Annotated in this window: 47 protein-coding genes and 3 pseudogenes (1 of these 50 only partly in view); 32 read left to right on the top strand and 18 right to left on the bottom strand. The window is 69.9% G+C overall.

Annotated features, from left to right (window positions below; translation table 11 throughout):
- The 9 genes from ACIF6F_RS30485 to ACIF6F_RS30445 form a co-directional block, all read left to right on the top strand.
- Positions 1-75: the end of a hypothetical protein gene (locus tag ACIF6F_RS30485; protein ID WP_399954018.1), read on the top strand. 813 nt of this gene lie to the left of the window's left edge; the window shows 75 of its 888 coding nt (coding positions 814-888); the start codon falls outside the window, past its left edge; it ends in the stop codon at positions 73-75.
- Between the two features lie 10 nt (positions 76-85).
- Positions 86-388, top strand: a complete 303-nt coding sequence (locus ACIF6F_RS30480; protein ID WP_399954013.1) for a hypothetical protein — start codon at positions 86-88, stop codon at positions 386-388.
- Positions 385-1,161, top strand: a complete 777-nt coding sequence (locus ACIF6F_RS30475) for a hypothetical protein (RefSeq protein ID WP_399954010.1) — start codon at positions 385-387, stop codon at positions 1,159-1,161. The genes ACIF6F_RS30480 and ACIF6F_RS30475 overlap by 4 nt, the downstream gene beginning before the upstream one ends.
- Positions 1,151-3,148 (top strand): hypothetical protein, encoded by a 1,998-nt coding sequence (locus ACIF6F_RS30470; RefSeq protein WP_399954007.1) that lies wholly within the window; start codon positions 1,151-1,153, stop codon positions 3,146-3,148. The genes ACIF6F_RS30475 and ACIF6F_RS30470 overlap by 11 nt, the downstream gene beginning before the upstream one ends.
- 5 nt (positions 3,149-3,153) lie before the next feature.
- Entirely contained in the window at positions 3,154-4,683 is a 1,530-nt protein-coding gene (locus ACIF6F_RS30465; RefSeq protein WP_399954004.1) for an SCO6880 family protein, read from the top strand.
- Positions 4,683-6,242, top strand: coding sequence for a type VI secretion protein (locus tag ACIF6F_RS30460; RefSeq protein WP_399954001.1), 1,560 nt, complete (start codon positions 4,683-4,685; stop codon positions 6,240-6,242). The genes ACIF6F_RS30465 and ACIF6F_RS30460 overlap by 1 nt, the downstream gene beginning before the upstream one ends.
- Before the next feature lie 48 nt (positions 6,243-6,290).
- Positions 6,291-8,009 carry a type IV secretory system conjugative DNA transfer family protein gene (locus ACIF6F_RS30455; protein WP_399953998.1) on the top strand — a complete coding sequence of 573 codons (1,719 nt, stop codon included), beginning with the start codon at positions 6,291-6,293 and terminating at the stop codon, positions 8,007-8,009.
- An 85-nt stretch (positions 8,010-8,094) separates the two neighbouring features.
- Positions 8,095-8,520, top strand: coding sequence for a hypothetical protein (locus tag ACIF6F_RS30450; protein ID WP_399953995.1), 426 nt, complete (start codon positions 8,095-8,097; stop codon positions 8,518-8,520).
- A gap of 222 nt (positions 8,521-8,742) precedes the next feature.
- The gene (locus tag ACIF6F_RS30445; protein WP_399953992.1) at positions 8,743-9,861 is read left to right on the top strand and encodes an NADAR family protein; all 1,119 of its coding nucleotides are present in this window, start codon (positions 8,743-8,745) and stop codon (positions 9,859-9,861) included.
- 66 nt (positions 9,862-9,927) lie between these two features.
- Here the strand turns inward: ACIF6F_RS30445 and ACIF6F_RS30440 are convergent, their stop codons facing one another.
- Together ACIF6F_RS30440 and ACIF6F_RS30435 are read right to left on the bottom strand one after the other, a co-directional pair.
- Positions 9,928-11,532: a hypothetical protein gene (locus tag ACIF6F_RS30440; RefSeq protein WP_399953989.1), complete on the bottom strand. Its 1,605-nt coding sequence runs from the start codon at positions 11,530-11,532 to the stop codon at positions 9,928-9,930.
- Positions 11,529-11,939, bottom strand: a complete 411-nt coding sequence (locus ACIF6F_RS30435; RefSeq protein WP_399953986.1) for a hypothetical protein — start codon at positions 11,937-11,939, stop codon at positions 11,529-11,531. Before ACIF6F_RS30435 ends, ACIF6F_RS30440 begins: the two co-directional genes overlap by 4 nt.
- Positions 11,940-12,055: 116 nt before the next feature.
- Between ACIF6F_RS30435 and ACIF6F_RS30430 the strand changes: the two genes are divergently transcribed.
- Positions 12,056-12,427 (top strand): transposase, encoded by a 372-nt coding sequence (locus tag ACIF6F_RS30430; RefSeq protein ID WP_399954228.1) that lies wholly within the window; start codon positions 12,056-12,058, stop codon positions 12,425-12,427.
- 311 nt (positions 12,428-12,738) lie between these two features.
- On the opposite strand, the gene ACIF6F_RS30425 is transcribed toward ACIF6F_RS30430, so the two are convergent.
- Positions 12,739-16,182 (bottom strand): hypothetical protein, encoded by a 3,444-nt coding sequence (locus tag ACIF6F_RS30425; RefSeq protein WP_399953983.1) that lies wholly within the window; start codon positions 16,180-16,182, stop codon positions 12,739-12,741.
- A gap of 364 nt (positions 16,183-16,546) precedes the next feature.
- Here ACIF6F_RS30425 and ACIF6F_RS30420 point away from each other — a divergent pair, with 364 nt between their 5' ends.
- Entirely contained in the window at positions 16,547-17,050 is a 504-nt protein-coding gene (locus ACIF6F_RS30420; RefSeq protein ID WP_399953980.1) for a hypothetical protein, read from the top strand.
- Here ACIF6F_RS30420 and ACIF6F_RS30415 read toward each other — a convergent pair.
- Complete coding sequence (locus ACIF6F_RS30415) at positions 17,040-17,183, bottom strand: hypothetical protein (RefSeq protein WP_399953977.1); 144 nt, start codon at positions 17,181-17,183, stop codon at positions 17,040-17,042. The two genes, ACIF6F_RS30420 and ACIF6F_RS30415, sit on opposite strands and share 11 nt — an antisense overlap.
- A 126-nt stretch (positions 17,184-17,309) precedes the next feature.
- Here ACIF6F_RS30415 and ACIF6F_RS30410 point away from each other — a divergent pair, with 126 nt between their 5' ends.
- Positions 17,310-19,412 (top strand): FG-GAP-like repeat-containing protein, encoded by a 2,103-nt coding sequence (locus ACIF6F_RS30410; protein WP_399953974.1) that lies wholly within the window; start codon positions 17,310-17,312, stop codon positions 19,410-19,412.
- Between the two features lie 210 nt (positions 19,413-19,622).
- On the opposite strand, the gene ACIF6F_RS30405 is transcribed toward ACIF6F_RS30410, so the two are convergent.
- Positions 19,623-20,498 carry a recombinase family protein gene (locus tag ACIF6F_RS30405; protein WP_399953971.1) on the bottom strand — a complete coding sequence of 292 codons (876 nt, stop codon included), beginning with the start codon at positions 20,496-20,498 and terminating at the stop codon, positions 19,623-19,625.
- Positions 20,499-20,831: 333 nt separating this feature from the next.
- Here ACIF6F_RS30405 and murF point away from each other — a divergent pair, with 333 nt between their 5' ends.
- From murF to ACIF6F_RS30380, 5 genes are all read left to right on the top strand, one after another.
- The gene (gene murF, locus ACIF6F_RS30400) at positions 20,832-22,229 is read left to right on the top strand and encodes a UDP-N-acetylmuramoyl-tripeptide--D-alanyl-D-alanine ligase (RefSeq protein ID WP_399953968.1); all 1,398 of its coding nucleotides are present in this window, start codon (positions 20,832-20,834) and stop codon (positions 22,227-22,229) included.
- Between the two features lie 82 nt (positions 22,230-22,311).
- A complete protein-coding gene (locus tag ACIF6F_RS30395; RefSeq protein ID WP_399953965.1) occupies positions 22,312-22,998 on the top strand; it encodes a M15 family metallopeptidase in 687 nt (228 codons plus the stop codon).
- A gap of 192 nt (positions 22,999-23,190) precedes the next feature.
- Entirely contained in the window at positions 23,191-25,422 is a 2,232-nt protein-coding gene (gene alr, locus ACIF6F_RS30390; protein ID WP_399953962.1) for an alanine racemase, read from the top strand.
- 128 nt (positions 25,423-25,550) lie between these two features.
- On the top strand, positions 25,551-26,819 hold the full coding sequence (locus tag ACIF6F_RS30385) for a D-alanyl-D-alanine carboxypeptidase family protein (protein ID WP_399953958.1): 1,269 nt from the start codon (positions 25,551-25,553) through the stop codon (positions 26,817-26,819).
- A gap of 190 nt (positions 26,820-27,009) precedes the next feature.
- On the top strand, positions 27,010-28,074 hold the full coding sequence (locus ACIF6F_RS30380) for an acyltransferase family protein (protein WP_399953955.1): 1,065 nt from the start codon (positions 27,010-27,012) through the stop codon (positions 28,072-28,074).
- Between the two features lie 290 nt (positions 28,075-28,364).
- On the opposite strand, the gene ACIF6F_RS30375 is transcribed toward ACIF6F_RS30380, so the two are convergent.
- From ACIF6F_RS30375 to ACIF6F_RS30355, 5 genes and pseudogenes are all read right to left on the bottom strand, one after another.
- Positions 28,365-31,580: a Tn3 family transposase gene (locus ACIF6F_RS30375; protein ID WP_399953952.1), complete on the bottom strand. Its 3,216-nt coding sequence runs from the start codon at positions 31,578-31,580 to the stop codon at positions 28,365-28,367.
- 201 nt (positions 31,581-31,781) lie between these two features.
- Positions 31,782-33,989: an ABC transporter permease gene (locus ACIF6F_RS30370; protein ID WP_399953949.1), complete on the bottom strand. Its 2,208-nt coding sequence runs from the start codon at positions 33,987-33,989 to the stop codon at positions 31,782-31,784.
- Between the two features lie 31 nt (positions 33,990-34,020).
- The gene (locus ACIF6F_RS30365) at positions 34,021-34,692 is read right to left on the bottom strand and encodes an ABC transporter ATP-binding protein (protein ID WP_399953945.1); all 672 of its coding nucleotides are present in this window, start codon (positions 34,690-34,692) and stop codon (positions 34,021-34,023) included.
- 109 nt (positions 34,693-34,801) lie between these two features.
- On the bottom strand, positions 34,802-35,152 hold the full coding sequence (locus ACIF6F_RS30360; protein ID WP_399953942.1) for a hypothetical protein: 351 nt from the start codon (positions 35,150-35,152) through the stop codon (positions 34,802-34,804).
- Between the two features lie 68 nt (positions 35,153-35,220).
- Positions 35,221-35,703 (bottom strand): annotated as a pseudogene (locus tag ACIF6F_RS30355) (IS5 family transposase); the annotation flags it as partial.
- Here ACIF6F_RS30355 and ACIF6F_RS30350 point away from each other — a divergent pair.
- The 3 genes from ACIF6F_RS30350 (at position 35,626) to ACIF6F_RS30340 (ending at position 36,953) form a co-directional block, all read left to right on the top strand.
- The gene (locus ACIF6F_RS30350) at positions 35,626-35,808 is read left to right on the top strand and encodes a hypothetical protein (protein ID WP_399954240.1); all 183 of its coding nucleotides are present in this window, start codon (positions 35,626-35,628) and stop codon (positions 35,806-35,808) included. The pseudogene ACIF6F_RS30355 and the gene ACIF6F_RS30350 overlap by 78 nt on opposite strands.
- 5 nt (positions 35,809-35,813) lie before the next feature.
- Positions 35,814-36,053: a hypothetical protein gene (locus ACIF6F_RS30345; RefSeq protein ID WP_399953939.1), complete on the top strand. Its 240-nt coding sequence runs from the start codon at positions 35,814-35,816 to the stop codon at positions 36,051-36,053.
- A gap of 171 nt (positions 36,054-36,224) precedes the next feature.
- Positions 36,225-36,953 (top strand): NUDIX hydrolase, encoded by a 729-nt coding sequence (locus ACIF6F_RS30340; protein WP_399954225.1) that lies wholly within the window; start codon positions 36,225-36,227, stop codon positions 36,951-36,953.
- Positions 36,954-36,969: 16 nt separating this feature from the next.
- Here the strand turns inward: ACIF6F_RS30340 and ACIF6F_RS30335 are convergent, their stop codons facing one another.
- On the bottom strand, positions 36,970-38,343 hold the full coding sequence (locus ACIF6F_RS30335; protein WP_399953936.1) for a hypothetical protein: 1,374 nt from the start codon (positions 38,341-38,343) through the stop codon (positions 36,970-36,972).
- 192 nt (positions 38,344-38,535) lie between these two features.
- On the opposite strand from ACIF6F_RS30335, the gene ACIF6F_RS30330 reads away from it, so the two are divergent.
- The 10 genes from ACIF6F_RS30330 (at position 38,536) to ACIF6F_RS30285 (ending at position 47,190) form a co-directional block, all read left to right on the top strand.
- Positions 38,536-39,327 carry a 2-keto-4-pentenoate hydratase gene (locus ACIF6F_RS30330; protein ID WP_399953933.1) on the top strand — a complete coding sequence of 264 codons (792 nt, stop codon included), beginning with the start codon at positions 38,536-38,538 and terminating at the stop codon, positions 39,325-39,327.
- Between the two features lie 57 nt (positions 39,328-39,384).
- Positions 39,385-40,245 carry an acetaldehyde dehydrogenase (acetylating) gene (locus tag ACIF6F_RS30325; RefSeq protein WP_399953930.1) on the top strand — a complete coding sequence of 287 codons (861 nt, stop codon included), beginning with the start codon at positions 39,385-39,387 and terminating at the stop codon, positions 40,243-40,245.
- Between the two features lie 13 nt (positions 40,246-40,258).
- Positions 40,259-41,287 carry a 4-hydroxy-2-oxovalerate aldolase gene (dmpG, locus tag ACIF6F_RS30320; RefSeq protein WP_399953928.1) on the top strand — a complete coding sequence of 343 codons (1,029 nt, stop codon included), beginning with the start codon at positions 40,259-40,261 and terminating at the stop codon, positions 41,285-41,287.
- Positions 41,284-42,261, top strand: coding sequence for a beta-ketoacyl-ACP synthase III (locus ACIF6F_RS30315; protein WP_399953924.1), 978 nt, complete (start codon positions 41,284-41,286; stop codon positions 42,259-42,261). The genes dmpG and ACIF6F_RS30315 overlap by 4 nt, the downstream gene beginning before the upstream one ends.
- A complete protein-coding gene (locus ACIF6F_RS30310; RefSeq protein WP_399953921.1) occupies positions 42,258-42,488 on the top strand; it encodes an acyl carrier protein in 231 nt (76 codons plus the stop codon). The genes ACIF6F_RS30315 and ACIF6F_RS30310 overlap by 4 nt, the downstream gene beginning before the upstream one ends.
- 8 nt (positions 42,489-42,496) lie before the next feature.
- The gene (locus ACIF6F_RS30305; RefSeq protein ID WP_399953917.1) at positions 42,497-43,342 is read left to right on the top strand and encodes an HpcH/HpaI aldolase/citrate lyase family protein; all 846 of its coding nucleotides are present in this window, start codon (positions 42,497-42,499) and stop codon (positions 43,340-43,342) included.
- Positions 43,339-43,869 (top strand): MaoC family dehydratase, encoded by a 531-nt coding sequence (locus ACIF6F_RS30300; protein ID WP_399953914.1) that lies wholly within the window; start codon positions 43,339-43,341, stop codon positions 43,867-43,869. Before ACIF6F_RS30305 ends, ACIF6F_RS30300 begins: the two co-directional genes overlap by 4 nt.
- Before the next feature lie 12 nt (positions 43,870-43,881).
- A complete protein-coding gene (eis, locus tag ACIF6F_RS30295; RefSeq protein ID WP_399953911.1) occupies positions 43,882-45,054 on the top strand; it encodes an enhanced intracellular survival protein Eis in 1,173 nt (390 codons plus the stop codon).
- A gap of 385 nt (positions 45,055-45,439) precedes the next feature.
- Positions 45,440-46,075: a DUF4145 domain-containing protein gene (locus ACIF6F_RS30290; protein ID WP_399953909.1), complete on the top strand. Its 636-nt coding sequence runs from the start codon at positions 45,440-45,442 to the stop codon at positions 46,073-46,075.
- Between the two features lie 233 nt (positions 46,076-46,308).
- The gene (locus ACIF6F_RS30285) at positions 46,309-47,190 is read left to right on the top strand and encodes a hypothetical protein (RefSeq protein ID WP_399953906.1); all 882 of its coding nucleotides are present in this window, start codon (positions 46,309-46,311) and stop codon (positions 47,188-47,190) included.
- Positions 47,191-47,494: 304 nt separating this feature from the next.
- Here ACIF6F_RS30285 and ACIF6F_RS30280 read toward each other — a convergent pair whose 3' ends face one another.
- The 5 genes and pseudogenes from ACIF6F_RS30280 to ACIF6F_RS30260 all read right to left on the bottom strand — a co-directional run bounded on the left by ACIF6F_RS30280 (position 47,495) and on the right by ACIF6F_RS30260 (position 50,571).
- On the bottom strand, positions 47,495-47,626 hold the full coding sequence (locus ACIF6F_RS30280; RefSeq protein ID WP_399953903.1) for a hypothetical protein: 132 nt from the start codon (positions 47,624-47,626) through the stop codon (positions 47,495-47,497).
- Between the two features lie 275 nt (positions 47,627-47,901).
- Positions 47,902-48,960 (bottom strand): zeta toxin family protein, encoded by a 1,059-nt coding sequence (locus tag ACIF6F_RS30275; protein ID WP_399953900.1) that lies wholly within the window; start codon positions 48,958-48,960, stop codon positions 47,902-47,904.
- On the bottom strand, positions 48,957-49,352 hold the full coding sequence (locus ACIF6F_RS30270) for a hypothetical protein (RefSeq protein ID WP_399953897.1): 396 nt from the start codon (positions 49,350-49,352) through the stop codon (positions 48,957-48,959). The genes ACIF6F_RS30275 and ACIF6F_RS30270 overlap by 4 nt, the downstream gene beginning before the upstream one ends.
- A gap of 371 nt (positions 49,353-49,723) precedes the next feature.
- Positions 49,724-50,097: pseudogene (locus ACIF6F_RS30265) on the bottom strand (hypothetical protein); the annotation flags it as partial.
- A 3-nt stretch (positions 50,098-50,100) separates the two neighbouring features.
- Complete coding sequence (locus ACIF6F_RS30260) at positions 50,101-50,571, bottom strand: hypothetical protein (protein ID WP_399953895.1); 471 nt, start codon at positions 50,569-50,571, stop codon at positions 50,101-50,103.
- 218 nt (positions 50,572-50,789) lie between these two features.
- Between ACIF6F_RS30260 and ACIF6F_RS30255 the strand changes: the two genes are divergently transcribed.
- The gene (locus tag ACIF6F_RS30255) at positions 50,790-51,872 is read left to right on the top strand and encodes an integrase (protein ID WP_399953892.1); all 1,083 of its coding nucleotides are present in this window, start codon (positions 50,790-50,792) and stop codon (positions 51,870-51,872) included.
- A 146-nt stretch (positions 51,873-52,018) separates the two neighbouring features.
- Here the strand turns inward: ACIF6F_RS30255 and ACIF6F_RS30250 are convergent, their stop codons facing one another.
- Both ACIF6F_RS30250 and ACIF6F_RS30245 read right to left on the bottom strand, forming a co-directional pair.
- Positions 52,019-52,543: an Imm1 family immunity protein gene (locus ACIF6F_RS30250; protein WP_399953889.1), complete on the bottom strand. Its 525-nt coding sequence runs from the start codon at positions 52,541-52,543 to the stop codon at positions 52,019-52,021.
- Positions 52,540-56,484, bottom strand: a complete 3,945-nt coding sequence (locus tag ACIF6F_RS30245) for a DddA-like double-stranded DNA deaminase toxin (protein ID WP_399953884.1) — start codon at positions 56,482-56,484, stop codon at positions 52,540-52,542. The genes ACIF6F_RS30250 and ACIF6F_RS30245 overlap by 4 nt, the downstream gene beginning before the upstream one ends.
- Positions 56,485-57,112: 628 nt before the next feature.
- Between ACIF6F_RS30245 and ACIF6F_RS30240 the strand changes: the two are divergent.
- Positions 57,113-57,420 (top strand): annotated as a pseudogene (locus tag ACIF6F_RS30240) (hypothetical protein); the annotation flags it as partial.

Genomic DNA, 57,420 nt, shown 5'->3' with positions numbered 1-57,420 from the left:
GGCGACCCACTGCCGGCTGCGGCGCAGCCCGTACCGCTCGCGGCGTCGTCCGTACCCCTTCCGTTCCCTGCCTGAGAGGTGTCCGATGCGTATCTCCGACGTCGTGCTGGCCGACCCCGTGCCGAAGTTCACGCCGTCCGTGCCGTCCCAGCTGAACAACACGGTGACCAGCATCCTCGGATGGGCCGCCGGGCTGGGGCTTGCCATGGCCGTGCTCGGCGGGCTCCTCTCCTGGGCCGCCATCGCCGTCGGGCAGAACTCGCAGAACGCGCAGTGGGCAGCGCGCGGGAAGACCGGTGTGCTGTTCTCGCTGATCGGCGCGGGCGGGATCGGGGCGACGTCGGCACTGATCCTGATGGCCTACAACCTCACAGCGGGCAAGTCGTGAGCCGGCAGGCGCAGCCGGCCCGCCGGGCACGGATGACGCTCGCGGGACTGGGGCTGCTGGCTGCGGCGCTCCTCGCCGGCGGCGGGTACGCGGCCGCGACGCTCCTCGGTGACGGCGATGGCAGCGACCGGCCTGCGGGCGACGCCAAACCGTCCGTGAGTGCTCCGCCCAAGGCCTCGCCGGGGAAGCCGCCGATGACGCCGGCCCGGGCCAAGAAGATCACGCTGGACTCGCCGAAGGACCACAAGGACGGTGTGGCGGTGGGGTTCGAGCACACGCCGCGGGGGGCGATCAGCGCGGCGGTGTACTGGTGGGAGGAGTACGCCTGGCTGGACGACCGGAAGGCCCGCCAGCAGCTGAACGCGGTGGTCTCCCCGGACGCCACCGGCTACGTCGACGAGCAGGTCTCGGAGATCCGCGCCTTCCGCGAGCGCCTCGGGCTGCCGCCCTCCGGCGGCACGTCCGGGATCCTCTTCAGCACCTCGGTCCACGCGGTTCGCCCCAGCTCGATGGACGTTCCCGGCGAGGAACTCGGGGACGTCGTGGAGATCTGGATGTCCTACGACCGGTTCGCGACCGGCCCGGACGGCGCCCCGGACAAGGACCCGCTGCGGGGGGAGACGACCAACCTCTTCCTGCGCTGGCAGGACGGGGCCTGGCGGCTGACCAACCAGCCGGAGTACGTCAAGCAGGAGTCGTTCCCCGTGGCCTACGACCCCGACTCGCCGTACGCGTGGAACGACGGCTGGGTGCAGGTGCGGCATGGCGATTAGCCGCCCGCCCGTGCTTGGCCGCGCCCGTCCGGCCGTGCTCCTCCGTGCGCTCGTCGTGCTGGTCGCCACGTTCCTGTGCCTGTCCGGTGCCGGCTCCGCTCCTGCCGTCGCGGCGGACGCACCCGAATGGCACGCCTCCGTCGGCCCGCCTGACCCGATCCCCACGGACTGGTCCGGGGGCGAGCGCGTCGGTGTCGACAAGAAGGGGCGCTACTGCCTGATCGAGCGGATCAACGACCCCAAGATCTGCCGTGAGATCAAGCCCGACGAGCGCCCCGGCGGGATCGACATCTGCGAGGGAGCCGACGGCACCGCGGAGGAGCACTGCGACGCCAAGGCGAAGCTCGCGTACGAGCTCAAGCGGCTGAAGGAGTGGCGGGAGAACGTCGACCACGGGGCCCGGAACTACGACGAACTGAACACCTTCCTCACCGGGTGCGTGGGCAAGGGAAAGCCCTTCTCCGACTGCCTGCGCGAAGGAGAGGGGAAGTACCCGCTCAACGGCGCGGGGCCGCTGGACTGGGTCGCGGGCAAGTTCAGCGAGATCGCCTCGGACGCGCTGCAGGAGGCGGCGAACTACATCGGCAAGTCCGTGGTGTGGCTGCTCGGCGAGTTCGCCAAGCTGTTCAACGACTCCAGCTCGATCGACCTGGGGCAGACCGGCATCGGCAAGCCCCTGGGCATCACCACCGCGCTGTCGTTCATGGTCGCGGCCTTCCTGCTGCTGATCCAGTTCGGGAAGCTGTCCATCTCCCAGCGCGGCGAGGCCGGCGCCACGGCGCTGGCGGGGCTGGGGAAGTTCGTCGTGGTCTCCAGCGTCTACCTGCTGGCCGCGCAGACCGCCCTGGACTGGTCGGACGACGTCTCCACCTGGATCATCAACTTCACCTTCGAGGACGGCGGCTCCGGGGAGTCGGCCGCCACGGAGGCGATGCAGACCCAGCTGGGCAAGATGTTCGGCGGCCTGATCTCCGGCGGCGCCGGGGGAGCGACGGCGGCCGGCGCCCTGATCGCCGGACAGTCGGTGACGACCGCGGCCGTCGGCGTGATCATCGTGATCGGCGTCATCTGCATCGTCGCCATCGGCGCGCTGTGGGTCGAGATCCTGCTCCGCCAGGCGGGAATCATGATCCTGCTCGTCTCCATGCCGATCGCCGTGGCCGGCCAGATCAGCGACGCGACCGGCGACTGGTGGCCGAAGGCCCGCAACGCGCTGATCGCCCTGATCCTGATGAAGCCGGTCATCACGCTGTGCTTCGCCATCGGGTTCTTCGCCATGGGCGAGTCCAGGGGCGTGCAGAACGTGATCGTGGGCCTGGTCATCTTCGTACTGGCCTGCTTCTCGTGGCCGGTGCTGGCGAAGTTCATGACCTTCACCTCCAACGGCGGCGGTTCCTCGATCGCCTCCGGGATCCTGGGCTCGATCGGTTCCTCGGCCTCCTCCCTGTCCGGCGGCTACCGGCCCGAGATGGGCGGCGCGGGGGCGGTCGGCGGCGGCAGCGCCTACACCCGGGCTCTGGAGAAGGAGGCGGGCCTGTACGGGCCTTCGGCAGGTGGGGCGGCGGTGGGCGGGACGACCGTGGGCGGGGCGGCCAAGGGTGGCGGGCTCGTCGGCGCGTTCTCCGTGGCCACGTTCGGGCTGCAGCTCGCGGCCGCGGGCAAGGACTCCCTGGAGTCCGGGGCGTCCTCGACCGCCGCGCACGCGGGCCTGGACCACGGCGCGGCCGGCGGCCGGCACGTGGTCATCGCTCCGCGGCGCCCGACGCACGACGGCGGCCCGGTGCTCCAGCCGTACCCGAGTGACCAGCCCGCCGGAGCTCCTCTGCCGATGCAGTGGCCCGGCGGCCACGTACCCCCGGCCGCGCCCACGGCGCCGCCCCCGCCCCGTCCCGCCCCGCCGCTCCGCAGCACGGAGCCCGCGGCCGGGCCCCCGACACCGTCCCCGTCCCCGTCTCCGCCCCCATCCCCGACCCCGTCCCCGGAGTAGTGCGCATGGCTCAGATGGAACCGGCCTCGTACGGGGGCTGGCAGTCGGAGAAGTCGGGCTGGTTCGGCCAGCTGTCGGGCCCTGGCTTCGCGCTGATCGCGGTGGCGTCGCTGCTGCTGCTGGTGCCCGTGAACCTGGGCAGTTGGTCGGCCGCGCTGGTGTGCGTGCCCGTGAGTGCGGTTCTGGCCCTGCTCGCCCTGGGTCGGGTGATGGGCCTGACCGCCGATGAATGGATCCGTCTCGCAGTAAGGCATCAGATCGCCGTGGCCACACACAAGAACGTCTTCATGTCGGGGGCGTTCGCGCCCCGCAACGAGCGCACCGGTGAACAGCCCATGGACCTGCCGGGCACCCTCGCGCGACTGCGGATCCTGGAGGCCCCGGACGGGCTCGGCGGCCGGCTCGGCGTCGTCCACGACCCGGTCGCCGGTACGTACACGGCAATCGCCCGCGTCACCTATCCCGGCATGGCCCTGATCGACACCGACCAGCAGGCCGCCCGGGTCGGTGCGTGGGCGGCGTTCCTCCGTACGTACTGCACGGAGGACTCCCCGGTCTCGCGCATCAGCGTCCACCAGCGGTGTCTGCCCGACGACGGGGCGGCCCTGGCCTCGTGGACGGCCCGGCACATCAGCCCCGGCGCGCCCGCGGTCGCGGTCACCGCGCTCACCGAGGTGATGGAGGGGGCCGGCCCGTCGGCCTCGGCCCGCGAGACGTACCTGTCGGTGACCCTGGCCGCGTCCCGGGCCCGCCTCGCCATCAAGGGCGCGGGCGGCGGCCAGGTCGGCGCGGCCGCCGTGCTGGTCCGCGAACTGCACGCCATGCACCAGGCGCTGTCCAGCGCATCCCTCCAGGTCACCGAGTGGCTGGCGCCTCGCGGCGTCGCCCAGACGATCCGTACCGCCTACGATCCCGAGGCCCAGCTCGCGCTCGCCACCCGCAACGCCTCGGCCGGCACGCCCGGCTGGGACGGCCTGCCGTCCGGTGTCGACACCGCGCTCGCCGGCCCGGCGGCCGCCGAGACCAACTGGGGCGTCTACCGGCACGACGGCGCGTGGACGGTCTCCTACCAGGTGCGGACCTGGCCGCAGAGCGAGGTGTACGCCACCGTGCTGCAGCCGCTGCTCCGCCCCCGGCGCAACGCCCGCCGCTCCATGTCCCTGGTGTACGAGCCCCTCGGCCCGCGCCGGGCCCGTTCGGAGCTGGCCAGGGAGACCACCAAGCGGCACGCCGCCCGCAAGCTGCGCGCCAAGACGGGCCGGGACGAGTCAGAGGACGAGCGCCGCGCGGAGATGGTCGCCCGCTCCCAGGACGCGGCACGGGCGGCCGGCCAGGGCGTGGTCCGGATGACGGCCGTACTCGCCGTCACCGTGACCGACCCCGAGGAGCTGGAGACGGCCTGTGCGGAGATCCAGGCGGACGCCGCCGCCTCCGGCCTGGAGCTGCGCCGCATCTGGGGCGCCCAGGACAGCGGCTTCGCCGCGGCCGCGCTGCCGCTGGGCCAGGGCCTGCCCGACCGACGGATGGGGTTCTGATGTCCCCTCTGCTGCGCCGCCGCAAGGCCTCCGGCGACAACCTGCCGGAGGCCGCGGGGATCCGGGAGGCCGCCGGCCTCGACCGCTTCGCCGCAACCGCCGTACCCGCCCAGCTCAGTGCCCGCGACCAGCGCCAGGCCCAGTTGCTGGAGCACCCGGAGACCGTCATGCGGGTGGCGCCCCGGCGCGGCTGGGGCGGCCCGTTCGCCGGGCGGGCCGCCTCGGTGCCGCGCACCGAGGTCGTACGGGCCACCACGCTGGCGGCCGCGGGGGCGTACCCGTTCCTGCACGGGGCCGGCCTGCCGCCCGTCGGCGTCTACATCGGCACCAACACCCTGACGACCGGGGCCTTCTCCGCACACCCGAGCGTCTGGGTGCGCGAGGGCCTCGTCACCAACCCGAACGTGATGATCACCGGCATCCCCGGCTCGGGGAAGTCCGCGCACATCAAGGCCCTGGCCTTCCGGCTGATGGCCCTCGGCCACCCGACCCTGATCGCCGGGGACGTCAAGGGGGAGTACGCGCCCCTGTGCCGCCACCTCGGCGTGGAGCCCGTACGCCTCGGCCCCGGCCTCTCCGGCCGCCTCAACCCCCTGGACGCGGGACCACTCGGCGCCGGCCTGGAGCGGATCACCGATCACGACGAGCTCAAGTCCCGCCTGACGGAGATCCACCGGCGCCGCCTGACCCTGCTGAAGGCGCTGCTGGAGCTGCAGCTGCGCCGCACCCTGCTCCCGCAGGAGGAAGAGGCCCTCGATGTCGCCGTACGGGACGTCACCGGGGAGCTGTCCGGCACCACGTCCCTGCGCACCCCCACCCTGCCGCTCGTCTACGACCGGCTGCGCGACCCGAGTGCGGACATGGCCCGGGAGCTGCGGATCCGCGACGGGGAGGTGCAGCGGGCCCGCGAGTCCATGGCCTCGATCCGCTCCTCGCTCGGCGCCATGGTCACCGGCCACCTCGGCGGCCTCTTCGACCAGGAGACCAGCATCGGTCTGGACTGGGACGCCCCGATCCAGTCCGTCGACATCAGTGCGCTGGCCCCGTACGGAGACGAGACCGTCGCCATGGTCCTGTCCTGCGTCTCGTCCTGGGCCCAGTCCGCCATCGACCGCCCCGGCCAGCGGCCGTGGATCGTCGTACGGGACGAGCTGTGGCGGCAGATGCGCGCCGGCGGCTCCGCCATGGTCAAGAAGATCGACGCCGACCTGCGGCTGTCCCGCGCGACGGGCACCGTACAGATCCTCGCCACCCACCGGCTGAGCGACTTCGAGTCGGTCGGGCACGCAGGCTCCGAGGCCGTCGCCATCGCGCGCGACCTGATCTCCTCCTGCGAGACCCGCATCCAGCTCGCGCAGGACACCCGGCCGCTGCAGATCACGCGCGAGGCCATCGGTCTCACGGACGCCGAGTGCGACCTCATCGGTTCGTGGGGCGCGGCCCAGCGCGGCCGCGCGCTGTGGAAGGTCGGCCGGGCCGGCGGCTCCCACGCCGTCCAGCTCGTCCTCTCCCATACCGAGCAGGCCCTCTTCGAGACCGACGAACGCATGGTCATCTAGCGCTCGCCGGGCCCTGACGAACCGACACGACGAAGGGACGGAACCTCCGTGGCCGAACGCACCGGGCAGGCGGCCCCCGGCCTGGACGACAACAACCTGCTCTTCGCCTACGGCGTGGGCGCGGCGGTCGTCGTGGGCGGCGCGGCCCTGCTGGCCGCACCGGTCGCCTCCGTCCTGGCCGGCCGCGGGTGGGCCCGCAGCACCACGGACAGCCCCACCGCCGCGCTCTCCTCCCTGGTGAAGGGGCCGGCCACCGTCTACGAACCGGCCCCGCCCGCCTGGCTCTTCTACGGCCTGGTCGTCGCCCTGCTCCTGACCGCCTTCCTCCTGCTCCTCAAGGTGCTCAAGGCCTTCAACGTGGGCGGCCGCACGTCGGGCGCCCAGTGGGGCGGACCGAGGACCGAGAAGCTCATGGCGGCCCACCAGGACCCGGCCCGGCGCCCCAACCGGATCACCGCGGGCCGCGGCATGCGCACCAAGCGGATCATGGCCGCCCAGCCGAACATCTCCGCCACCGTCTTCGGCGTCCCCGGCTCCTCGAAGACGACCGGCCTTGTCCTCCCGAACGCGGCCGAGTGGCAGGGCCCCCTGGTCATGACCACCACCAAGGCCGCCGACCTCGACGTCATCCACGCCCGCCGACGGGCCCTGGGACCGGTCTGGGTCATCGCACCGGCCGGCATCCCCGGCAGGCCGGCCGACCACTGGTCGCCGGTCGAGTACTGCACGGACGCCAAGGCCGCGGACCGGATGGCCGCCTGGCTGGCCGAGGCCTCCTCCTCCGGCGACGACAAGCGGGCCGCACCGTGGATCGACCAGGCCAAGAGCGTCCTCAAGGGCATCCTGCTCGCCGCCCATCTCTCCGGCGGCGGCGTCGCGGACCTGCGCCGCTGGATCTCCCTTGGGAAGGACGCGGTCGACCACGTACGCGCCGTACTCCTCGCGCACGGCCTCACCGAGGCCGCCGAGGACTACGCGTCCCCCTGGCTGCGCCTGCACGAGGACGGCATCGGCTCCGTCCAGTTCAGCCTGAACGTCCTGGCCCGGGTCTTCGCCGACGAGGAGGTACGCGAGACCTGCGCCCGCTCCGACTTCACCTTCGAGGAATGGCTCGACCGGAACGGCACCATCTGCGTCGTGGCCTCGGAGGGCGACGCCGAGCGCTTCGCCCCCCTCATCACCGCACTGATCGCCGCGGCCGTCCACGCGGCCGAGGCCCGCTACAACGCCACCGGCCGCACCCTCGACCCGGCGGTCGGATTCTTCGTGGACGAGGCCGGCAACATGCTCCGCTACCCGCGGCTGCCGAACGTCCTCACCACCGGCCGCGCGATCGGCATCGACGTCCTCACCGTCTGGCACGACCTCTCGCAGCTCCGGGACCGGCTCGGCGTACAGAAGGCCAACACCGTCCTGTCCGCCTCCGGCCTGCGTATGCTGCTGCCCGGCTGCGGCGACCTGGAGACGCTGCGGTACTTCTCCGGGCTGTACGGGCGCACCGAGGTGATGAAGACCAGCCACGGCCGCTCCAAGGGCGAGCACTCCACCAACGCCTCGCCCACCGAGACCGACCTCGCGCCGGTCCACTCCCTCCAGCAGCTGCCCGAGTTCACGGCGATCGCCCAGTACACGAACCTCCCACCCGTCAAGGTCCGCATGCGGCTCACCTTCCGCGACCGGGACCTCAAGAAGCTGCTGGCACCCCCTTCGGGACCGGCCGGCCCGACCAAGCCGGTCCCGACCACCGACGAGGCCCCCAGTGCCTGACCCGTACGGCAACCCGGCCGACCTCTGGCCCTCGCCCCCGACCCCAGAGGCACCGGAAGAACCTCAGCGCTGGGTGTGGTCGGCCATGGAACCCCCTGAGCGCCGCGCCCGTATGCGCGAACTCGCGGTATGGGTCGACTGGCTGCGCACCACCTTCGAACTCCACAACCAGCTCGCGCCCTGCTGGTACCGGCACCCCGCGGTCGTCGAGCACCTCACGGCCCTGTACGCGGGCTGGCTCCGCACGTACGCCGCCGAGCAGCCACCAGCCGGCCCCCTGGCCGAGGCGGACTGGATCAACACCCTCCACGCCTTCACCCCGCGCTTCCACCTGGCCGCCTGCGCAACAGGCCGCCACCAGGAACCCCCACCACCCGTCCCTCCGCCCCCGGACGCTGCCGACGCCTTCCACCTCTACCTGTCGGTCTCGGACGCGACCACGGCCCCCGCCACCCACCCGGCGGCCGCCGAACTGGAGCGTCGTACGGCCGGATTCCCCACCTCTGCATAGCCGGTATGTCCAGGGCTCGATCATTCACCCAGGCCCTGGAACGTCTTTGCCCGTCTTGTCACCGCGATAGCGGAGTCTCAGGGGATGAGGCGCTGAGGCAGGCTCGCCCCCACCCACTCCGCAGCAAGCCACTCGGACACCGAGTCTGGGTGTGTACGACTGCGGTACCGATCGAAGACCCATCAAGGTCGCCTCCGCGTACTGCTGGGACACAATCGCGGGATGTTCGGCAACCGAATCACCCATCGCGTCGCGGACGGAGTCCGCATACCCGGAACCTGGCGGCCCGTCTTCATCAACAACGGCGGCCACCACCTCCTGACCGACCTCTTCATCTATGCCGACGGACTCATTGGTTGCTGCGGTTCCCTGATCACCGTCGAGGGGCTCGAGAAGCGGCTCCAGACCGGACGGGTGGCCACCACGCTTCCGGATGGCGCTTCGGCATCCGCGGACGACCTCGCAGATTGGAAATGCAGCGGGGCGAGGGGGATCACCCCTGATCTGCTCGTCGCCGAGGTACGTGACACCCTTGACCAGCTGAACGGGCGGCCCGACTCGGCCGACCGTTGCATGGAGGCCGTCTACGCCTTCCTTGCCGATCAGACGGACGAGAAGCGGGCCGCGGCCCACACGGCGTTCATGGCAGTTCCCCGGCGCTACCGCGTACTCGGTGACATGGACCGCAAGGACTGGCCGCTTCGGATGCTGTTGGCAGGGCCCGGAGGCCATACGTACCTGTTTCCGGAGGAGCCGCCGGTCACGCAGGAGCAGTACGACGAGGCCTTGGCGTACTTCGGTTCGCACCGCCCCAGTACCGAGAGGCACGCTTGCGTCCCGACCGGCCGACCGGTGGCTCCGCAGGCGTCCTCAGTCCGCATCTACCACTTGTTCCCGCAGGCGCCGGCGGCCGAGCCCCACCCCCACAGAGTCCTGCACAACAACTACCCCGCCCCAATCACCGTAGGAGAGACCACCTATCCATCTGTCACGCACGCCTACTGGGCCATGTCGATCGCCCGGCCGCAGGACCGCGCCGCAGTCGCGGCGGCGGACACCTACGGCGCGGCACGCAGGCACGCGGCGGGGGCACAGTGCCACGACGGCTGGGAGCACGCCCGCACCGCAGTCATGACCGGCCTGTTGCGCGCAAAGTACGGCCAGCACCCGGAACTGGCCGAGATCCTTCTGGCCACGGGCGACGCCACCTTGATCTACGACGAAATGGGTTCGGCCTTCTGGGGCGACAACGGTGGCCAGGGTCGCAACTGGACAGGCCGGCTCCTTGAACTCGTTCGCTCCGAACTACATGTGCGGCGAACCGGAACCCCCGGACTGTGACCGGAACGGATGCGCCCAGTACGTCGAGTGTCTCGATCATCGTGGGAGTCTGGAAAGGCAGGGGAATCACCGGCGCATCCCGGGCCGCCTCCCCACCACCAGCTCCTGAGGGACGTACGCGCGGGGCAGGTTCCGCGGCCGGGGTTCGGTCTGCCGGTCGGCCGCCCACTTCTGCTCCTCCGCGATCGCCCGGTGCGCCGCGGCGTCCAGCACCGCCCGCGGGACCCGGGTGCCGGCCCGCCGCGCGGTGTCCAGCAGGGCGCCCGCAGCGGCCTGTTCGGCGGTCATCACAGCGGCGTACGCGTTCGTCAGGGCTTCCACCTCCCGGGGCTGCACGGGATGGAACCGCTGGGCGGGGTCGAGGCCGGGCGGGCGGTGCTCGGGGACCTGGGACACCAGGCCCGCCTGCGCCCGCCTGATCGACCAGGGCGCCGCGGCGGCCAGCTGCCAGCCCGCGGCCGGCAGGCGGTACAGCGCCGCGGTTAGCGGGCCCGAGCCTCCGGCGTCCGCCAGGATCTCCGCGGCCGGCCGGGGTGGTCCAGGCTTGGCCTCGGGTGTCCACTGCGCCCCGAAGAGGAGCTGCCCGAGGCGGGTGGCCGCGGTCCGCGAGATGACCACTGCCGGATGCGGGTCGGGCATCGGCATCCGTACGACCATGCCCCGGCGGACCAGGTCATAGCCGGGCAGGGGAAGTTTGGGGTGCTCCCGGGGGTCCGCGGTGTCCACGACGTTTCGCCACTCGCCGGCTGCGGTCTTCCACGCCATCGCCGAGCTTCGTAACGCCTGGGCCGTCGCCTTCATGCCGTCGGCGACCGGCCCGTCCGGCAGGTCGGATGCCACGTGCAGGAGCGTCCTGCCGGTCAGGATCCGGGCGATGGACATCCAATGCGAGAGCTGCTTGATGTCCGCACCGCTCAGCCGCTGCTCGTCCCGGTCGTGCAGCGCGCCGTACGCGGCCCGCGACAGCCGCTCACTGTCCTCGGCAAGTCGGGCCGGGACGGCGCTCGTGGCGTCCTCCGCCGTGGCCTGCACCGGTACGAGGGGGAGGGCCAGCGGGAAGGCCTCCAGGTGCATGTCGGCGTCGCGCGTCGTCACCCGCGTGAACACCGAGGCCCGCTCCAGTGCTTGCCGGGCCTGTGCCAGGGCCCCGTACGCCACCGGATGGTCGACCCCGCCGGCCAGGGCATGGCAGACCCGGGCCGTGCTCCACGCGACCTCGGAGTAGCGGCGGCTCAGGTAGTCGAACGCGAACTGGTGCCGCAGCAGATACGCGTACGGGGTGAGCGGCGCCCGGTCCGGCCCCAGGTGGCTGCCGATGGTGTCCCGTACCGCGGCGATGGCCACTGCGGCGTCCCGTACCAGGTCCCCGGCGGGGCCGGCGTCGTCCGCCGCCGGAGTCCGCAGGTGGGACCGTGCGGTGCCGAGCGAAGCGCGTGCCTGGCCCAGGAGGTACTCCATGCTCTGCTCCGGCCAGGTCAGAGGCCGCTCGTCCGACGTCGGAACGGGCGTGTACGCGCGCGGCCCCAGCCCCTTGTGCACCTGCTCCAATAAGGAGTCGACCTCGCTGATGCAGGCCACCCGTTCCGCGGGGTCCATCGAGGCGAGCGGGACTTCAGGCACGCGCCGGAGGTGCGCGACCGCGGCGTCGAACAGCTCCCCGAGCGTCGTCACGACCCCTCCCGCACCGCCGCCAGCGCGGCCGCGGCCCCGGACGCAAGCGACGCCGCCTCCGCAAGCACCTGCCCCGCGCCCTCGCCCACGGAGTCCGCGGTGCCGGCCAGCCGAACGAGTGTCTCCTCGACCTGCGCCAGGAGCCGCACGTACGGGTCGAGCCCGTCAACACCGGGGCCGGGCAACGGCACCGGCACTGCACTGCCGGTCGTGGGCAACGGCACCAGATCGCGCGCGGCCGCGCACTTCTGGGAGGCGACAAGCGCCTGAAGCTCGTCGCTCCCCTCCTCGAACGCGACGGCGTCGGCGACCCCGCCGCACAGGTGGAACACCTCCCAGACTGCCGCCAGCGCGACCGCGGTGTCCTCCGATTCCAGCTGGCCGCCCAGGTTCACCAGAACGGACACGGCCCTCACCATCCCTTCCGAAATACCGGCATCCAGCGATCGTCCCACCGACGGTCATGTCGCCGCGCCGGCCTGTGGACGAAACACCCCGTGTGGACAATGCGACCTGACCCTGCATCAGTTCGTGCGGTGCAGGTGTACTGCGAAGCGACCCGAAGCCGACGATCCGCCGGATGGCCGGAGAGCTCGGGGTCCACCCCGAGGCTCTGCGGAACTGGATCGGCCAGGACGAAGCCGGCCACGGCAAACGCGATGGACGGCTGCCACGACGGAGAAGCGGGAGCTGGCCGAGCGCACGCCGACGACGACACCACGGTGCAGATCGGCATCGCCTACGCCGCCCGCTCAAGGAACTCACCGAGAACGGCCCACCAGAGAATCTGGTGGGCCGTCCAGTGCTGCAGGGCTGTCTAGATTTCGATTCGTTCAGCGGGTGGGAGCGAGGTAGGCATTTCGTCTCCGTACCAGGCGTACTCGATAGCGGCTAGGTAGCCCTTTCCTACCCAGATCAGGATCTCACCTTCCCATGGCATGTCCGATCCCTCCGGGGCGCGGACGCCGCCTACTACGTTGAGTGCACCGTCCGCGACTCCGCGAGCAGGAACCGCTTCTGGAGTTGGTTCGATATCGACACTTACTGAGCCTTCGAACCACTGAGCCACAACTCTGCAGTGGTCGATTTGCGCGAGGAGCTCTTTTGATCCTGGGAAATCGCGTGTGAGGATCGATTCCAGGACAGCCTTTTCTTCAGAATTGAAGGGGCGAGGGTTCACGGGAATGACTCCCACATGCACTCCGATTACGGGTTGTATTTGGCCGGGATGAAGGTGGTTCCGAGCCTAGGTATGCCGTTGTGGACGATTCCTCGAATGCGGACGACCTCGCCTGCAATGGTCCGATCGACGACAAATCTACCAGTGGGGGGAATGTCCTTGGCTCCCTTGAGGCTGTCCAGGATGGCGCGGAGGGTGTTCTCGCGGCCGCCGAGCTTCGTGATCATTTCAGCGAAACCGTGCTTCGGTACATCGAAGTGCTTGTAGTTCGCCGGCGTGTCCCACGTCTTCCAGGCAAGTTCGATTGCTTCGTCGCTGGGGCCTCCGCGCATCTTCCAGATGACGTTGGCGAAGTCCATTATCTTGTCGCCCTTGGTGAGCTTGGCGAGCTTGCCCACTGGCAAGGCCACGACGACCATGTAGGCGCACTTGCCGAGAGTGGGGTTGTTCCTGCACTCGAGTAGATCGTTGAGCCCGCTCAGCTCCCATACGGCTTCCTTCATGATGGGGTCGATTACTGGGGGCTCGATGATGAAATCGCCTGGGGCGGTTGCGCAGGGCAGTAGACCTGAGATTTCGCGAGTGGGGTGGGGCACGCAGCGGCGAGGCTTGGGCTGTCGTGCTTCCTCCTGCTTGCGGATTTCCGTGACGCGCTTACGCATTTCAGCTTCTTCTGCCCGGCGCTTTGTTACTACCTCGGCCCAGGCCTTGGAAGCCAGACTCTCCGCTTCCTTGGCGCTCTTTCCGGCGGACAGGGCTGCATTCCGGGCCGAGTCAGCGGAGGCGTTGGCATCTTGCGCGGACAGGCGGGCGTAGCTGGCGGAGAAGGCCGCTTGTGCGGCGGATTCCTCTGCCGCGTCGGCGTCGCGGTCGGCGGCGGCTGCGGCGTTGCGTGCCGTGGTTGCGGACTTGGCGGCCTGGCTGGCGCTGGCTTCGGCCCGGTCGGCGGCCTTGTCGGCGTTCTTGGCGGCGGTGCTCGCTTCGGCGGCGGAGTTCTTGGCTTCGGCGGCTGCCTTGGCCGCGGTGTCCTTGGCGTTGGCTGCCTTGGCTGCTGCTTCGGCGGCGAGCCAGGAGTTCTTGCGGGCGGTGGCGGCTACTCCGGCGGCTTCGGCGACGAGGCGGTCGACCTGTGCGGCGTGGTTGGCGGCGAGCTTGTCCTTGCGGTCGGCCATGTACTGGCCGACGCGGATGAAGTCGTGGAGCAGGTCCGCCGGCCCGGCGAGGGCGATCTTCGCCGCCGCCTTGACTTCGGGGCCGCCGTCGTTGACGAGCTGGGAGGCCCGGACCTGCTCGTCGGCGTTGAGGGCGGAGTAGTAGCCGGTGCCGAGGAAGGTGGCGAGTGCCTTGCCGCTGCCGTCGGCGAGGGCGGCCTTGGAGGCTTCCTTGACGCCGGGGCCGCCGTCGTTGTTGATCTGGGAGACGCGCACGCTGAGGTCGATCTGCGCCGCCGTGTACTGGCCGGTGGTGTAGAAGGCGCTGATCTGTTCCGGGGCGCCGGTCAGGGCCTTCGCAGCGGCTGTGCGGACTGCCTCGTAGGGGCTTTGGGCGCTGAGCTGGGAGACCTTCTCGCGGATCTCGTCCTGGCCAGCCTTCTTCCAGCCGGTGCGCAGGTAGTCGATGACGTCGGCGTCGGTGCCGCCCAGGGCGCGTCCGGCGGCTTCCTGGCTCCAGGGCCCGCGCTCCTTGAGGGCCTGCATGGCCAGCGCACGGCCCTTGGAGGCGAGGGCCTTCAGGTCGGCGCCGGGCTTGGCGGCGTCCGCTGCCAGGGTGGCGGCGGTGGTGTCGAGGGAGCGCGCGGCGACGGCCGCAGCTGCCGACTTCGCCACGGCGTCGTCGCTCTGCGCCTTGGCCGAGCGTGCCCGCTCGATAGCCGCGGCGGTCCGGGTCGCGAGGTCTTCCTTCTCGGCGGCCTGGGCAACGTCCTGTACTGCCCCGGCGGCCTCGGCGGCGGTCGTGGCGGTATCGGCGGCCTTCTTCGCAGCGGCGGCCTGCTTGGCGGATACGGCTGCGGCGTCTGCTGCCTGGCCGGCGTGGTCGGCTGCCTCGAAGGCGGCTTTGGCGGCGGCGTCCGCGTGGTCTGCCGCTGAGTTGGCGGCCCTGCGGGCTTCGGCGGCGGCGTCGGCGGACTTCTGCGCGAGGGCGACGGCGGCGTTGGCGGAGCGGTTGGCCTCGTTGGCGTGGCGGCGGGCCTCGACGGCGGCGGCTCTGGCCTGGCCGGAGTGCACACCGGCTGCATCCGCGTAGTCGTTGGCCTCCTCGGCGGAGTCAGCCGCGGCGTTGGCGTTCGCCCCGGCGCTCAGGGACGCCTGAGCGGCGGCCTTGGCGGCCAGCGAGGCGAGGCCGGCCTGCTCGGCAGCCTTGCCGGAGGTGCGGGCGAGCTTGGCCGCGGCGGTGGCGGTCTTGGCGAAGTCCCGGGCGGCCTGTGCCTTGGAGGCATCCTTCCCGGCGGCGATGGCCGCGTTGTAGGCGTCGTTCGCGGCGTTCGCCGCGGCCGCGGCGGCGCTGGCGGTCTGGGCCGCTGCCAGCGCGGCCACACGTGCAGCCCGGTTGGCGGCGCTGGCGGAGGCGATGGCGTTCTGCGCGGCGGAGGCCGCGGCCCGGGCGGCAGAGGCCGCCTGCTGTGATGTGACCGCGGCCCGCTTGGCGTCGTTCTTGGCGAGCGCGGTCTCCTCGGCTGCCTTCTTCGCGGCCTTCTTGGCCAGTTCGGAAGCGGCGACCGCCTTGGCGGAGGCCTCCTGCGATTCCTTGGTGGCGTTCTCGGCCTGAAGGCCGGCCTGCTTGGCCTGCTCGGTCAGCTGGCCGATGGTGGCGCGTTCCTGGTCCCGGTTGCGGGCGGTGAACTGGCCGACTTCGAGGAACTCGACGACGTCGTCCGCCGTGCCGCGCAGGGCCAGCTTGCCGGCGGCCTTCATGGCCGGCCCGCCGTTGTTGATGAGCTGGGAGATCTTGACCTGGTTGTCGGTCTCCCGCGCGGTGTACTGGCCCTTGGCGAGGAAGGCCGCGACGTCCTGGGGGGTGCCCTTCAGAGCGGCCTTGCCCGCCTCCTTGACTCCGTTGCCCCCGAGGTTGATGACCTGGGACACCTCGACCTGCTGGTCCTCGTACAGAGGAGCCTGCCAGCCGCTCTTGAGGAAGGTGTTCAGGTCCTCGTGCGTGCCCTTGAGGGCAGCCTTGGCGGCCTCGCGGACTGCGGGGCCACCCGCGTTGAAGACGCGGCTGACGTCGACCGAGTCATCGACGTACTCGATGGTCTCAGCCTCGTCGAGGAAGGCGCGGATGTCCGCGTCCGTGCCGAGCAGCGCCTGCTCGGCGGCCGCCTTGATGCCGGCGCCACCCGAGTACCAGTAGTCGAGTACCTGCTCGCGCGCGCTGGGGACAGGTATTCCGTCTTCGTCCGCGTCGGCGGCGTTGGCGGGAGCTGTTCCCAAAGCCCCTGCGACCAGAACGGCAGGCAGCATGAGCGCGCACACGGCGCGCAGGGTGAACGGCCTTGACCGTCGTCTGGGTATCTGAGGGGGCCTGGCGGCCCGGGATGTGATGGATCGCCGATTCATTCCGGCTGTGCCTTCCTTGCATGGGTCCGGCCCACGGGCGGACCCGTCAACATCGCTCCCACCCCTCCCCGTATGTCCGAAACGATCAAAAAAGCCAAACGGTGTGGCTATGTGTGATCTGTCGCGATGTAAACCCTAATGGGCTGAATCCACCGCAACGGCGTTGTGCGGGGGTGGGATTGACGCTTGGTCGGATCGATCTTACATATGCTTTACTCATGTGAAGATCTTGGGTCGGGCTTCGGATGTCGGGCCCTCAGCTCGAAGGAATGTCAAAGTGATGCAATTCACTCGCAAAGCTGCTGTGACCTGCGCAATATTCGCGGCCGCAGGCGTGCTTGGAGCCTCTGCTCTGGCGTCCGCTCAGGACGGATCGGAAGGATCGCAGCCCATCGCAAGTGCGACCATCGCCATGCCGGGTCTCGTGGAGGACTTCGCCTACCCGGGCGCTGCGCAGATTTACAAGGACCGGCAGATCAAGCTGAAGCGCGGCGATGGCCACATCACACTCATCGCCTGCGGCGGCAAGTACGACATCATGGTCAAGTCGCGCACGGGGGATATTGACTACTGCTTCGACGTCAACGCGCCTCAAGGGTACCTTTCCCTCGAACTGCCCAACGCGTTCGGGATGTTCACCGAGGCCTACCCCGTCCAGGCGGTCATCACCTCAGACGGCAGGAAGACCAAGGTCGACGCCTCGGCCAACGACTACAAGCCCTTCGGTGAAGCGGGCGACACCCAGCGGCCTTCCGTGCTCATCGAACTGCGTGTCAACGGCTGAACGACAACAGCCGCAGCGGACCACCGGCCAGACGGCCCAGCAGCCACCCGATGGCTGGCCGCCGTGCCGCCGGCTCCATGCCGCCCAGCAGTTCCGGCAGCCGTACCGCGGAGTCGCTCCGCGCAGGCTCCACAGCCGATGCACCTTCATGACGGGTCGGACTGACCAATCCGACCGGTCCCGCGTTCCTCGCGGCCATCACTCTTTGCCTCATCAGGGGGATATCTCCATCGTGTCCAAGTCCCGTGCGAGCGCTGCAATGACCAGCGCCCTTCTCGCCGTCGGCCTCATGCCGGGTGTACTCGTGAGCCCTCCGGCGTACGCCGTCACCGGCGCCGGCGCAGACACGTCCTATGCCTTCACTGCCCGTCTGGACATCGGCGACGGACAGCGGGCCTGCTCGGCCGCTCTCATCGCCCCGCAGTGGCTCGCCGCCTCGGCCCGCTGCTTCGCCACGGATAACGGCAGCACCGAGGTCGCCGCCGGCAAGCCCAAGTGGAAGACCGTGGCCACGATCGGCCGTACGGATCTGACCTCGGCGAACGGTCAGGTGCGCGAGGTCGTCGAGCTCGTTCCGCGCGGTGACCGGGACATGGTCCTGGCCCGGCTGGCATCGCCCACCACCGGCATCACCCCGATCCCGATCGCCACGACCGCACCGGCCGTCGGCGAGGAGTTCAAGGTGGCCGGGTTCGGCCGTACGAAGACGGAGTGGGCACCGACGAAGCTCCACGCCGCCACCTTCACCCTCGGCGCCGTGGCAGGCAACACCCTCGCCATCAAGGGCAAGTCCGCCAAGGACGCCCTCTGCTCCGGCGACGGCGGCGCGCCGATCGTGCGCGTAAGGAACGGCAAGAGCGAGCTGGCCGGCATCGGCAGCCTCTCGTGGCAGGGCGGATGCTGGGGTACCGACCCGGCCGAGACCCGCAACGACGCGGTCGCGACCCGTCTGGACGACATCTCCACCGGCGACACCCTGACCCCCGGCAGCGTGCTGATGGCCGGGGACACCCTGACCTCCAACGCCGCGCGCCTGACGATGCAGGCCGACGGGAACCTGGTCGTCGTCTCGAACGCCGGCAAGACCCTCTGGTCGGCCAACACAGGCGGCAACCCGGGCGCGACCGCGCGCTTCGACGACAAGGGCAACCTCGCCGTCCTCGACACCGACGGCACCACCGTGCTGTGGCAGACCAGGACCAGCGCAACCGGCGGCAAGGCCGTCCTGCAGAACCGCGGCAACTTCGTCGTCTACAACGCCAAGGGCGAGTCCCAGTGGGCGGCCGGAACCGTCATCCGCCACGATTACAACGGCGACGGCCGCAGCGACATGGCCGCCTGGTACGACTACAGCGACGGCCACGACTCGCTGCAGACCTTCACCGCGGCCGCCGACGGCACCCTCCAGCAGCCGTTCCAGTCCTACTCCTCCGCCGTGGGCAGCTGGGCGGTGGCGAACATGCAGTTCTCCACCGGCGACTACAACGGGGACGGCCGCGGCGACATGGCCGCGCTCTATGGCTACAGCGACGGCACGGTCAAGCTCTACACCGCCCTCGGCAAGCAGGACGGCGGCTTCAACCCGCCGTCGCCGTCCTGGAGCGCCAAGCCCGGCAACTTCACCGCGAAGAACATGACGCTGCACAGCGGCGACTTCAACGGCGACGGCCGCGACGACCTGGCCGCCTGGTACGACTACGACAACGGCGCCGACAAGCTCCTCACCTTCACCGCCACCACCGAAGGCGGCTTCAACGCGCCCTTCTCCTCCTGGTCCAACACCAACAACGACTGGATCAGGGAGAACCTGAAGTTCGTCTCCGGCGACTTCGACGCCGACGGCCGCGACGACCTCGCGGGCCTGTACCGCTATTCCGACGGAAGCATCAAGATGTTCAGCTTCCTGGCCAACCCCACCGGCGGCTTCAACGCCTCCACCGCCTCCTGGACCAGCTCCACCTTCGGCGACTGGAATCGCACCCACGTCAACGCCGGCGACTTCAACGGCGACGGCCGCGACGACGTAGCCGCCTGGTACGACTACAGCGACGGCCACGACGCCATCCACGTCCTGACCAGCCTCTCCACCCCCGACGGTCACTTCAACGCGCCGGTCCAGGCGTACCAGACCGCCAGCGGCAACTTCACGTACGCCGACATGCGCCTGGTCCCCGGCGACTACAACGGTGACGGCCTCGACGACCTCGCCGCCCTCTACGGCTACAACGACGGCAAGGTCAAGATGTTCACCTGGACCACCCGCCCCGACAGCAAGATCAACGGCGCCGTCGCGGGCTGGGCCAGCGCCACCACCACCGGCTGGGACATCAAGCGCAGCACCATCCTCCGCGCAGCCAACTGATCTCCCGCCCTTCGAGACGGCCCGCCGGGTGCGCCGGCGGGCCGACGACGCCACCCTGGTGGTCCCCGCCCCCGACCGTTACGGCCGCTCGCTCACGAGCGCCTGGTGCCACTGGACCACGCGAGGTCAGCGCTGTCCGGACCTGCGTGGGGTATCGCCGAGATACGGGTCAAAGGGGCAATGAGTTGATCTTGAAGCCCTGATGGATGTTCAGCTCTCCGCTTCATCCTCGGCAAGGATGCGGTAGACGGTGGCGACCGAGGGGCGCTTGCCCTGGTTCTTGCCCGAGGTGATGACGAGCTTGCGGGCGATCTCGGGGACGGGCACACCGTTGGCCCGCAGACTGCGGGCGTATGCGGCCATGTCGTCGTCAACGACCTTGGGGCGCCCGCCGTGCCGGCCGCGCTCGCGGGCGGACGCCTGGCCTTCGAGGGACTTCTCCCGAATGTACTCGCGCTCGGACTCCGCCATGCCGGCGAAGAACGCGAACAGAGCGGCGCCGTGCCCGGACGGGTCGTAGACCCCTTGGAGGGGGCCGGTGAGGAGTTCGAGCTGGATGTCGTGGTGGCGCAGGTCCTCGGCGATGGCCAGGAGTTCGGCGGCGCCGCGGCCCAGGCGTTTCATCTCGTGCACGGTGAAGATGACCCGTTGGTGCGGGACGGCCTTCTTGATGGTGCGGGCGAAGTCCATCGCCTTGGTGAACTCCGGTCGGACCTTGATCCGGGTGCTGATCTTCTCGGAGAAGATCGGGTCGCATCCGGCTTCCGCCAGGGCGTCGAGTTGGCTCTGGAGTTCTTGCTGGGCGGTGCTGCACCGGGCGTAGCCCACCCTCGTGGGCTTCGTGGTGGCTTCGGGCGCCGCGGCGTCGATCGCCGGGCCCATCTCCCACGCGCGGCCGGGGCCGCGGTCGGCGGGGGTCTTCACTTCCAGCTCGGCGCGGAGCTGGGGGACGAGCATGAAGCGCGGGGTGTGGTACTTCGGGGCGACTTTGCCGCCGCGGGTGCGGCAGGTGCTTCCGGGGGGCACCTCGCAGGTGGGGCAGTCGAACTGTTCGACGGCGGCGGCCGGTTCGGGGGGCTCTGACATGTCGCAGAACCTATCGCGAGGAGCATTATGCGAAAGCTGTTTTGCGAGAGGTTGCGAGAATGAAGATCAGGGGCAAACCGGACACGGTTCGGCGGGGGTCTCCGGTCTCTCAGAACTACTCATTTGTGAGAGTCGCTGACCTCGCTGCGGCGGTCGTCCGTCGAGTCCACCGATCGGAGGAGGCCCGCGTTCTGTTGCTCCGGCACGGTTGGAGGGGCCACCTGGCCGTGTGCGCACGACGTGGTCGACAGACTTGTGGCACAACTGTCCGGAGGTCCGGGCCGACCGGCGCAGGACCTGGACCGCGCGGCTGCACCGATTACGAGGCACCCCATGATCCCTTTGACTCTGCAGGACGTCTCCCGCTTCGTCGCGGGTGCGCTGTGCGACGCTCCCGATCCGGGGTTGGAGGTTCGCGGTCCTGTGGTGATCGACTCTCGGAAAGTCGAGTCGGGCTCTGTATTCGCGGCGTTGCCCGGCGAGCGCACCGATGGGCACCGGTTCGCACGTTCTGCGGTATCGGCCGGCGCGGTGTGTGTGCTGGCCGAGCGCCGGGTGGGGGTGCCGGCCGTCGTGGTGCCGGACGTGCAGCGGGCGCTGGGGGACCTGGCACGGCACATGCTGGCCCGGCTCCCTGCGGCGAGAGTGATCGCAGTGACCGGCTCCTCCGGAAAGACGAGCACCAAAGATCTCCTGGCGCAGGTGCTGGCCGCCCACGACGTCACGGTGGCCACGCCCTTGTCCTACAACAACGAGATCGGCCTGCCGCTGAGCGTGCTGCAGGCCGACGAGCGAACCCGGTTCCTGGTCCTGGAGATGGGCGCCCGCGGAGTCGGGGAGATCGCCCATCTGGCACAGATCGCCGCGCCGGAGATCGCCGTGGTTACCAATGTCGGCACGGCCCACATCGGAGCCTTCGGCGGCACCGATGCCATCCGCACCGGCAAGGGCGAGCTGGTCGAAGCGCTGCCCGACAGCGGCCTGGCCGTGCTCAACGCCGACGACCAGGCCGTCATGTCCATGCTCCGTCGCACGACGGCACCGGCTGTCACCTACGGATTGGTCCGAGGAGACGTGCAGGCCACAGACGTGCAGACCGACAGGTACGGACGCCCCGCCTTCACACTGCGCCACCGTGGGCAGAAGGCCGCGGTGCGGATGCAGCTTCACGGCGCACACCATGCGATCAACGCCGCCGCAGCAGCGGCAGTCGCCACGTCCGTGGGAATGGACCTGCACGATGTGGCCGGGGCCCTGTCTGCGGCGCGGCGGCTCACGCCGGGGCGGATGGAGGTGCTGGAGCGTACCGATGGCGTCACGGTCGTCAATGATGCGTTCAACGCCAATCCCGACTCGATGCGCGCCTCCCTTACTGCCCTGGGCTTCATGGCGAGGGACCGGCGTGCGGTGGCGGTGCTGGGTGAGATGCGTGAACTGGGTGACCAGTCGCCCCTGCATCACACGGAACTGGGACGCCGCGCCGTCGAAGCCGGCGTCAGGGACGTGGTCGCTGTAGGTGGCACCGATGCGGCGCTGATCAGTGAGGCAGCCGAGCAGGCGGGCGCCAGAGCAGTGTGCGTGCCCGATGGCCGTGCCGCGCTTGTTGTTCTTGCCGATCGGGTCCGGGGCGGTGACGTCGTCCTGTTCAAGGGATCCCATGCCGTGGGACTTGAGAGGGCCGCGCTGCAGTTCACCGCAGCGGACTCGGCCAAGCCGGCCGGGAAGCCTTAGCCTTCGGCCAGCGTGGCGCTAGCAGGGGCCATGATCTGCTGTTCGGTGAGACAGTATTCGCGGACCTGAAAGCCCCACCGTCATGAACCCGGCAGAGCCGATCCGAGATTTTCGAATACAGTGCGGCTCCTTGATTCCCGGCAGGTTCGTCAACCTGGCTGAGGTAAATTCAGACATCCAGATCGATATCCGTTATGCCGGTTTCAGTAATTTCGTCGGAAGCCCGCTGGATGGGTATGCGAGTCCGCTGTGCATCGTGACCTGGGAGACTGCGGACGCGCTGGCCGAAGCGCAGCGGGATCTGTCGGCGCGCGGGTACGGTCTGCGGGTCTATGACGCGTACCGGCCTGCACGGGCGGTGGCGCACATCGCCCGGTGGGCGGCCGATCTGGACGATCAGCAAACCAAGAAGGAATTCTATCCGGACGTCGACAAATCGCGTCTTTTCACTGACGGCTATATTCATGAACGGTCGGGCCACAGCAGGGGGAGCACGGTTGATGTGACCCTGGTTTCGGCATCGGGTGATCCGGTGGATATGGGGACTGGTTTCGACTGCTTCGATCCGCGTTCTCACACGCTGTATCCGCGGATTGGGATCGAGCAGCGGGACAACCGGCTCGTGTTGAAAGGCGCGATGGAGCGGGCGGGTTTTGTGAACCTCGCCGAGGAGTGGTGGCACTACACCTTCCGGCCGGAGCCGTTCCCCGACACGTACTTCGACTTCCCCGTCTCGCCCGTGTCGCTGGGCGTCGCGTCATCCCCCTGATCCTCCGATCGGCCCTGCTGCGGGCACCAGCCGGGCAGGTGGGATGGAGTGCTGCCCCTTTTCCCTTCTGAGCTGTACGAGGAGTCATCCATGGTGCGTGGACTGCTGGCAATGGCTATCGCGGGTGATCTGCCGGGCGGTCGTGCGGCCTGCCGAGGTGGTCTGCCGGCCGTGGATGCGGCAGGTGCCGCGGTGCGCGCTGGGCTGTCTGAGGCCGTGGTGGACCTGGAGGCCGTCGCCCACAACACGCGTGTGCTGGCCGCACACGCCCGGGGTGCGCTGATGGCGGTGGTCAAGGCTGACGGTTTCGGCCACGGTGCCGTGCCGGTGGCGCGTACTGCCCTGGCGCATGGAGCGAGCTGGCTGGGGGTGGCTTCCACGGCGGAGGCGCTGGTCCTGCGTGAGGCGGGGATCACGGCGCCCGTGCTGGCCTGGATGCATGTGCCGGACGAGGACTTCACCGACGCGCTGCGGCAGGGGATCGATCTGTCGGTGGCCTCGGTCGCACACCTGCGGGCGATCGCCGCGTGCGCCGACACGGTGGGCACTGTGGCAGCCGTTCATCTGAAGGTGGACACCGGTCTGCACCGCAACGGGGCCTGCCTGGCCGACTGGCCGCGGCTGGTGGAGGCGGCCGCGGAGCTGGAGCAGCACGGCCTGGTCCGTGTCCGTGGCCTGTGGTCGCACCTGATCCACCCCGACGACCCCGCCCACCCCGCCACCGCCACCCAGGTCCGCGCGTTCGAGACCGCGGCGGACCAGGCCCGGGCCGCGGGACTGCGGCCGGAGCTGCTGCACCTGGCCAACTCGGCCGCCGCCCTGGCGGCCCCGGAAACCCACTACGACATGGTGCGCGCGGGCCTGGCCCTCTACGGGATCGAACCGGTCCGGGGCAGCGAGTTCGGGCTGCGGCCCGCCATGACGTTGCGCGGCCGGACCATCATGAGCCGCACGGTCGAAGCGGACGAGGGCGTCTGTTACGGGCACGACCACACCACCACAGCGCCGACCGCACTGGCCTTGGTGCCGCTCGGCTACGCCGACGGCCTGCCCCGCACCGCATCCGGCAAGGCCGAGATCCAGGTCGGCGGAGCGCGTAGGCAGGTGGTGGGACGGATCGCAATGGACCAGTGCGTGGTCGACACCGGAACGGAGCAGATGGCCATGGGCGAGGAAGCGGTCGTGTTCGGCCCCGGGGCCGGCGGTGAACCGACTGCCGTGGACTGGGCTGTGTGGGCCGGAACCACTGCGCACGAGATCCTCACCGGAGTCGGTCCTCGTGTCCCCCGCCGCTACCTGCCGGCGCAACCTGCCTCGGCAGCCCGCGTGGATCCGCGGCTGCGGGTCGCCGTCCTGTTCGGCGGTCCCGGCGGCGAACACGACGTCTCCTGCGCCTCCGCCGCGGGAATCGTCAGCCACCTGGACCGAACCCGCTACGCAGTGCAGCCGATACGCATCACCACCGACAGAGCATGGATTCCCGGCCCGGAGGACCTCCCCGCTGGCAGCTACCTCCCACACGACCTCGCCGACCTCACTCCGGCCGGCTCGGCGAGCGCCTGGGACAGCCTGCAGCAGGTGATGCCGGTACTGGCTGCCGCGGACGTCGTGCTGCCGGCGCTGCACGGTCCGTTCGGTGAGGACGGCACCGTCCAGGCGCTCCTGGAGACCGTTGGCGTGCCGTACGTCGGCAACGGGGTGGCGGCGAGTGCGATCGGCATGGACAAGGACACCACGAAGCGCATCCTGTCTGGCGGCGGCCTGCCCGTCGCCGACTGGACCCTGCTGCGGACCAATGACGATGAGCTCCCGGATCGGGAACGGCAGCGGCTGGGGCTGCCGGTGTTCGTCAAGCCCTCCCGGGCCGGCTCCAGCATCGGCGTCACCCGCGTCGAGGACTGGAACGGTCTCAAGGCGGCCCTCGCCGAGGCCTACATGTGGGACGGCAAGGTGCTGGTGGAGGAAGCGGTGCACGGCCGCGAGGTCGATGTCGCCGTTCTGGAGCACCCCGACGGCCGACTGGAGGCCGGTCCTCCGTTGGAGATCGAGGTGTGCGGCGGGCAGTCGTTCTTCGACTACCAGGCCAAGTACCAGGACAAGGCCACCCGCTTCACCATCCCCGCTTGTCTGGCCCCCGCCATGACCGCCGAACTGCAGCGGCTGGCGGTGGAGGTCTTCGAAACGCTGGGCTGCTCCGGTCTCATCCGCGTCGACTTCTTCCTCCGCAACGGCACCGAACCCGTGATCAACGAGGTCAACACCTTCCCCGGCTTCACCGCCGCCTCCCAGTACCCGCAGATCTGGGCCGCCGCCGGCCTCCCCTACCCCCGCCTCCTCGACACCCTCATCCAAACAGCGCTCAACCAGGCAGACAGCCCACAGACACAGACGCTGCCCAACACGCCGTCAAGCGTGACCCCCTGAGCGAAGAACCGTCTACGCGCCCATGAGTACCCACCCTCCACTCAGACCTGCACCGCGGAGCCCGCATGCCCCGTGACACCCCTAGGCCCCTGCACTACGCCCATCAAACAGCACGGCGTCAACGGCTCTTGGCTGTCCTGCCGGCCCTCACCGCGGTGCTGTGCACCGCGGCCCTCGCACTCTCCCTGGTGGCGTTCGGCCGTCCCGCATCCGCGTCCGCGTCCGAAGTGGTGCGCGCTTTACCGGGCACCCCGCCGAGCTCTGCCTGGCCCGCAGCCGGTCAGGCGGCACTTGCCGTTGACGGTGGGGGCCAGTACACCTCCTCCCCCGGCCAGGACCCGGTGCCGACGGCCAGCACGGCCAAGCTCATGACCGCCTACGTGTTCCTGTCCCGCTACCCCCTGGCGCCCGGGCAGGCCGGGCGCTCGTTCACCGTCTCCGCCGACGAAGCGGCCCGCTACCCCGCCCGTCTGGCCCGGTCGGAGTCGGTGGTCCCGCTCCGGCCAGGGCAACGTATGAGCGAACGTGAGGCACTTCAGGCGCTGCTGGCGGCCTCGGCGAACAACGTCGCCGACGAGCTCGCGCGCTGGTACGGATCCGACCCCGTCGCCTTCGTCGCCGAGATGAACCGCACCGCACACCGGCTCGGCATGGACGCAACTCACTACACCGACCCCAGCGGCCTGCACACCACCAGCATCACCACGGCAGCGGACCAGGTCCGGCTCCTCCGGGCGGCTCTGCGCCTACCGGACTTCGCCACCCTCGCCAGCTCCTCCTACACCGACATCAACGGGCACCACCACACCAACACCAACCCCCTGCTGGGCCGCGACGGGGTCTTCGCGGGCAAGACCGGCACCACCCGGGCCGCAGGGCACAACCTCGTCTTCGCCGCCCGCCGCGAGACCACCGCCGGCCCTCGGATCATCGTCGGCGCCGTGCTCCACCAGCCCGACACCGCCACCCTGAAGACGGCCGTCCAGCACCTGATCACCAATTCCCTCGTCACCGCTCCCGTCGTCCGCAAAGGCGAAGTACTCGCCTGGGCACACGATGACTGGGGCCGCAGCACCGCCCTGCACGCCGCGCGCGACCTGCTCGTCACCGCACCACCCGGCTCCAGCGCAACCCTGGCCATCGAGCCCACCACCGCCCTGACCAGCAGCGCCCCCGCAGGAACCACAGCGGCGCGAGCCGTCGTCACAGACATCCAGCCGACCGACAACAGCCGCACCAGGAACGCATCCGGCGCACCAGCGACAGACGAAGACCACCACCCGGATGAACGCGCAAGCATCACCCTCCAGACTCAGACACCGCTGCCCCGCACCCCACCCCTGATGTGGCTTCCCCTGCGCCCCCTGGCCTGGCTGACCGAGGCGGTCACCCCATGACCCGCGCCAATTCCGGAATCCGCAGCCCCCGGCCGCGGACGGCTCTCCCCGCCCTCCGCCCCAGACCGCTTATGGCCACTGGAAGCAGTCAAACTCTTCGAGGCCCTCAATGAACCGCCACCCGGCGCCTGTCGGCGAAGCCCCGCTCTCAGCAGTTACGTCCCCCGTCCGGGCGAAGCAGCTACGGCGGTTGCACGAGCTCGATGCTCTGCGCATAGCCGCGGCAGTAGCGGTGATGATCTACCACTACACCTTCTCCGGACCGGCCGGAGGGCTGACCAGCCTGTCATTTCCGGGGCTCAGCCAAGTCACCCGGTACGGGTACCTCGGCGTCGACGCCTTCTTCATGATCAGCGGATTCGTGGTCCTGCTCAGCGCGTGGAACCGCACCCCCAGCCAATTCCTGGCCTCCCGCGCGGTACGCCTCTACCCGGCCTACTGGGCCGCGGTCACCCTCACAGCCGTCGTGTGCCTGGCCCTCGGGACAGGGCGGTTCTCCGTTTCCGGCACCCAGTACCTGGCGAACCTGACCATGTTCAACGCGCCGCTGGGTGTGGCGAACATCGACGTCGTGTACTGGACGCTGTGGGCGGAGCTGCGGTTCTACCTCGTCGTCCTCGCACTCGTCCTCATCGGCCTCACCCGGCGGCGCGTCACCGCGGCCTTGTGGGCCTGGCTGGGAGCGGCGGTCCTCATCGAGACAGGGCTCCTGCCCACCACGGCCAGCCGGGTGCTGGACGTGTTGGTGCAGGCGCAGTGGGCGCACTACTTCATCGCCGGAATGGCGCTGTGCCTCCTGCACAAGTACGGCCCCAACCGCTCCGTCCTCGCGCTCGTCCTGGCCGCCTTCGGCAACGCCCTCTACCAGGGCCTCGCCTTCGCCCGCATGGTCGGGGCGCGTTACAGCGAAGCGTTCAGCCCCGCTGTCGTCGCCGCCGTCATCACCGTAATCTTCCTGGTCATGGTCAGCATCGCCCTGGGATGGACCCACCGCCTGGGCCGGCCCTGGTTCGCCAAGATCGGCGCCCTGACCTACCCGCTGTACCTGCTCCACGCCTACATCGGGTTCATCCTCTTCAACCAGCTCCACACCAAGGTCGACCCGTACATTCTCCTTGCAGCAGTGAGCATCACCATGATCGCCAGCGCCTACGCACTGCACCGATGGATCGAAGAACCGGTGGCGCGGGTACTTCGTAGGCTCCTGCAGAGCAGGGCCGGCCCCCGGACAGCGGCCACGGGCCGAAGTACCTGACTCAAGCGCACTCGACAGGCATCCACCGGCGGCGCTCCATGAACGCCTCGGCTTGGCGTACTACTTCCTTCAGCCGGGGCTACAGGTACACGCGCGTCCTGCTGACCGCCGTCCGGCGACGGAGCCTTCCATCCGGCCCGCTCCGGCAAGCCGTTCATTCCTCCGCGCCATCCTCGTCGGCATCGAGCCCGGCCGCCTCGGGGTCACGGAGCGGCCTCAGACTGCCGCCCGCCGGGAGAGCACGTTGCCCAAGCGACCCGTCCAGCAGGCGTAGCCCCCAGACCGAGGGGTCAGGCGGCCGCGGTGAAGCCGGCGGCGGCCAGATCCTGGTCGCGTAGCAGAGCGAAGTCGACGTCCAGCTTGGGGTCGTACGCCTCCGGCTGGATGCCGAGTTCGTGGGTGGAGTACTCGCCGAACCGGTTGATGTGCTCGGTCAGGTAGGGGGAGATGTGGGCCAGGTCCTCCGGCTCGATGGTCCAGCTCTCTTCCAGTAGCTGCCGCACGATCTCGGCGATGTCCAGGGCGTTGTGGAAGATCACCGCGTTCGTGAGCAGCGCGTTGAACTTCATCGCCTTCTCCTGCTCGACCGGGTCGTTGTCCGCGATGACGCCGCGGTTGCCGAAGCCGATCCACTGCGAGAAGCCGTTGAACGCCTCGGCCTTGTTCGTCGCCGCGGTGACCCGCCGGCGAAGCGCCGGATCGGAGAGGTAGCGCAGCAGCTGGACGGTGCGGATCACGCGGCCGACCTCGCGGAAGGCGGCGTAGGTGGCGTTCTTCTTGGAGCCCGAGCGCAGCCGCTTGAGCAGCGTGGACGAGGAGATCGCCCCCTCCCGTACGGAGAGGGCGACCTTCATCAGGTGGCGGAACTGGGACTCGATCAGGTCCCAGTCGATGACGTTCTTCCCCACCTCGCCGAACAGCGCGTCGATGTGCACGTACTCGGTGGTCTTGCCGGGCCGGTAGAAGGCCAGGCCCTTCCAGTTCCTGATCCTGGGCATGAGATCGAAGCCCAGCAGGTGCGCGAGCGCGAACACCGGCTGGGACTGGCCCTGGGTGTCCGCGTGCACGGTGGTCGGCTTCACCTCGGAGGAGTTCTTCAGCAGGCCCTCGATGATGTACACGGCCTCCCACACCCCGCACGGGATGAAGTGGGTGAACAGCGCGACATAGGTGTCGGAGATGTGGTGGTAGGCGATCCCGCCCGGCTTGCCGTACCGGACGGAGGTCTCGGCGAGCAGGTTGTCGAGGTAGGTGTCCATGTGGGTGCCGTCGGCCGCCACGGTGGTGCCGTCGCCCCACGCCTGGGAGATGTCCAGGCGGGCGTGTGCGTTGACCAGGTCGGCGATCGCCTCGTTCAGCAGCACGATGGAGAAGTGCCGGTTCGCCGTGTACGCCAGCTCGTGGCCGGAGACGCCGGGGATGTGCCGGGCGGCTTCGTACGGGCCCATGTTGGTGCCCTTGACGAAGGTGGTGAGCACGTAGCGGCCGAAGGGATCGTCTAGTTTCGGCTCGTTGCCGGACGCCGGGCCGAAGCGTTGCCACCAGTCAACCCAGTACGCGGTCCTCGCCACGATCCCCATGAGGGAGCGCTCCGGCATCCGGGCCTTGATCTCCTGCTCCAGGCGCCTCGCCGAGGGCCGCTGCCCTTCCGAGCGGTGCGGCTTCAGCGACGGGATGCCGGTCTCGGGGTCAATGACCAAGCCCTCGTTGTCCGGGTACCCGGCGTCAGCTGCCGCTGCGGCCGCGGTCAGCTTGTCCTCCAGCTGCCGGCGGAAGGAGACCGCGTCGAACACGGCGGTCTCGCCCTCCTCGCACAGGCCCACCTCGACCAGGTAGGTGCCTAGCTTCTCCTGCACGACCTCCCAGTCCAGCAGCTGCTTGGACCAGTCCGCGTACTCCTCCGAGCCGACCACCGCGACGTCGCCGGTGCGCAGCTCCTCGGCGAGCGCGGTGAAGACCATCGCCTCGAAGTGCTTGCGCACGAACTGCCCCGTACGGGTCTTGTCGACCACGGCCTTGCGCCAGTTCTGCGTGGCGAAGGAGATGTCCACCTCCTTGCCCTCCTCGTCGAAGGCCGTGATGTACTCGCCGCGGGCGGCCTGGTGCCGCATCGCGTGCGCGAGCGCGTCCAAGACCCGCCGGTCCTCGGACGTCTCGGTGAACTCCAGCTTCTCGGCCAGGTCGAACATCACCGCGCGGTCCCGGCCGATCTGCCCGTACAGCAGCACCTCCCAGAAGTTGCCATGGTGGGCGGAGACCTTCTCGATCTGCTCGTACTGCTGGTCGAACCCACCGAGATCCTCGACCGCCTTGGTGACGGCGCCGAGCCCACCGGCCTGCACCAGCAGGGCCTTGGCCATCGCCAGGACCGCCGGGGAGACCTTGCCGCCCAGCCGCTGGGCGACCTCGTCCACCGGCGCCTCGTCATCCAGGCCCTCCAGAGCCTCACGGACTTCGGCGGTCATGGCCGCGGCCTTCTGGACCGCCTGGTGGGCGGGGCCGCCGTTGTCGATGTTCTTGAGCACCGTGCGGTAGTTCCCGATCAGAGCCTCGACGATCTCCCGCTCGGCGAGCCGGATCGCCTCCAGCTCCTCCTTGGCCCTCTTGATCTTCGCGGCCACGCGCTTGGTGAACATCGTCGCCAGGTCGTCGCGGACCCGCATCCGCGCCTTGTGAGCCAGGCACGCGATCAGAGCGATCTGCTTGGTGGGGGCGTAGTCCCGCAGTTCCGAGGCGTCCGCCGCGTCCGCCTCCCCGGCAAAGTCGGTGATCTTCCCCGTGGCCACCGACTCCATCCACACCGACGTGTCGCCGAGCTCATCCAGCCAGTCCAGGCGCTTGGCCAGGTTCTTGAAGTGCGACCAGGTCGGCCCCTTGGCGGGCTTCTTCAACCGGTTGAACAGCGTCGTGCCGTCCGAGTCGCGTTCCTCCAACAGCCGCAGCAGCCCGGCCCGCTGAACAGGGCTCATGCGGTCGTGGATGCCCTCGCGGATCGAGGCGTTCACCTCGGTGCGGATCTTCGAGGCCATCTTGTCGAAGGTGGAGAACCCGGGCAGTTCCAGCCCGGCCTCCACGACCCTCTCCAGCGCGATGTTGATGAGATCCGCCGGCCGGTTCTTCGCGGCGGCCTCCTTGCGGATCGACCGCTCGGCGATCCGCCGGGCCTCGCCCTGGTCGTACTGCACGCCGACCTTCTTGCGGACCAGTCCCCGGTGGTGCTTGACCGTGCGCCCCGACCGGTACAGCGGCAGTGTGCCCTCCGGCAGCTCCACCTGGCGCCGCACGAACTCCACCACCTGCTCCGGCACATCCTCCAGTGCGGGGAAGCAGCCCATGCGCTGGTACGACTTCAGCATCAACAGCAGGGCCAGCAGATGCTCGTCACCATCCGTCGCATCAGCCGCCCACTGAAGCTCATCACGAGTCGGCGAGAAGAACAGATGCAGCTCATGCGCGGTGATCAGCCGCTTGAACCGCGGGTACGCGGTCCGCTCGATTGAGGTCACAATCCCGCCCCCGGCCCAGACGACAACATCACGACCAACGACACCGAGCCGAACGGGTGACGGGATCGAGGCGCTCAGGGCTTCAAGATCAACTCATTGCCCCTTTGACCCATATCTCGGCGATACCCCTGCGTTGGCCGCCGCTTTCCTGATCGCACCGGACCCTTGCTCGCGTTTCAAAATATGGGGAGGCGGGGCCGGTCATTCTCCTCGTGGCCGCCACGCGGCGGCCTGGCGTGCGGAGCTGTTCGATCCCCAGATCCAGGCGACGAGCGCAATGGCGGCCACGGCGAGCGCGCAGCCGGCCAGCAGGTCGTCGGTGATGTACGAGGCGCCGCCGGCGGTCTTGGGGAAGGCCAGCCAGACGCCGATCGTGCATCCGGCGAGCCCGGCCAGGGAGAGGGGGACGAGGATCGTGAAGGCGGCGGTGGACCAGTAGACGCGATGGTTGCCCGCCAAGCCGGTCAGTGGGGCGAGGGCGCGACCGTGCCGCAGGAACTCGGCCAGCGCGCTGAGGGCGGCGGCCGCTCCCAGGACGGAGATGCCGCAGCGGCCGAAGAGGGTGATCCAGCGGCCCTGGAGCCGGTTCACGGAGGCCGCGGTGAGCCATTCCCCGCCGATGGTGTCGACGTCGGCACCCAGGGGGAAGACCTGGTAGGCCAGTTGCCTGGTGCCTCTGACCGAGAGGTCCACGCCGCTTCGGGAGACCAGCACGGTCTGGGTGAGGCCGCCCTCCGCTGCCTGCTTGTTCGCGGGCTCGGCCCGTTCGACGACCAGGGTGCCATCAGGTCCGCCGTACCAGCCCAGCAGCTCGCGCAGTCGGAGATCGTGCGGCGCACCGTCCAGGGCGGTCGGCGAGGCAGGGCAGTCGAGTCCTACGACCTGCAGCGCGGGACAGTGGCCCCGCACGGTGACGGACTCGTCCTCGGGAGAGACGCTGAGCGCGATCACCTCCACGTCCCCGGGCAGCGCGCGGGTGAACGCGGCCAGCTGCTCCGTGGTCGCCCCGCGAGGCCGGAGGACGAGCGCACTCTCGCCAACGCGCTGCACCGTGGCCTGCGCCGCGCGGGCGGCATCCCCGAACTGGCCCTGCCAGGCCACCACCTGCAGGAGCAGCCCCAGAGCGACCACGACGCCCGCGGTCATGCGGGCGACCGGTCCCGGGTGGGTGGCAGCCCTGCGCCCCGCGATCAGCAGCCCCGGCTTGCCCCACCGGTGACCGGCCCGGCCGAGTGCCCGGCCGAGTGTGGCGGTGAGCACGGCGATGGCCGCGGGGAGCGTGGCCAGGGTGCCGGCCACACCGGCCCAGTTCGTCATGACGTACGCGTTGGTACCCGGCTCGAAGAGGTCGGGCCCCCGGACGGCGACCAGCAGCAGCACCGGGCAGGCCACCGCCCACCGCACGGGCGACCTGCGCGCGGCGCGCGGCCGGTTGCCGGAGGAACGGCGGCTGCGGCCGAACCGGTCCGTCACCACCACCACGGCCAGGACCACCAGAAGAGCGGCGAGTACCGCAAGGACGAGCGCCCACCACCGGCCGGCCAGGTCCCCGGCCACGACCACATGCCCTGTCCAAAACAGCCGCAGGTCGACGGAACAGGCCAGGGCGACGGCCCCCAGCGCCACGGCACCGCCGACGGCAACGGGCGTCAGCGCCTCACCTGTCACGATGAGAGCGCGATGGCGGGTGGTGCCGCCAAGCACCTCGACCAGTGCCGTTCGACGGTCCCGCTGATGGGCCCCGGAGCGCGCGGCCACCGCGAGGAGCACGAAGGCCGGGAGCAGGAGCAGCAGGAGCGGCATGACCTGGAAGTGCCACTGCTGCTTCGCGTATTCCGTCTGCCCCGTGAAGTAGTAGACGGGGCCCTCCTCGGGGCCGTACCCGACGATGGGCCTGGCATCCTGCCCACTCGGTATCCGCAGGGGCCTGACGTAGGCGAGAAGCTCGTCGGGGGACTGGAGCCCCTGTGCCGAGATGGTCCCGACGTCCCGCCCGTACCGCGTACGGATGCCCTCCGCCTCCCCGCGCTCCCGCAGCGCCGGAGAGAGAACCGCCTCACCGGGCCCGGGCCAGGCCCTCACCCCGGGAGGCAGCGGTGCGTCGTCCGTGAGGGGCACGATGAACTGGACCGTGAAAGGGCCACTGACGCGCAGTGCGTCGTTGGCCACCGCCCACAGCGCCCGCGCCGGCCGCTCCTTCGCCTCCTCTTGAAACACCGGCGCACGGCTGAAACCACGCGCCTCCTGACCCTCGTACGTCGCATCGACGGCGACCAGCGACGCCAAGCCCAGGGCCACCGCGACGGTCGCAACCAGCAGCGCGACGAACCGGATGCGGCCCGCCTCGGCCCGCCGCCCCGCCTGACGGCCCGTCCGCACCAACTGCCGACCCAGGCCCCACCCGCTCATCGACGGGTCCCAGTCGTATCGCCTACCTGCCTCAGAACCCGTCGGCCAGCGCCAGCACCCGGTCCGCACGCCCCGCCACGGCCGGATCATGAGTGACCACCAGCAGGCCGCAGCCGTGCCGCGCAGGCATGCCGAAGAGCACGTCCGCGACCCTCTCCCGGGTCTCGGAGTCCAGAGCTCCGGTCGGCTCGTCCGCCAACAGCAGAGCCGGCGAATTGATCAGCGCCCGGGCGACCGCCGTCCGCTGCCGCTCACCACCCGACAACTCCTCACTGGTCTCCGCCTCCGGCACACCCAGCTCGCCGAGCAACTCACCGGCCCTCGCATACGCCTCCTTCCTTCCCACACCGGCCAGCAGCGCCGCGAGAGCCACGTTGTCGAGAGGGGAGAGTTCGGGCAGCAGCTCCCCGAACTGGAACACCATGCCGATCCTGCTGCTGCGGTGGCGCGCCAGCGCCTTGCCGCGCAGGCGGAGTACGTCGGCCTCGGCGACGCACACGGCACCGCCGCCCTGCGGCTGCACAAGGCCCATCACGCAGGACAGCAGCGTGCTCTTTCCCGAGCCGCTCGGGCCCGTGATCGCAACGGACTCACCGGCCCGCAGATCAAGTTCCAGCGACCTGAACAGCACCCGGCCCGCAATGGTGTGCTCCAGGCCTTCGATTCTCAGCACCGACTCGGTCACGGCGCTCACCCCCCACATCCGGGCATCACTCGTCCCGGTTCAGCGATCTCACCCCGGCATGGCGCAGGGGCGGCACGCAGAGCGCGCCGCCCCTGTCAGAAGTCAATCACTCACCCGGTTCAGCCGATCAACGGTAGGACCACGCGGAGCACTCATCGGGCTGGAAGTTGATGGCCACACAGGCCTTCAGCGCCCGGACGTAGTTGGTCGAGTCGAACGGACCGTAGACGATGGTGCCGTAGCCGCTGGAGTTGCGCAGCTCGTGGTCGTCCGTGTACCGGCGGTGGTACTCGGAGTAGACCTCCCGGCTGTCCGCCTTGGCGTCCTTGACCGCCACCTGGCCGTTGGTACCGCGGCTCCAGGCTTCGGACCCGTTCCTGTAGGCGTACATGTCCCCCGCGAAGGCCGGCGAAGCGCCGACCAGAGCAGCACCGATGATCGTCAGTGCAGCGATCTTCTTGCCACGAGTCGTGCTCATGGAAATCCCTCCCCTGTTCGTACGGCCCCAGCGGGCCGCACGCCTAGGGCGTGTTGTGAAAGTGCTGGTCACAGCCATTCGTTGATGGCTGCGACCAGCACTGTCGCTTCGAAACGGACAGCGAGTTTGTCGTACCGAGTGGCGACGGCACGGTGGCGCTTGAGGCGGTTGATCCCGCACTCGACCGCGTGCCGCTGCTTGTAGTCGTCCTTGTCGAACTTCGGCGGGCGGCCGCCGTGCGATCCGCGCTTGAGGCGGTTGCGGACCCGGTCCGCCGGGATCGGGATGGTGGCCTTGATTCGGCGTCTGCGCAGGTAGGAACGGTTGCTGCGGGAGTCGTAGGCCTTGTCGGCCCGGACCCGGTCTGGCCGCTTTCGTGGCCTGCCCAGGCCGATCCGGGGCACCCGGATCGCTTCCAGAACCGGCTCAAACTGGGGAGAATCACCCCGTTGCCCGGCCGTGATCACTACTGAATGCGGCTTCTGCCCCTGCTCGACAGCGAGGTGGAGTTTGCTGGTCAGCCCGCTGCGGGAGCGTCCGAGGCCGTGGTCGGCCGGCTCGACGAAGACGCCGCCGGGTTCCTCGCCCGCTGGCAGGCATCCGAGCCGGACCCGCTCCACGAGCCCGACGCCGACCGCACCGGGGCGGGGGAGTAGTGCTCATGTCCACGCGCTCCCGCCACTGCCCGTACGAGATCGGCGACACCATCACCGGCACCACCTACGTCACGCCCGACGACCGTCGTCGCGGCATCCGGCCGGGGCCGTTCACCGGTCGCGTGGTGCAGGTCGGATCCGGCTGGGACGGCGTGGACTCCGACGCGGCCTACCTGTGGGCCCGCCTCCCCAGCGCCCGCGAGGTACAGGCATTGATACAGGACTGCGTGCGGTTACCACGATGAGCAGGCCCCGCAAGGCACGCCCGGACCATGCGCCACGCCATTCCGAGGCCGAGGCTCCGCGGCCTGACCACCAGGGGCTTGCCGCTCGGGCTCAGTCCGCCCCGGCTCGACGGTCCGGACCTTTCGACCTGGTGTTCTGCCACGTGGTTCTACGATGCGGAGGTGACGGAGATGCTGCCCCCCGCGGTCGACCTCTTTGATGTTGAACGGCTCCTGCTCACCGAAGGTGAGGAGCCTGTGCTGTCACCCTCAGACGCGGCGGCCAGAGATCGGGTGTGGAGCAAGGCGGTTCAGGCGAACCCGGCTCTCTTCGATGGTCCTGCGGTGGCCTGCGCGGAATTGCAGTACAGGGAGCCGGGCGTCGTGCGTCTGTCCTGGGTGCGGGTCACCTACCGCCACTACGCCCTCCGCCGTGTGCCCGGTGCCACAGCACTGCCATCGCTGTTTGTGAACGTGGTTCAGCCCACGGTTGACGGTCGATTGCTGGTGGCCAGGATGTCGTCCTCCACGGCGGCTCCTGGCCGTTGGCAGCTGCCGGGTGGGTCGGTGGAGCCTCCGCAGACTGGTGAAGGGTTGGAGGAGTCAGATTTGGCGGTCCAGGCTGCTCGGGAGCTGGCCGAGGAATTGGGGCTCGATGCCGGCGCGAAGGCGCTGAGGCTCTCGGTCGTTACCCGAGGCGAGAACGGCAGCGTCGGCCTGACCTACCTGGCTCCGCCCCTTGCGGAGCCAGCCGTACGCGCCGCGTTCAGCGCCGCTGCGGCGGCCGAGCGCGCTCAGGGACGTGAGCCCGAGCTCGCCGACATCGCCCTCGTCCGCTCATCCCAGGAGCTGGCCAACCTGCCAGGTCCGCACGCGGACTATCTGGAGCCGATCATCCGGCGCTTCGCTGACGGGCCCTGAAGGCTGCCGGCCGGGTTCAGATACCGGCGAGAAGCTCGCGGCCGCGTTCGTCGAGCTCCGCCACGCACCGCAGACCGCGGGCCCGGAACCGTGCGAGGTCGCCGCGCATCCTGGAGACGGCCTTGCGGGTCCGTACGGAGCGGACGCCGTCCATGTGGTCGATGGCCTGGTGCCAGGTGGCGCAGGCCTGCTCGATGCTGCCGCGCTTGAGGTGCATCTCGGCGCCCGCGACGAGGTCCAGGGCGACGATCCGCGCGTAGGTGGAGGACGGGCGCGCTGTGGCGGCTAGCGCGTACTGTTCGGCGGCGGCGCGGTGGTCGCCGATGGTCTCGTGGACCTTGGCGGTGCGGGAGTACACGGATGCGGCCGGCGGCCCCCAGGCCAGCGCCCAGAACGGCACCTCGTCCCCGGGGGCGCCGGTCAGGAGGGTGCGGGCGTGGTCGGCGGCGGCCAGGGCCGCGCGGTGTTTGCCGCTCTTGGCGAGGGTGTGGGCGTGGACGACGCGGAAGAGGGCTTCGGTCTGGGCGTCGACGTGGTCCTTGGCGCGGTTCAGGCCGGTCTCCGCCAGGCCCAGGCAGTGCTCGGGGCGGTGGAGTTTGAGGCCCTGCATGGCCATGGTGCGCATCACGAAGCCGTCGTGCCCACGAAGACCGGATTCGGTGGCCAGGGCGTAGGACTGGAGGTAGTAGCGCTGGGCGAGGCCTTGCTGGCCGGCGTCGTAGGACTTCCAGCCGAGTAGGTGCACGCCGCGGCTGGCGGCGGAGAGCATGTGCTGGCGGACCTCGTCGGTGCGGAATCGGGCCCGGCACAGCGGGGCGACGTCGTCGCGGAGGTAGGTGACGAGCGCGCTGCGGCCGTGCTGTCCGCCGTGGCGTTCGTCCATTTCGGAGAATGCGGTGATCATGTCGCGGACGGCGGCGACCTCGGCCATGCCGACGGTGTGGCCGGTGCGGGCCGCGGCGGTGCGGGCGGCGATGTCCTGGACGTGGGTCAGGGGTAGGGCGGCGGCGGCCACGGAGTAGGCGGATGCCGTCAGGAAGCGGCGGCGGTCCAACTCGTACCTCCACATGGGCAGAAGGGCGTCCAGGGGGTCGTTCCCGAGGGACAGTCCGATGGTGTCACTTTCGGCCTCGGCTGGGGAGGGCAGTCCGAGGTCGGCGGGGGTCAGCAGACGGCCCAGACGTCGGGAGAGGGCGACCGCGAGGAAGCGGGGGGTGTCCCCGCGGGGTGCGGAGCCGCCGATCCAGTGCTCGATGTTCGACTTGTTGGTGCGTAAGCGGATACCGCACTCGGCTGCGACGGCGCAGACGGCCTTGGCCAGCGCCTCGTAGGTGAGGCCGCATTCCGCGACGAGGGCTCTGAGCTGGTCGTTCGGCGTGCGCGTGGTCATGGCACCTGCCTGGGATATACGCGATATACCGCTTGGCCTGCCCGCCACCGTACCGCTGCGCGGCGCCCGGCGGTTGACTCTTCATCAGGCCCGAGCCCGGCGGCCGGCAGCCAAATCAGCGCCGCCCCGGATCTGCTCCCGTGCCCACGTCTGCGAGCCCTACGGATGCCCCATGCCCTGGGAGGGATCTTCATGGATGAGCCGGATGACCGCTGGATCGCCGCCACCGCGTCGGCGCTGCTGGCTGCGGAACACGAGAAGGTACCGGCCGAGCCGCTGACCCGGCACCGTCCCGGCCTGCCGCTGGAGACCGCCTACCGCATCCAGGCGGCCACCGTGGCCCGGCACGTGGCCACCGGTGCCCGCGTCGTCGGGTACAAGGCCGGCGCCACCTCGAAGGCCATTCAGGAGCAGGCGGGCGTCGACGAGCCGGACTCCGGTGTCCTCCTGGACGACATGGTGCTGCCCACCGGCAGCACCGTGCACCGCTCCGCGCTGATGCAGCCGCGGGTGGAGGCGGAACTGGCCTTCCGGCTCAGCAGCGACCTGTACGGGCCCGGCGTCGCACTGGAAGAGGCGCGGGCGGCGGTGAAGGAGGTGTTCCTCGCCCTGGAGGTGATCGACACCCGGTTCACCGGCTGGCAGATCACCATCGCGGACAGCATCGCCGACAACGCTTCCTGCGCCCGGGTGGTCACCGGCCCCATGGTGCCCATCGACGCGGACCTGGACCTGGCGGCCGAGCCGCTCGTCGTCAGCGTCAACGGCACCGCCGTCGCCACGGGCGAGGGCCGGGCGGTCTTGGGCGACCCGCTGCTTGTCCTGGTCTGGCTCGCCAGGCGGCTGCACCGCTTCGGCGAAGGCCTGCGGGCCGGTCAGCTGGTCCTGGCAGGCGCCGTACACGCGAGCCTTCCGCTGGAAGCCGGGACCACGGTCCGCGCCCAGTCGCTGCACCTGCCGCCGGTCGAACTGCGCGTCCGGTAACCGGACCAGCGCCGCTTCCCTGCGCACTCACTCTTCCGTTGAACGAAGGAGCGGCCGATGGCTGCTGAAGAACGAAAGCGCGTCGCCGTACTCGGCGCGGGTCTGATCGGGGTCGACCTCGCAGGCAAGATCACTCGGTCGTCGAAGCTGGAACTGGCTCTGGTGGCAGGCCGCCGCGACAGTCTGGGCCTGCGGCGGGCGGCAGAAAGGGGGCACCGCACGACTGCCGGCGGCGTCCGCGCCGTGGTGGAGGCGGGGGCGTTCGACGTCGTCTTCGACGCCACCAACGCCGACAGCCACGCCGAGCACTGGGCAGCGCTGCGGCCGACCGGCACCACCTTGATCGACCTGACCCCCACGGGTCTGGGCACAGTCACCGTACCGGGCGTGAAGGGGCACGGCTCGGCTGCCCACCGGCATCTCAACCTCGTCAGCTGCGGCGGGCAGGCCTCCATCCCGATCCTTCACGCCATCGCCCAGCGCTGCACCCCCACTTACATCGAGGTGGTCTCCACGGGGGCGAGCGCGAGCGCCGGTCCGGCCACCCGCCTCAACCTCGACCAGTACATCGCCACCACCTCGGCCGCGATCCGGACCTTCACCGGCAGCCGGGAGGCGAAGGTGATGGTGAACATCAGCCCCGCGCGGCCCGCCCCGCCGTTCCGGGTGGCCATGACCGTCCTCGCCGACAACTTCCGTCCCGCGCCGGTGCGTACGAGCATCGCGGCCGCCGCCGACGCCGTCCGCGCGTACGTGCCCGGGTTCAAGGTGACCTCCCTCGCGGTGGACCCCGGCCGGATCCAGGTCGTGGTGGAAGTGACCCCCTCCGGCCGCCATCTGCCCCGGCACGCCGGAAGCGTCGACATCATCAACGCCGCCGCCGTCCTGCTCGCCGAGCAGTCCGCCGCCTCCCGATGAAGGGACCACGCCCGTGAACAGCACGCCGAACGAGCCTCGGCCCCCCGTTCTGATCCACGACCCGACCTTGCGCGACGGGCACCACGCGGTCGGCCACCAGCTCGACGCCGACCAGCTCCGCGCCTACGCCACCGCCGCGAACGCGGCCCGGGTTCCGGTCGTGGAAGTCGGCCACGGCAACGGCCTGGGCGCCTCCAGCCTCCAGATCGGCCGCGCCCTCCTCGACGACGCCACGATGCTCACCACCGTCCGCGAGGCCCTCACCTCCTCGAAGATGGGCGTCTTCATGGCCCCCGGCTGGGGCACCTCCGACGACCTGACGGCCGCCGTCCACCTCGGCGCCGACGTCGTACGGATCGCCGCGCACTGCACCGAGGCCGACGTCACCGAACGCCACCTCGGAACCGCCCGAGCCATCGGCGCCGAAGCCCAGGGCGTCCTGCTCATGAGCCACATGGCCAGCCCCGCCTGCCTCGCCGAGCAATGCGCCCTCATGGTGACGTACGGCGCGCAGGCCGTCGGGATCATGGACTCCGCCGGCCACTACCTGCCCGGCGATGTGATCGAGCGGGTCCACGCCATCGCGTCGGCGGTGGACGTCCCGGTCATCTTCCACGGCCACAACAACCTGGGGCTGGCCGTGGCGAACGCGCTGGCCGCCGTGGAGGCGGGGGCGTCCGTCATCGACGCGACTGCCCGCGGGTTCGGTGCGGGAGCGGGCAACACCCAGCTCGAAGCCCTCGTGGTCGTGCTGGAGCGGCGCGGCTTCGACACCGGGATCGGCCTGCGCGAGGTCCTGTCCGCTGCCGATGTCGCCGCCGACCACCTGATGAAGGCCCCGCCGTCCATCGACTCCATCGCGGTCGCCGGCGGCCTGGCGGGGGTGTTCTCCGGATTCAAGCGCCCCGTCCTGGAAGCCGCTCGCGCCGAAGGCATCAACGCCATCGACCTGTTCCTCGCTCTCGGGGAGCGGCAGATCGTCGCCGGGCAGGAAGACCTGATCGGCGACGTCGCCCGGCAGCTCAAGGCGGGCTCTCGATGACCGCGGCCGCCGTGGTGGCCGCGGTCGGCTCCGCCCTCCCCGCGTCCGTCGTCTCTAACGAGGACCTGACCGCGCGCCTGGACACCACCGACGAGTGGATCCGCTCGCGGACCGGCATCACCCGCAGGCACGTCGCCGGAGCGGAGCAGTCCACCGCCGACCTCGCCGTCCGGGCCGCAGCCCAGGCCCTGACCGGCGGCGAATCGGAGCACGTGGACGCCCTGGTCCTTGCCACGACCACGCCGGACCGCTGCTGCCCGGCCACCGCGCCCGCTGTGGCCACCCGCCTCGGCCTCGTCGGCATCCCCGCCTTCGACCTCGCCGCCGGCTGCACCGGCTTCCTCTATGCCCTGGCCACCGGCGCCGGACTCATCGCCGCCGGAACCGCGCGCACGGTCCTGGTCATCGGGGCGGACCGCCTGGCCAGCCTCCCCCACCCCGACGACCGGACCACCGTCCCCCTGTTCGGCGACGGGGCCGGCGCCATGCTGCTCCGCCACGGCACCGCAGACGAGCCGGGGGCGCTCGGCCCGGTCCTGCTGGGCAGCGACGGCACCGGCGCGGACCTGATCAGCGCCGACCACGCTGGCGCCCTCCACATGGACGGAGCCGACGTCTTCCGCCACGCCGTCGACCGCATGGCCGCCGCCTCCCGACAGGCCGCCGCCGCTGTCGGCTGGAACCTCGGCGACGTCGACCGGCTGGTCCCGCACCAGGCCAACCACCGCATCACCTCCTTCGTCGCCCGCCGGCTCGGCGTCCCCGAGGACCGACAGCTCAGCAACGTGGCCGAGGTCGGCAACACCGGCGCCGCCTCCATCCCCCTGCTGCTGGACCGCGCCCGCGCCGACGGCCGCCTGGAGGCCGGGCACCGCACCCTGCTCACCGCGTTCGGCGCCGGACTGACCTGGGGCGCCCTCACCCTCACCTGGCCCGACCTCACCCGCACCCGCCTGGAAGGAGCCCCGGCATGACCGGCGACCTCGCCCGCATCCTGACCGACGACCTGAAGCTGCCCGCCAGCCAGCTGACTGACGACGCCAGCCTCGACCAGGCCGGCTTCGACTCCCTCGCCGTCGTCGAGCTCTCCGTCCTGCTCACCGACCGGTACGGCATCGACGTCACCGACAGCGACATCAAGGACGCCGCCACCCTCGGCCAGCTCGACCTCCTCATCACCACCAAGCGCAACGGAAGGTAGACCACCCCATGACCCACAGCCGCCGGCCCGGACGGGCCTGGATCATCACCCCCGGCCTGCGCACCGACCGCTTCGAAGCCGCCCGCACCTGCGGCGCCTCGGTCGCCGTCGTCGACATCGAGGACTCCGTCGCCCTCCCCGACAAGCAGGCCGCCCGCACCGCCTCCGAAACCTTCTTCACCCTCCCCGAACCGCCGCCGTGCACGCTCGGGATCCGCATGAACGGCCTCACCACCCTCGACGGCATCAAGGACCTCGTCGCCCTCGCCGCCTACACCGCCCGCCCCGACCTGATCGTGGTCCCCAAGGTGGAAGCGGCCCGCGACGTCGAACTCGTCGCCGCCGCCCTGGACGCCGACGGCTACACCCCCGACATCTGGGCTCTGATCGAAAGCCCCCGCGCCTTCGACCACCTGCCCGAGATCATGCGCGCACCCCGCCTCGGCGGCGTCATCTTCGGCTCCGCCGACTACGCCGCCTCCGTCCGATGCGGCCTGGGCTGGGACGCCCTCCACTACGCCCGCTCAGCCCTCATCAACGCCGCCACCGCCGCGAACATCCCCGCCATCGACGCCCCCACCTGGGAACTTGACGACCCCGACGCCCTGCGCCGCGACGCCGAACGCGCCAAAGAACTCGGCTTCTACGGCAAGGGCTGCGTCCACCCCCGCCACGTGCAGGTGATCGACGACGTCTTCACCCCCACCGCCGAGGAGATCGCCGAAGCCCGCGCCATCGTCGCGGCCGCCGACGCCAGCGGCGGTACGGTCACCACCGTCGACGGACACATGCGCGGCACCCCCTTCTTCAACGCCGCCCGCGCGCTCGTCGCCGAAGCGGACCAGACCTCATGAACACCGCCCTGCCCCACGGCTACCGCGCCATCAACGACGACCGGATCCGCGAGAACGTCGGCCTCTCCTACGGCGAGCTCACGCCGGGCCTGGTCGTCGAGCACCGGCCCGGCCGGACCGTCACCGAACTCGACAGCCTCCTGGGCGCTGCCCTGAGCGGCAACGTCGCCCCCATCCACACCGACGCCCACTACAGCAGCCAGACCCAGTGGGGCCGCATCCTGGTCTGCTCCGGCGTCACCCTCAACCTCGTCGCCGGCATGACCGTCCGCAGCATCAGCGGCCTGACCATCGCGAACCTTGCCGTCGACCGCGTGCGCTTCACCGCCCCCGTCCACATCGGCGACACCCTCTACGCCGAAACCCAAATCCTCACCCGTCGCCCCTCGCAGAGCAGCCCCGGAAACGGCGTCATCACCTGCCACACCACCGCACACAACCAGACCGGCACAGCTGTCATGGCCTTCAGCCGGACCTTCCTGGTCCCCCTGGACGCCGACGCCGTCCGCGACGCCACCCACTACTAGAAGGGCGGTCCCGTGAACCATCAGCTGACCTTCACCGCGGCCGACGACGGCCTGTGGGAGCAGTACGACCAGCTCGCCGCCCGCGCCTACGGACATCGCATCGCCGACATCACCCACCTGCGCGAGCACGCCGACCTCCGGGTAGCCGTCCGCGGCGGGAGGGTCGTTGCGGGCGGCCTCGGTCTCCTCGTCGACCAGTTCTTCGGCGGCGCCCCCGTGCCCAGCGCCTGCCTCGGCGACGGCTGCGTGGCCCCCGAAGAACGCGGCGACCACCTGGCCACCGACATGGTCACCGAGCGCCTGCGGCCCCTCATCGACCGCGGGGCGGTGATCTCCACCATCGTCACCTCCTCCACCGGCTACGCACGCCGCCTCGGCTGGGAGGCCCCCGTCGACGTCCTCGCCTGGTCTGTGGCCACCGACGACCTCAAGAAGTCCTTCACCAGCGAGGACTTCGACATCGAGCACGGACTTACCGACGAAGCCGAAGCCCTCCAGCAGCAACTCGCCCGGCAGTGGAACGGCCCCGTCCACCGCCCCGCCTGGTGGACCCGCTGGAAGCAGGACAAGAGCAACCTCACCACGTACCGCTTCGCCCGCCCCGGCCTCCCCACCGCCGGCCTGCTCACCCTGACGACCAAACGCCACGAGCGCCACGGCATGAGCCTGGTCGTCCACGACTTCTGGGCCGCCAGCCAGCCCACCGCCGCCGCAATGCTCGCCTTCCTCGGCCGCCACAACACCCGCGCCCGCACCATCACCTTCCGCCGCGGCGCCCTCCCGCCCTACCCCACCCTCCTCCACGGCCTCCGCCACCACCACACCACCGCCGAGTCCTGGCACCCCTGGATGCTCCGCATCCTCGACGCACCCGAAGCCATCCGGCTGCGCGGCTGGCCCGCCGACCTCACCACCACGATCCACGTCGAGATCGAGAACGCGACCGGCGAAAGCTGGGACCGCTGGCTGCTCAACATCAAGAACGGGTCCGCGGAACTCACCCCCACCTCCGCCCCCGGGCAGGTGACCCTGAGCCGGAGGCAGCTCGCGGTCTGGTACGCCGGCGGCTACTGCACAGCCACCAGCGCCGGCATGGCCGGAGTCCAAGCCGTCTCCGAACACGCACTCACGAGCCTCATTCGAAGCACGACGGTCCATGCCCCATGGCTCCCAGACCACTTCTGAGCTCGTGATCTTCATCCCCGAGGCTGAACTTTACGGAACAGACAACCCCTCCTCAGCCCACCCCCACGGCCGGACCCGGACCCCGCCCCGCGCTCGGCACTTTCCCTGCGGACCCCAGCCCGAGGCTGGTTGGAGGGTCTGGGCAGCTTGTCTGTTCCGTAAAGTTCAAGGCCCGGAGGTGCTGGGCCGCTGGCGGCGGAACCGCCACGACCGGCACCCTGTCGAGTAGCCCCTCCTGCTGGCTGGTGCTTTGCAGCGCGACGCCGGCCCTGGTCATCGACCAGGGCAAAGGCGTTGCCGTGACGTGGGCCTCTGTGAGTTAGTGAGCGGCATGAGGCAACGGGAAGCGATCTGTCCGCACAGCGAGTGCGCGCGTGGCGTGGTGATGCACCTGAACAACACGACGGTCATCCACCCGCAATACGTGGCCAAAGACCGCAGCAGCAACGGCATGCCGCCGTACGACCCCACAAATGGACTCAGCGAGAGAATCACCAAGGAGACGTGGAGCTGCACGTACTGCAAGCGGACAACCGTCGAGCTCGTCTGGTGGAAAAAGCCAGAGGTCGAGGAGGCTGACTTCGTCGAGGTCATTCGGCGAACGGTCCACCCGGAGGCCATTCCCCGAACGCTGCAGCCGGAAGTCCCGGAAGCCATCCGGAGCCTGTTCCACGAGGCTGCCCGCACGGAGGCCGCCGGCGCGATGCGCCTCGCCGGCGCCGGCTACCGCGCCGTGGTGGAGGAGATATGCAAGGACCAGGGGGCCACCGGGAAGACCCTCTACAACAAGATCACAGAGCTGAGCTCAAGACTGCCCCCCGACGTGATCGACGCACTCCACGAAACCCGGATGGTCGGCAACGACAGCCTGCATGACGGTCTGGCCTACTCAGGGGAAGAACTGGCGGACATCGCCGAGCTGGTCACAGAAGTGGTGTTGGTCCTGTACGTCCAGCCTGCACAGCGTGCCGCAATGGCCGCCGCCCGCGCAGCTAGGCGTGCCTCCGGCCAGTCGGCCTAGCTTGACCGAGACAACCCATAGTCCGGGCTCCCGGGCCCGTGTTCCTCTTCCCGGTCCCACCTCTGCGCCACTCGGCATCCCTCCCCTTCACCGGAGTCGAACCGAGCCTAGGTCCTCGACTCATGCCCACCAGGCTGAGTCTCGAAGCTCGTTGCTCATCAAGGCGACCACGCCCTCGACCAGCATCCCGCCCGCCGAAAAGCCTCCGACCGGTGACGTCTACCCTCGGCATCGTGAGTACCGCCTCCGATCCCCGAGCGATCCTGGACGCCTGGCTCGCCGGAAGCTACGTCCGCGCCGACGGCCAGCCCGTGGCCGGCCGCGCCTGGGACGACGACACCGTCTACCGGTACACCGCCGCGCTTGCCGAGTGGCTGGTCTACCCGGCCGGGCAGGTGCCGTACGACCAGTCCTGGTTCGCCTACATCGGCCCCCGCGTCTGGCACTTCACCGCCGACGACATCCGCGCCTGGGCCGACCGACTCACCAACCAGGACGGCACCATCATGAGCGAGGCCGCCCGGGCCCGGGCCGCGAGCGCCGTCCGCTCCTTCTACAAACACTGCGAGGACGCGCTCGGCGCCACCTCCTGGAGGCTCCCCCGCCGCTCCCAGCTCGTCGGCTCCGTCCCCGCCAAGGATCAGGGGCTGCTCTCACGCGACCAGATGGAGGCGCTGCGCTCCGCCGCCGACGGGTACCGCGGCACCATGCCCGAGCGCGCCCGCCTCGCCGTCTACCTCGCCCTCGCAGGCCTGCGCCCCGGGCAAGCCATCGGCCTCTCGCTCCTCCAGATCCAGCGCGACGACCAGAACGCCCCCACCTGGCGCCTGCCGGCAAAGAACAACTCCGCCTCCGCCGTCGCCGCCACCGCCCCGATCCCGCTCCCCGTCGTCTGGGCCCTAGACGACTATCTCCCGGTGCGGACCTGGAAGGCGCCCTACTCCACCGAGACCGCCGGCCCCGTGCTCGTCTCCCGGCTCGGCCGCGCTCTCGACCGGGTGACCTATCCCAAGCTCATCCGGTCCGTGGCGGCCACCCACCGGTTCCTCGCTGAGGACGCCGCCGCCCTGTCGCCCGACGTCATCGCCCGCTCCCCGAGCCCACTGACCGCCTGAACGCAGGTCACGGCATCACTCGCTGCCACCGGAAGGCCGCCGCGAAACGGGGCATGACGGGGCGAAATGGACATCCAATATGGTGGCCGATTATTCGAGCCTGCTGCATATTGGGTTTTCACTATGTACATTGGTGACGCCGCCCAACGCACTAATCAGTACGCTAGGGTGGACCTAATTGAATCTTCCGTCGCTGCACAATAGATTGCCGGTCCTCCAAATGTGCGCAGCAGAGGCCCGCCGCGATCCGTCACGACGGGCCTCGACTACCGCCCGGGCTCGTTTACGCCGAGCCCGGGCGGTGCTACGCCCTCCTGTCCAGGAGGAGAACCGCCAGCGGTACGAACGGGCCGATCAGCTCCAGGAGCCGAACCACCCGTGGCTTGACCTTCTTCCACCGGTCTCCGCCACCGCTGTCGTCCTGCGTAGAACACATGCTGTGCCCTTCCCCCCTCGGGAGGGATCGCCATGCGCGGTCCCTCGTAGCGGTGGTCCGGCGGCAGGGCCTCCGGACCACCCGTCGAGGGGCAGCACAAGCGTGCCCATAAACTCGGAGTACGCAGGAGCTGAAGCCTATCGGGCAGGAAAGGGCGCGGGCGAGCGATCACCCGAAAAAACCTCCCGCACAGGGGATTCGCAGCCGAGACCTCAGGTTGATAAAGGGGTGGCGGGCCCAACCGTCCGGGCCCGCCACTGAAAAGACCAGCAGGGTTACCGGGTTCGCCCGCGTCCGGTCTCGGGTCCGTCCAGCCGGTGCTGGTACGGCTGCTGCCTTGAGCCGGGATCCTGGGCAGGACCGTGCTTCGGCTGGTCCGGCTTGCGGGCGGTGGCGGTGCTGCGGGACCGGGCAGCCGCAGCGGACGGCCGGGCTGGCGGGGCGAGGCGCTGGGCGTCGGCGGGCAGCAGGATCGGGATCGCGCTCTGCTCGATCCTGGCCATCCGCTCCGGCCACTCCGGGCCGAGCCCGCGGGTGGCCTCGCGCAGCCGCAGCTGGGTGTCGACGAAGCCCTTGCTCTCTGCTGCCGCGAGGGGGCGGGTGCGTTCGGTCTCGACTCCGTCGCGCAGGGCCGGCGGGGCGGCCCACTGTCCGGAGCTGTCCAGGCTGTTGGCGTAGCGGGGCTTGCTCTCGCCGCGGCGGTAGACGCCCGCCAGGTCGACCAAGGCGTTGCGGTCGACGCGGTCGGCCAGGTCGAGGGTGCCGTCGAAGGATTCGTCGGCGTTGGCCTGGACGGTGAGGCGCCCCTGTCCCCGGTCGGCGAGCTGCTCGATGTACCGGTTGACGATCCCCTGGTCGCTCAGGGCCTTCGGGACGCCCATGAACAGGCCTTCGATCCGGGCACCGGACTGCCGGTAGGCCCGCATCTTGTCCTCCACGGCCTGCGCGTTCTGCGAGGTCTCCTGGATGATCGCGTGGAGTTTATGGGTCCGGACGTACTCTTCGGCCTGTGCCATCCAGGCCCGGCCGTCGGCCCGGGTGTAGGCGGTCATGAGGGTGTCGTCGCGCGCCATCAGTTCGTCGTAGGCGGGGTGGTAGGGCTTGTAGAGGTCGCTGTCGATGTCCGCGAACCCGCCGTGCTGATTGAGGGCGGCCGCGACCATCTCGGTCACCCGACTCTTGCCGGCGCCGGGCTGGCCGACGAGGAAGACCACGGTGGGCGTCTCCTGCGGCGCCCGTCCTTCCAGCAGGTCGGGGACGATCCGCTCGCGGAAGATCCGCTGGTTCTCCGCCTCCGGTAACCGGTAGCGCACGACTTCGGCCGGGTCGATCAAGCAGCACCTCCACGGACCTCACGGGCGAGCTGCGCGTAGCGCTGCCGGGCCGCGGCGATCTGCTCCCGGTCGCTGGAGCGCAGCTCCTCGCGCTCACGGGCGAGCCGGGCCTGAGCCGTGCGCGCCTCCTGGATGACCGTCCGGTCGGGGTGCGGCTTGGCCTCCTCGGCGGCGATGCGGGCGCTGTAGGCGCCGACCGCGCCGTTCACCGCCTCGATCGCGGCCTCGTACGCGGCGGTCTCCTCGTTGGACCAGTCGTGCGGCTCCAGCGCGTGCGTGACGGAGATCCCGTTGCCGGGCGTGGTCATAGTGACCTCCTTCTCGAAGGGTCGATCGTGGTAGACGCGACGTTCACGGTTCTCGGCGGCCAGCACGGGGTCGTCGAGGCTCACAGTCTCGCCCCCTTGCAGCTCTGGGGGATGAGCAGGCCGTTCGTGCGGTGCAGGACGCGGTCGACGTACTCCTCGCGGTCGAACCCGGCGTCAGCGCGGAGTTCCTCCGGCGTGCGGGTCCAGTCGGCCAAGTCGGCCACCTCACGGGCGCCGCGAAGCGCGTCCTCTCGAGTGGGGAAGGCGACGAGGCCCAGGCCGGAGTGGTGGGCCAGTCGCCAAGGGTTGGCGGCACCGTCGCCCTCCTCCTGGAGGTCTTCCGGCAGCTCGAAGACGCGTAGCCCGGGCACCGGCTCGACACCCGCCACGGCGTAGCTGTCGCTTGAGCCGACCACGGGGATCGGGCAGGGGAGCGGCGGCAGCGCGTCGCCGTACGGGTCGACTTCGGGGTGCGTGTAGCGGATCGGCTTGCCGAGGGCTCGGGAGTAGTCGATCTCCGAGCGGGTGGAGTCCCCGATGTAGTTGCCAGGACTTCGTCGGCGAGGCGGATCTTCGCGCGGTGCAGTTCGTCGAGGGCCTGCTTGAGCTCGTCCGCGGCGGCCGGGTCGGCCCACAGGGGGTGCGGCTCCTTCAGGTTGCAGCCCAGGCGGACGACGATCCGGCCGGCGACCGTCTCCCGGAGGTCCGCCTCGGTCATCTGCGCCATGAAGCGGGTGGAGCCGCACAGGGCGACGATGACCGGCAGGTCCAAGCCCCTCTTTGCGGAGGCGAGCTGCTGCTCAGGACTGGCTGACCAGGTGTGCGTCATGGGTCAGTTCTCCTGGTCCTGGTTGTCGTGGGAGCCCGGCTTCGTACGGGCGATCCGGACGAGCGCCTCACGGAAGACGGGCACGTTCTCACGGCTCATCTCGTAGGCGATGTTCTTGTGCCAGCTGGGGTTGTCCGGGTCCCACACCGGGCGGATGGGCGTGCTGATGCCCTCCGGCCACCAGCCCTCGCGTACACCGCGCGGGATGGCTCGGGACAGGGCGACGGTCGGGCCGTTCAGCTTGCCGAGCACGCTGCGCAACTGGTCTGCGTCGATGTAGCCGTCGCCTTCGACGATGACCATCTCGGCAAACCGACGGGCACTGGTGGTCAGGTTGCGGAGGTAGCGCTCGGCCCTGTCCACCGTCCAGGTGGTGTTGATGGTGGAGATGGTCAGCTCCGCGGCGTGCGCGGCGGCGAGTGCCACCAGCTTCTCGGCGAAGGCCTCGTCCGCGCCCTCGATGGTGATCTTCATGGAACCCTCTGTCAGATTCTCACCCGGTTCTCCGGGGTCTTCATCAGTCTGCATGGGCCCGAGCCGGGCCCATGCAGGATTGCGAGAATCTGGTCAGATTTCTTCATGTCCCATGACGAGCGGAGTCATGGTTCCGGGATAAGCTCACATATCCGGGAACCATCTGATACAAAATCTGGTACGTAATAACAGGCTTGACGGATACTCAGGGGCAGACCATGGCCAATGCGGAACCTTCGGGCGCGGTGAGCATCGCGACCCGCCCGCCCGCGGTGCCGGCGCCCGGACGGTTCGACCCCGCGATCGAGGAGCGGCTGGACCGGCTCGACCGCGAGGCCACACGCCACGTCGAGGACGCCCGCCCGCAGAGCACCCGTGAGGGGTACGCCGCCGACTGGCGCGCGTGGCTCCGCTTCTGCGCCGAGGCCGACCTCCCGCCGGCGGCCGTCCGCTCCGGCACCCTGGTCGCCTTCGTCGAGTGGTGCTGGCACCAGCCCGCACGGCCGCCTAAGCCCGGATTCCCCCCCGGCAAGCTGACCGCGCCCTCCACCATCGACCGTCGCCTGTCCGGCATCGTCGTCACCGCGCGCCGCCAGCTCAAGCTCCAACTCCAGCCGGACATCGCCGAAGAGGCCCGCGCCCTGCTCAAGGCGAAGACCAAGGCGATGGCGAAGACCGAGGAGACCCGTGGCCGCGGCCCGGCCCCCGCCCTGCTCGTCCGGCACATGGAGCAGATCGCCGCCGCCCTGCCCGCGAACCGGTTCGGCGTGCGCGACCTCTCCCTGATGACCCTGCACTTCGCCCTCGCCGGCCGCGAACACGAGCTGGCCTTCCTCCGGGTGCGCGACATCGCCGAGGACCCCGAAGGCCGCGGCCTGATCGTGGACGTACGGGTCTCGAAGGTCGCCCCCCGCGAGGTCGAGGTCGTCTACGGCTCCCGCGCGCACATCTGCCCGGTCCGCGCCTGGCGCCGCTGGAAGGAAGACGCCGGCCTCGACGCCGACCCGGACGGATTCGCCTTCCGCCGCCTGCACAACCGGTGGCACACCGCCCTCAAGGGCGGCCTCGACCCCGAGACCGTCGGCGACATCCTCACCCGCATCGGCGCCCGCGCCCACCTCGACATCCGCCCCACCGGCCACAGCCCCCGCCGCGGCCTGGTCACCGAATCCGCCCGCGCCGGGAACGCCGACGCCCTCGCCGAACGCCAAGGCGGCTGGGCCAAGGGCTCCAAGGTGATGCGCGGCTACCGCGAAGCCGACGACGGATTCAGGGAGAACGCCCTGCACGGCGTCCTGTAACCGGAACCCGGCAGGCGGGGCTCGCACGTCCTCCCGCGTCGGCCACCTCTCCGCCAGCCTTCCGCGAGAGGTCGGCCCGTGCATGCGACAGAGGTGCTCCGCGCCAGTGGCTCGCGGAGCACCTCTCTTATGGTCGGTTCAACCCATTACACGGTCTGCTCCAGCAGCAGCCACCGAACGCTTTCCGGCCGTTCGCCCGTGCGAGTTCGGCAGAACTCTTCCAGCACTTCGCGGACTTGCGCCACGGGAATGGCGGCCTGCGGCGGATAGTAGGTAGGCGTGCCCGGGTCTGAGATCAGTTTTGGGTCGAAGTCCGGCGGGCTTGGATTTCCTGATGTCCAAATGAACCTGGAGAGGTGGTCGCTGTCTGCATCGTCAGGGACGTTTGTGGTCCACCACTTCAGGGCCCCGTATCCGTTGCGGGTGTTCACGGTGACATAGAGGCAGTTGTTGGCCCACCTCTCGTCCGTTTCCTCTGGATACTTTCCGGGGACGATGCTGACCACGGCCCTCTCCGGCATGATCGCGAACCCGTCAGGAGTCTGCGAGCCCTGCTGAAGGCCGGTGATGAGGTGCTCGATGAGGCCGGCGATCTCCTCTTCCGACCTGGCGTAGGTCGCACCAGCACTTGTGGTTGCCAGGACGATCAAGCTGTCTCCATCCTTCTTCACGGCCTCTTGGCCTTTCCTCGCAGCGGCATGGGTTCCGCCATCCCAGGATAGTGCACCCACATCGTCTGGTCCTCGTAGAGGAGGGCCGGAACAGCGTCCTGGCAGCCCATCGAGTTCGCAGAAGACACCTTCGGGCAGACGTAGTTCTTGTTGATGACGAAATGCATTTCCTTCACATTGGGGTCATTGCGCATCGCCCACGCGAGTTTGGCTTCGGCGTGATGCGAGACATCCGCATAGCCGGGGAAATTGCGGAAGTCCGGGGACTCCTGCAGGAATTTGTTGATGTCTTCCGAGAGGGGGCTGCGTCCACTGCGGACGGGGGTATCCCAGATCGGCTTACCGTTCGGATCGAACGCGAGTCCGGACGTCTCGACGCCCTCGGGCGAGGGCCCAAGCTTCTTCCAGGCACTCTGCACCCAGATGGGGCAGGACTCGTCGGTGTTGTGGACGAGGAGGTGGCTGGTGCCGGTGGAGACGTAGTAGGTGTGGAGGCCGTCGACGGTGAGGTCGTAGGCGTCTTGGAGCCCCTGCCAGTCCCGTGTGTTGGCGATGGTGACGGTGCCCTGCGGAGTGCGCAGGGTGTCGCCGGCTTCGAGGTCGGCGGCGTCCTTCCAGCTCCGCTCGCCTTCGGACCAGTAGGGGTGGTGGCTGGTGGAGGTGAGGGCCGAGCCGTCGGTGAGGGTGACGTCGGTGAAGTTCCGGTCGTCGGGGGTGTGGATGGTCCGCAAGACCGTCCGCGGACCGGTTTCGCCCGTGGTGGGGTCGGAGGCGGTGACGAGGTCGCCGGCCTGGATCTGCTCGATAGGACGGCTGGTGCCGTCCGCCATGAGGACCTTCGTGCCTGCAGGGAAGCTGTGAGCCGCGCCGGTGAGGCACCCGATCGTTCGCCGGGCCGTGCGGAGGCTCTTGATGCCGGCGACGGCTTCGTCGACCTTGGTCAGGAGCTTCCATTTGCCCCACGGCAGGACGCCGACGGCTGCCATGACGCAGTTGAAGCCGGTGGGGTTTTTGACGCAGTCCTTGATGTCGTTGAGACCGGTCAGCTCCCACACGATCTCGCGGGTCATGGGATCGATCTCGGGCATGCTCTGGATCACGGAGTTCTCCGGATCCGCCGCGCAGGCCATGATCGGTGCCATGGTCTCGCGGGTGGGGTGCGGCACGCACACCCGCTTGGGCTTGGCGTTCTGCTGACGCTTCAGTTCTTCTTCGAACTGGCGTCGGGCTTCGGCCTCCTCCTTCTCCCGCAGGGTCTGGACGGCCTTCCAGGCTGTTGATGCCTCGTTTTCGGCGGCCTCCTTGCTCTTGCCGGCTGCGATCGCGGACTCGCGGGCCTTGGTCGCGGAAGCGTCGGCGTCGCGGGCTGACTGGCGTGCGTAGGCGGCGGAGAACTCGGCCTGGGCTGCGGAGTTCTCCGCAGCGGTGGCGTCCTGTTCGGCGCGGTTGGCCGCGTTGCGCGCGGTGGTGGCGGAGTTGGCAGCAGCCGTAGCGCTTGCGGCGGCCATGTCGGCCGAGGCCTTCGCGTTCGCCGCGTACGTGGTTGCGGCTTCGGCGGACTTCTGCGCTTCGGCCGCAGCGGCCTTGGCCTCGAGTTCGGCCTGGGTGGCGTAGGCGGCGGCTTCGGCTGCCCGCCAGCGATTCTCCAGAGCCTTCGCAGCGACCTGGTCGCCCTCGGCGAGGAGGCCTTCGATCAGGTGCCTGTGGTTGGTGGTGAGGTCGTCCTTGCGCTGGGCCATGTACTGGCCTGTGGCGACGAACTCGTGAAGGAGGTCAGGCGGCCCGGCCAGGGCGACCTTGGCTGCTGCCTTGACCTCGTCTCCGCCGGTGGTGGCCAGCCGTGCGGCGATGACCTTCTCGTCATCGACACGCTGGGAGTACTGGGTGATCTGGAGGAAGGTCGCCAGTGCCTTGCCGGTGCCGTCGGCGAGGGCGACCTTGGCAGCCTCACTGACACCGTCGCCGCCGGTGGTGGCCAGGCGGGCGACGTCCACCTTCATGTCGTCGAGGCCGACCGCGTACTGACCGGTGGTCTGGAAGCCTTCGATCTGCTCAGGCGTGCCCTTGAGTGCTTCGAGAGCTGCGGCGCGGACGGAGGCGTAGGGGCTCTGGCTGCTCAGGTGGACGACGCGTGCGCGGACGTCCTGCTGACTGGCCTCTTTCCAACGGGTGCGCAGGTAGTCCAGCACGTCCTGGTCGGTGCCGGCCAGCGCGCGGGCGGCGGCTTCCTTGTGCCAGGGGCCCAGAAGCTTCATCGCCTGCATGGCGAGCTGGCGGCCCTTGGCGGCGGTTGCCTTGACGTCGACGTCGGGCCGACCGGCTTCCTGGGCGAGCAGGTTGGCCGTGTCGTACAGGGCCGTGGCCTGGACCTGGGAGGCCGCCGAGGCAGAGATGGCCTTGTCGCTGTCGGACTTTGCTGAGCGGGCGCGCTCGATGGCCGCTTCGGTGCGAGTGAGGAGGTCTGCTGCCTCAGTCTCCTTGGAGAGGTCGAAGATCTCCTTGGCCTTCGCGACCGCGGCGGTGGCTGCTTCCGCCGCTGTCTTGGCCGCATCGGCCGCGGCCCGGGCCTTGGCTGCGTAGGTGGCAGCGTTACCGGCCTGGCGAGCGGCTTCTTCGGCGAAGGCGGCCGCGTTTTCTGCGTGGGTGGCAGCGGAGTCCGCGGCTTTCTTGGCGTCGAACGCAGCGGTGGCTGCACGACGGGCCAGTGCAGCAGAGCGGTCGGCTGCAGCTCGGGCGGCGTTCGCGTGACGGCGCGCCTCGGCCGCGGCCTGGCGAGCCTCGCTCGAGTGCACGCCAGCGGCGTCCGCGTAGTTGTTCGCTTCGTCGGCGGCGTCAGCAGCCTCGTCGGCATTCGTGGAGGCACCCTTGGCCGCCTCGGAGGCAGCACCGGCCGCGGCGGATGCCTTGCCGGCCTGCTCAGCGGCGACGCCAGAGGCCTTCGCAAGCTGTGCGGCTTCGCGTGCGGTGGTGGCGGCCTTGCGCGCGTCCTCGGCGTTGCCGGCATTGCCTGCCGCGGCGATGGCGGCCTTGTAGGCCTTGTTCGCTGCATCCGCGGCAGCGGCAGCAGCCGACGCGGTCTGCGTGGCGGCGAGGGCGGCCCTGCGCGCGGCGCGGTTGGCTGCGTTGGCCGACCCGATCGCTACCTGCGCAGCGGACGCCGCAGCACGCGCCGCGTCGGCGGCCTGCTTGGCCTTGAACGCCGCCGTGTCGGCGTCGGCCTTGGCAGCCAGGGTCTCCTGGGCTGCCTTCTTCGCGGCCTCCTTGGCCAGGTTGGCGGCCGTGATCGCCTTGGTGGAGGCCTCTTCGGCCTCCTTGGTGGCATCCTCGGCCTGCTTACCGGCTTGCTTGGCCTGCTCGGTCAGCTCAGCGATCGAGGCGTGAACCTGGTCGCGGTTGCGGGCAGTGAACTGCCCGACCTCCAGGAACTCGACGATGTCGTCCGGTGTTCCTCGTAGCGCGACCTTGGCGGCCGCCTTGAGGTTCGGACCGCCGGTGGTGGCCATCCGGGCGACCTCTACCCGGTTGTCATCCTTGCGGGCGACGTACTGGCCGGAGTGCAGGAACAGCTCGCGGTCCTCGGCTGTACCCAACAGGGCCGTCTTGCCGGCATCCCGTACGCCCGGCCCACCCAGCATGACCATCCGCGCGATGTCGACCTTCCGGTCTTCATCGAGGGGGCCTTCGAAGCCGTCGAGGAGGAACCGCTCGATGTCGGCGGGCGACTTCAGCCAGGCTTCCTTGGCGGCCTGCCGTACCGCGGGACCGCCGGCCATCACCAGCCGGGCCGTCTCGATCTTGTTGTCGTCGTGCTGGATGGTCCGCGCCTCGTCCAGGAATGCGCGGATCGCTTCGTCCCCGCCGAGGAGCGCCTGTTCAGCGGCCTGCTTCAGTCCGGCGCCGCCGGTCTCCCAGTAGCCGACGACCTGCTCCCGCACGGTCACCGGTGGCGCTGCAGGAACCTCCTCCGCGACGGCGGCAGGTGCACCGAGCAGACCCGTCAGCAGACCCGCGGCCAGCAGACCTCTGAGTCCGCGCCGGCGAGCCGAGAAACTTTCCAACGCTCCCGAACCAGGTGGCCGGGAGGGTATATGCCGCCTCATAGGGCGGTCCCCCTTTTATTGTCGAACTTCAACCCGCCGGAACGACACGGCATTCACACAGGGGGAACCTGCGGAAGAAATAGATGGGCCGGCCTTTAAGGCCGGAAGGACGCCGCCACAGCGTTCAAGACGGGCTCGATCTGCATGATCGTACAGCCGCCCCGGGCACCGACCGCCGTCGGGCCAGTCCGATCGCCGCCACTAGAGCACACCTCTAAGCAGCAGGTCAGCTGGCATACACCCGCAGCCCGGCATCCGCGAGCGCCCGAGGGCCGTCATCCTGGCACCCTCCACCGCCAGACAGGTCTGACGATGCGTCAAATTACGGATGGTTGTACGGCGCGAGGAAGATCTTTTGAGAGATTGATCATGTTTGAAATGAAAGGGAGACGATCTTGAATGTGATTCACTTTCCGGGAATCTGATGGGACCTCTGCGTCTCGTCTCATGCTTTTTCGGAAGGCCCATCATGGCTATATCCCGTGCGCGTAGATACCTGGCAGCCGGTCTGCCGTCCGCGCTCGTGCTGTCTGCAATGACCCTCGCGGCGGCGCCGTCGGCGACCGCGGACACCTTGCTCCCCGGTGTCGATGCGATGTCGTACGCGGTGGAGGACCACTCCTACCCCGAGGCCGCGAAGATCAAGGCCGAGAAGGGCATCACGCTCAAGTCCGGTGACGGCCGGCTCCTGCTCGCAGCCTGCGACGGCGCGCAGGACATCATGGTCAACAGCCGCTCGGGGCTGAAGGACTACTGCTTCGACGTCAAGTCCAAGCC

Origin of the sequence: Streptomyces sp. NPDC086023 (assembly GCF_044540325.1) — a bacterium.
In the GTDB taxonomy this organism is placed as follows: domain Bacteria; phylum Actinomycetota; class Actinomycetes; order Streptomycetales; family Streptomycetaceae; genus Streptomyces.
The sequence above is the reverse complement of the archived record's forward strand: the minus strand, read 5'-3'. Positions and strand labels throughout refer to the sequence as shown.

What these genes read in the sequence shown, in the direction of transcription:
- ACIF6F_RS30480 (WP_399954013.1), top strand. Translation starts at nt 86, where the DNA reads ATGCGTATCTCCGACGTCGTGCTGGCCGACCCCGTGCCGAAGTTCACG.
- ACIF6F_RS30470 (WP_399954007.1), top strand. Translation starts at nt 1,151, where the DNA reads ATGGCGATTAGCCGCCCGCCCGTGCTTGGCCGCGCCCGTCCGGCCGTG.
- ACIF6F_RS30465 (WP_399954004.1), top strand. Translation starts at nt 3,154, where the DNA reads ATGGCTCAGATGGAACCGGCCTCGTACGGGGGCTGGCAGTCGGAGAAG.
- ACIF6F_RS30460 (WP_399954001.1), top strand. Translation starts at nt 4,683, where the DNA reads ATGTCCCCTCTGCTGCGCCGCCGCAAGGCCTCCGGCGACAACCTGCCG.
- ACIF6F_RS30450 (WP_399953995.1), top strand. Translation starts at nt 8,095, where the DNA reads ATGGAACCCCCTGAGCGCCGCGCCCGTATGCGCGAACTCGCGGTATGG.
- ACIF6F_RS30445 (WP_399953992.1), top strand. Translation starts at nt 8,743, where the DNA reads ATGTTCGGCAACCGAATCACCCATCGCGTCGCGGACGGAGTCCGCATA.
- ACIF6F_RS30420 (WP_399953980.1), top strand. Translation starts at nt 16,547, where the DNA reads ATGCAATTCACTCGCAAAGCTGCTGTGACCTGCGCAATATTCGCGGCC.
- ACIF6F_RS30410 (WP_399953974.1), top strand. Translation starts at nt 17,310, where the DNA reads ATGACCAGCGCCCTTCTCGCCGTCGGCCTCATGCCGGGTGTACTCGTG.
- ACIF6F_RS30405 (WP_399953971.1), bottom strand. Translation starts at nt 20,498, where the DNA reads ATGTCAGAGCCCCCCGAACCGGCCGCCGCCGTCGAACAGTTCGACTGC.
- murF (WP_399953968.1), top strand. Translation starts at nt 20,832, where the DNA reads ATGATCCCTTTGACTCTGCAGGACGTCTCCCGCTTCGTCGCGGGTGCG.
- ACIF6F_RS30395 (WP_399953965.1), top strand. Translation starts at nt 22,312, where the DNA reads ATGAACCCGGCAGAGCCGATCCGAGATTTTCGAATACAGTGCGGCTCC.
- ACIF6F_RS30370 (WP_399953949.1), bottom strand. Translation starts at nt 33,989, where the DNA reads ATGAGCGGGTGGGGCCTGGGTCGGCAGTTGGTGCGGACGGGCCGTCAG.
- ACIF6F_RS30365 (WP_399953945.1), bottom strand. Translation starts at nt 34,692, where the DNA reads ATGTGGGGGGTGAGCGCCGTGACCGAGTCGGTGCTGAGAATCGAAGGC.
- ACIF6F_RS30360 (WP_399953942.1), bottom strand. Translation starts at nt 35,152, where the DNA reads ATGAGCACGACTCGTGGCAAGAAGATCGCTGCACTGACGATCATCGGT.
- ACIF6F_RS30350 (WP_399954240.1), top strand. Translation starts at nt 35,626, where the DNA reads ATGCGGCTTCTGCCCCTGCTCGACAGCGAGGTGGAGTTTGCTGGTCAG.
- ACIF6F_RS30345 (WP_399953939.1), top strand. Translation starts at nt 35,814, where the DNA reads ATGTCCACGCGCTCCCGCCACTGCCCGTACGAGATCGGCGACACCATC.
- ACIF6F_RS30340 (WP_399954225.1), top strand. Translation starts at nt 36,225, where the DNA reads ATGCTGCCCCCCGCGGTCGACCTCTTTGATGTTGAACGGCTCCTGCTC.
- ACIF6F_RS30335 (WP_399953936.1), bottom strand. Translation starts at nt 38,343, where the DNA reads ATGACCACGCGCACGCCGAACGACCAGCTCAGAGCCCTCGTCGCGGAA.
- ACIF6F_RS30330 (WP_399953933.1), top strand. Translation starts at nt 38,536, where the DNA reads ATGGATGAGCCGGATGACCGCTGGATCGCCGCCACCGCGTCGGCGCTG.
- ACIF6F_RS30325 (WP_399953930.1), top strand. Translation starts at nt 39,385, where the DNA reads ATGGCTGCTGAAGAACGAAAGCGCGTCGCCGTACTCGGCGCGGGTCTG.
- ACIF6F_RS30315 (WP_399953924.1), top strand. Translation starts at nt 41,284, where the DNA reads ATGACCGCGGCCGCCGTGGTGGCCGCGGTCGGCTCCGCCCTCCCCGCG.
- ACIF6F_RS30310 (WP_399953921.1), top strand. Translation starts at nt 42,258, where the DNA reads ATGACCGGCGACCTCGCCCGCATCCTGACCGACGACCTGAAGCTGCCC.
- ACIF6F_RS30305 (WP_399953917.1), top strand. Translation starts at nt 42,497, where the DNA reads ATGACCCACAGCCGCCGGCCCGGACGGGCCTGGATCATCACCCCCGGC.
- ACIF6F_RS30300 (WP_399953914.1), top strand. Translation starts at nt 43,339, where the DNA reads ATGAACACCGCCCTGCCCCACGGCTACCGCGCCATCAACGACGACCGG.
- ACIF6F_RS30290 (WP_399953909.1), top strand. Translation starts at nt 45,440, where the DNA reads ATGCACCTGAACAACACGACGGTCATCCACCCGCAATACGTGGCCAAA.
- ACIF6F_RS30280 (WP_399953903.1), bottom strand. Translation starts at nt 47,626, where the DNA reads ATGTGTTCTACGCAGGACGACAGCGGTGGCGGAGACCGGTGGAAGAAG.
- ACIF6F_RS30260 (WP_399953895.1), bottom strand. Translation starts at nt 50,571, where the DNA reads ATGAAGATCACCATCGAGGGCGCGGACGAGGCCTTCGCCGAGAAGCTG.
- ACIF6F_RS30255 (WP_399953892.1), top strand. Translation starts at nt 50,790, where the DNA reads ATGGCCAATGCGGAACCTTCGGGCGCGGTGAGCATCGCGACCCGCCCG.